The sequence below is a fragment of the Acetobacter sp. UBA5411 genome (genome assembly GCF_002409645.1).
In the GTDB taxonomy this organism is placed as follows: domain Bacteria; phylum Pseudomonadota; class Alphaproteobacteria; order Acetobacterales; family Acetobacteraceae; genus Acetobacter.
On record NZ_DHNR01000026.1, the window covers coordinates 78346 to 130203 of the forward strand.

Here is a 51858-nt window from a genome sequence, read left to right on the forward strand (position 1 = left end):
AATTGTCTCTCCCGTATTGCGGGCAAGAGCGGCGATGATATGGCGGGACGCTGCTTCAGGCGTGACGAGAAAGGGGCGGGGACCGATAATCCGGCGGCTCATGGCCGTATCCACAAAACCGGGTGCGATGAGGACCACGTCCACACCCAGAGGAGCCAGTGCGATGCGGGCAGAACTTGCGAATCGCGTAAGTCCAGCTTTCGATCCACCATATCCGGCAGCAAAAGGGAGATCGTGGTAGGCCGCCACGGAGCCGATCAGCGCGATTTTTCCACCACCCCGCGCCTGCATCCTGTCGGCCGCCGCCATGGTGAGCGCGGAAGGGACGGCATAGTTGACAAGGCCAAGCTCCAGAACGGTTTCAGCACGCTCCGTCTTTTCTGACGCGGTCTTCATATCGGACAGACCGGCGCAGAGAATAACTATGTCAAACTGTGACGTGTCATCGTCCGCGCGAAAAGCCGTGATCGCTGCGTGACCGTCGGACAGGTCAATTTCCCTTGTCAGGACAGAAGCGCCACGCTCCCGGCAAAGCCGTGCAACATCCTGCAGACGATCAGCATTACGCCCCCACAGCACGAGGGTATTGCCCGGTCGGGCGTAATCACAGGCAAGAGCCCGACCAATCCCGCCTGAAGCACCTGTGATGAGAATGCGAATCGGTTTCGTGGGGGGCTGACTTGTCCCGCCGGACGTTCTGATGGATGAAAAGCAGGAAAACGGAAACAATCTGTTGTGTCGTTTCACGTTGGCAGCGGTTTCTTTCAACGGTATGTCCAATGCCCTTCATGCACCGAGAGCAAGGTGCTGGTTATGGTATCGCGCGGAACCGCGTGTTTGCAGGGAGAGTTCATGACCCAGACGGCGCGCCTTGTCATTACCCCGGTCAGGGGTTTTCGGCAGTTGTCGACCTTTATCCGGCTCCCGCGTCGACTCTATGCTGGCAAGGCAGGATATGTGCCGCCCTTGGACATGGAGCAGCGCAGTCTGCTCGATCCCGCGAAGTCTCCCTTCTTTCGTCATGGAAAAGCGCAGTATTTTCTGGCGTGGCGTAATGGCCGCGCCGTAGGGCGTATTTCGGCACAGACAGACGATCTGGTGCGTGACGCCGCGCCGGAAACCGGTCTGACGCCGCAGACAGGATTTTTCGGGGCTCTGGATGCAGAGTCGCCCGATGTCGTTGCGCCTCTTCTGGAAGCCGCCGCTGACTGGCTGCGTTCGAAGGGCATGACCTCCATGCTCGGACCGTGGACGCTCAACAGCAATGGTGAGTACGGCACGATGATCGAGGGCCAAAAGGCGGCCCCCATGGTCATGATGCCCTGGCACCCGCCGTTTCTGAGCGAGGCTATCGAGGCGGCCGGTCTGACAAAAAAGATGGATGTCCTCTCTTATCAGATGGAGATGGGGCCGCAGGCCGAGAATGCGCATATCGTCCCGAAAGGCCTTTCCCTTGGGGAAGGACGGCTCGGCGCTCTGTCCGTGCGTCAGATGGATGCAAAGAACATTGAGCGTGACGGCGAGATCCTGCGCACGATGTATAATGATACATGGCGGGATACATGGGGTTTCGTTCCTTACACGGACGACGACATGGCGGGGATGATCCATGAGATCAAACCCATCCTCAGGTCCGAACATTTCGTGCTCGTCGAGCAAAACGGTGAACCGGCCGGCGTCGCTTTGGTGGTTCCGAATGTTTTTGATGTGGCTGGTGATCTGGGGGGCGCGCCATCGCCTCTCGGCTGGGTGAAGCTGGGTGTGCGGCTGCTGCGTCACGAGTTTCATTCCGCACGGGTCATCCTGCTGGGTGTCAGCAAGGCGCTTTCAGGGACCGCTCTGGGCGCACTTCTGCCTGCATTGCTGATCAGCGAACTGATGAAGCGGGGCCATGTCCTGCCGTATCGCCAGATCGAGCTGGGATGGGTACTGGAAACCAACACGCCGATGCGCCGTCTGATTGAGCGGATTGTGCCGGAACCGACCAAAAAGCACCGGGTTTTTCATCGTTCTCTTTGAAAGGGCGCGGGGCAAATGTGTCCTGCTCTTTCAGACTGCCGTGAACGGCCACTGCATATCCTGCTGCAGTGATTCGGCAACGTAATATGCGTCAGTTCATGCGCGTTCAAATAAACATGATGCGCAATCTGTGAATATCACGTCGAACAGTGACGCATGGACTGCCATGTTTTGTTATTTGTAATCCTGCCCTGCACAGTTGATGAGAAGTAGTTGATTTACGTCAACTGAGTGGTGAGGGTGGAGAGTAGGGTGGACGTGCGCGGTCAGACATCTGCCACGCACTGGTGGTCACTACGACGACTGGTGTGGATGCCTACACCCAGCAAAGACTACTTCCCCGCAGGCTGGTTCATGTTCTGCGTGCGGACATGGTTGGCCGTCTGGCTTGCTCTGGCCGTGTCCTTCTGGTTGCAGATCTCCTCTCCGGGATCCTCAGCGGTAACCGTCATGATTCTGGCCCAGCCCCTGCGCGGCCAGATGCTCTCCAAAGCTCTCTACAGACTTGCAGGCACCTTTGTCGGAGCGTTTGTCGCGCTGGCGCTCACATCCTGCTTCAGTCAGGATCGCTCCCTGCTTCTCGGAGGGGTGGCCCTGTGGCTCACCCTTTGCTGTATCATGGGGACATTGGAGCGGGATTTCCGCGCCTATGCCGCCATGCTGGCAGGTTACACCGTGGCGCTGATTGCCATTGGCTGCATTGATACACCTGAAAACGCCTATGATGTGACCGTCAACCGGGTGTCGGCCATTGTCATAGGCATTGCCGCCACAGCCGCGGTCAACGATGTCTTTGGTTCACCGACTGCCTGGAGCAAGCTGACGCACGCGCTTGATTCGCTGGCCGCAATGGTGGCGCGGATCGCCCGCGATGCTGTCGCAGGTCGATCGGTGCCGGATGCCTCCGCTGCCGCCGGTATTGCAGGCCAGATCATGGCTCTGACCTCACAGGTCTCCTTTGCTCGCACCGAGATTTCCGATGGGCGTCTTCGTATGGTCGGCGCACGGTCCGCGATGGTGGCTCTGCTGGAGATGCTGAATTGCAGTCGTGCGATTGCCATGGCGCTTGAGCGCGGGTTGGTGTCGGACGCTGTTATCAAACGGGTCCGCTCGGCGTTCGGCGCGGGGGATGCGGCTTCATCGCCTCGTATCGCTGTCGAGGATCTGGAGCAGTTGGCGCGGGAGACCCATCTGGATGCTGCGGGCAATGAAACCCGGCTCACTCTGGACGAAGCCTGGTTTGTCGAGCGCGTCATGTCCCTTCTGTCCTACTGGCGCTGGGCCGAAGATGGCGTCGATTGTGTCCACAAGGGTGGACATGCCCGGACACAGGCTCCTGAACTGAAGATCGTGACGCATCAGGATATCATTCTCGCGCTTCTGAACGGTCTGCGCGTGCTGATCGGTTTTTCGCTCGCGGCGGGGCTTTGTATTCTGACCGGCCTGCCGCAGAGCTATTCCGCACTGTCCCAGACAGCAATTATTCTGACGTTGGCGGCAACGACCTATGACGTCCGCGCCTTTGGCATGGGCGCGCTGATCGGCATGCCATTGGCGATCGTCGTCGCGGCTATCCTGAACTTCGGCATCCTGCCGCATGGATCAGAGATGACGTTCTTTGCGATTATGGTGATGCCCGTCATCTTCGGAGGCTGCCTGCTGTTGCTGAATCCGAAGACGTCAGCAATCGGTTTCAATGCCGGCGTATTCTTTTTCGTCATTCTCGGTGTCGCCAATGAGCAGAGCTATGACCTCGCGCAGTTCATCAACCGTGATGAGCAATATCTGTTTGCTGGTGTACTGATCTTCATCACCCTGACGCTTCTGTTGCCGCCCAAGGCGAAAACCCGTCGGTTCCGGGTCGCAATGGCCATAGGGCATGATCTTCATCGCCAGTTTGAAGGTCATGGCGAGCAGGAGGGGTCGGCCCTCATCAGTCGTCATTATGACCGGCTGACCAAGCTGAGGATGTGGAACAGCTATCTCAGACCGTCAAAATCGCGGGATCGCGTCTTTGCCCGTTTCGCCAGCCTTGATGATCTGGGGGCGGCGCTGGCGCGTGCGCGCCGGCATCTTCAGTGTGCGGCGACCATTCCGGCCGTGCGGGCTGAAGCCGAAGCGGCCCTGCGCTCTTCGATTGTTTACAATGTTGATGCCGCCATAACCCGTATGACGATCCACGCGGACCGTCTTCTTCTGCTGTCTGAAAATCTGCCGCATGGTGAAATGGCCACCGTTCTCGGGGCCGTGTCCGGCATGGCCGGTGCGATCCGTATTCTGGAGCAGAACCGTTCCGCCATCAGGCTTTATGACATCAACCCGGTTCCTGCGATGCGCTGGAGGGCCTTATGAACGCACCGCTCCAGTCTGTCATCAATATCGGCGGGCTGCTTGTTTCCTCGTTTCTCGTGCATGTCGGCCTCGGCCTTCTGACCATGGTGATTCTCAAGCCGATCCTGACCAAGACACGTCTGGACCGGTTTATGTGGAATGTGCCGCTGGCCGAGTTCGGCATGCTCATTATCTTTACCGGGATCTACACGATCCTGCTCTGAACTGAATGCTGATCCGGCACTCTGCCGGACGGAAAAAGGAGCCTTGAGGGGCAATGGAACGACTGCAAAGCGCGATGGCGTCAGGACAGAACAGAGCACACAGAGGACCGGACCGTGTTTGAAAAGGCGCGCAAGGCTCTCCAGTTCACGACCACGGGAGTCATTCTTTTCATTGCCGCCATTACGGCTTTTGTCCTGTGGGATTACTATACCTCTGCTCCGTGGACACGAAACGGGCAGGTACGTGTTCAGACGGTGAATATTGCGCCGCGTGTCTCCGGGCCGATTATCGCCCTTTATGTTCATGACAACCAGTTCGTGCATGCAGGAGACGTGCTCTACGATATCGACCCGTTCGATTTCCGCGTCGCGGTCGCCAATGCGACAGCCGTAGCGGATCAGCGCAAAGCGGACCTTGTTCTGAAAACAGCCCAGCATAACCGCCGTGACAAGCTGACCGATGCAGCAGCGTCACCAGAGGAAAAGCAGGTTTACGAAGCGACCGCCGAGGTGGCGCGAGCCGTTTATGCCCAGGCGCTGGCACAACTGGCGCAGGCCAAGATCAATCTGGATCGAACCCACATCCGGAGCACGGTGACCGGGCCCGTCAACAATCTGATCATGCGGGTGGGCGATTTTGCCACCGCAGGCAAACCGAACATCACGGTGATTGACCAGAGTTCCTACTGGGTGGACGGCTACTTTGAGGAAACCAAGATCGGCTCGATCAACATCGGTGATCCTGTTCGTGTGGACCTGATGGGCTTCCATCACCCGCTCGAAGGACATGTGGTGAGCATTACCCGCGGCATTGCAACAGCCAACGCGAATAGTGGTGTGCAGGGGCTGCCGACTGTGGACCCGGTCTATACATGGGTGCGTCTGGCCCAGCGTATCCCGGTCCGTGTGCAGATCGACCGTATCCCGGAAGATGTGACGCTTTCCGCCGGTATGACGGCAACCGTGACGGTGGTCGGCAGCAAGGGACATCGTGCGCATGATACGTTGCAGGATGCGTTTGAGCGGCTGCATGACACAGTCTTTGCTGTGGGTGCTGGCACGCATCGATAGGGCCGCGTCAGCACAATCCTGTATACGGGGAAGTGCTGACGTTTCCTTTCACCATAGCTTGATCTGCCTGATCGCGCCGGATAGGTTTTCTGACAGACCATTTCGGTCTTCGCATGAGGCAGATACGGGTGCGTCGGGTAACTGAGACAAAAGTCGGAAAGTGGGGCGTGCTTCTGCTGTTGCAGATCGCGCTGTTTCTGGCTGCACTGGCTCCCGCTCAAGCTACCATGCTGCATGCACAGGGGGGCACGTCCTCTGCACATATAGATGCCAGCGGTATGGCGACGATGACGGGAATGTCGCAGAGCGACGCTTCCGGTTCGTCTGAATGCGCCAGCCACCATCATCACGCGATGTCCGCTTCAGCGCATCCCCAACATTGCAGTGTTCCTCATCACTCGCATGGGCCTGATTGCTGCCTGGCCGGAGGGTGCGTTCAGTTTTCGCTGACGACGGATCTATGGATTTCTGTCGTTCATGGAAAACGGCTGCTCACTGAAGCTGACTACCACAGTTCCGCATTCGGCCTGCCAGCGGGTGAGACTGCCATGCCAGCCTTGCCGCCTCCCAGAACCCCGTCCTGAAAACCGCCTGAGGCGGTGATCCGTTCCGAAGGACCCGCGTCTCCGGTCATCCTTCCTCTGCGATCTTTTTCAGGATCTTTCAGACATGGTTGAGTCTGTTTTTCCGAAACGCACGTCCATCGGACGTCGTCGTTTCGTCACTGGCGCAGCGGCTTTGGGCTGCGGCGCAGCGATATCACCCGCGCTGGCCCGCAAGGCCGCGACTGAAAGCACGCTTTCGGCGGAATTGCCGGAGGCGGCATCATCCTTTCTCCTCAATGTCGAGAAAATTCCTGTTCGCGTGGGGAACCAGCATGCCAAAGGCGTGGGCATCAATGGCTCCGTGCCGGCTCCCACCTTACGCTGGCGGGAGGGCGATACTGTCGAGATACAGGTCCGAAACCACCTTCATGAAGACACCTCAATCCATTGGCACGGTATTCGCCTTCCGGCCGATATGGATGGCGTGCCGGGACTGAGTTTCGCGGGCATTCCTGCAGGAGAGACGTTTACCTACCGTTTTCCGGTCCAACAGAGCGGCACCTACTGGTATCACAGCCATTCCGGCGGGCAGGAACAGGCTGGCCTTTATGGCGCGCTGGTGATCGATCCGATCGACAAGCCTGCCTACACCGCCGATCGGGACTATGTCGTGCTGCTGTCCGACTGGACCGACGCCGATCCCATGGACATCGTTTCCAATCTGAAATTTGACGGCGACTATTACAATTTCCGCCAGCGCACGGTCGGCACCTTTCTGCACGATATCCGCAAGGACGGCTTGATGGCGAGTGTGCGGGACCGGCTTGCGTGGGGCGGCATGAACATGGCTCCCACGGACATCTCTGACGTGTCCGGTGTCATCTATACCTATCTCATGAATGGTCGGTCGCCGGAGAAAGGATGGACGGGACTGTTTCGTCCCGGCGAACGCATCCGCCTGCGTTTCATCAATGCGGCTTCCATGACTTTGTTCGATGTGCGCATTCCGGGCCTGACGATGCAGGTTGTGTCAGCCGACGGTAATGACGTGGAACCGGTGCCTGTCGATGAGTTCCGTATCGCGCCAGCAGAGACATATGATGTGATCGTGCAGCCGACGGTCGACCAACCGTACACGATCTTCGTGCAGTCAGAAGATCGCACAGGCTACGCGCGTGGAACACTCACCACACGAGAGGATGTTTTGGGGCCGATCCCGCCCATGGACCCGCGACCGCTAAGGACGATGGCGGATATGGGTATGGGCAGCATGAAAGGCATGGCCATGGCCGGGGAGCATAAAGGCGACCCGATGGCCGGGATGGACATGTCGTCTCATGAGAAGGCTACCGAGCAAGATACGGCAGCCCATCATCACGCAGCAATGCACGATATGGATATGAACGACATGCCGGGGATGGACATGAACGACATGCCTGAGGGGCACATGGATATGCCCGGAATGTCCATGCATCACACCATGTCGCACCAGAATAGACAGAAGCCGCAGAACAAAATCTCTGTTATGGCACAGCCTGAGAGCCACCCTGTGTCGCTCAAAACAGGTGTGGAAGTGCAAAGTCTTGCCCCGCAGCCCCAAAATCGTCTTGGAGAAGCTGGTGACGGGCTGGATGGCAATGGACGCCGCTGCCTGCGTTATACGGATCTGCGTGCTCTGAAGCCGGGGACAGATCCACGCGAGCCTTCCCGGGAGATCGAGCTGCATCTGACCGGCAACATGAAGCGCTTCATCTGGGGCTTTAATGGCAAGAAGTTTTCGGAGGCAGAGCCTATCTGGTTGGCTCTTGGTGAGCGTGTCAGGTTTGTCCTGATCAACGACACCATGATGGAGCATCCCATTCATCTGCACGGTTTGTGGAGTGAGCTTGAGAACGGGCAGGGGGCTTTTCAGCCCTATAAGCACACGGTGAACGTCAAGCCGGGAGAGCGATTAAGCTACCTCGTGTCGGCCGATACTCCCGGATTGTGGGCGTATCACTGTCATCTGCTCTATCACATGGATACCGGCATGTTCCGGACAGTGGTGGTGTCATGAAGTGGCGTTTGATTGCGTCCGTCGTGCTGATGGCAGCTGTGTGCGGCTCATCCTTGCATGCAGCACCCATGACCAAAACGATGGCTGTTCCTTATGTTAACGGAAGCATGCCCGTTATGGACCAGCGTGTTTATGTTCATGCTCTTCTGGATCAGTTCGAGGCACGATACAGCGGAGAGGGCGGGCAATTCCGTTATGACGGGCAGGCTTGGGTCGGATCCGATTACAATAAACTCTGGTTGAAATCAGAAGGGACTGTCGGAACGAACGGCCGTTTCGGGGATGGAGATCATGAGATTCTTTATGATCGCGCAATCTCGCGTTATTTCGATGTGCAGTCGGGTGTGCGGCTGGACATTGATCATGGTCCTACACGGGCGTGGGGAGCCATAGGCCTCCAGGGACTGGCTCTTTATTTCTTTGATGTCGAGACGACATTCTATTTCAGCGACAGAGGTGTCGCCGGGCGTCTAAATGGTTCTTACGACATCTTCATTACCAACAGGTTGATTCTTCAACCGCAGGCAGAATTAAATTTTTATTCAAATTCTGACAGCGCACGCGGTGTGGGACGAGGTCTGTCGGATGTCGATACGGGTTTGAGACTGCGTTATGAGTGGCATCGAAAAATCGCTCCTTATATTGGAATTACCTATTCAAACATGCTTGCTGAGAACAGGAATTTTCCAGGAAATATTGGGAAAAACAGTTCGAGCATCAATTTTACATTTGGCATTCGCAGCTGGTTTTGATGGCATGCAATCGGAAAAATTCATTTGAAGAAATTCTCTTCTGATTAGGTGGAAAACGGGGCTTTCCTTTACGTCGTTAACTATTGATTAAATGTTTTGCGGCAAATCTTCAGCAAGCCCGCGAGTGCGAAAGACCATGACCGCTCCATAGGGCGCAACAGGTAACTCACTGTGACGACAGGAACAGGACGCATGGACTACATCATTGTTCAGAAAATTGCCGAGAGCAAAGCCGCTGAACGCATTCGCGCTCTTCTTAGTGACCGCGAAGGTGTGACGGCTATCGAATATGCTCTCATTGCCGGGCTGATTGCTGTTGCATCGTTTGGTGCGATGAAGCTGCTTGGATCTTCGCTGCAGACTCTCTTCAGCACGATCTCTACGACGCTCGGTAGCGCGCCGACATCATCGGGTAGCTAAAACTTCCTGACGGGCAGAGTTCAAAGATGCTGCAATGTATTGCGCTGAATGCAGCATCTTTCCTGCTTGTTTTCTCGGCTGGTACAGATATTCGTTCACGTAAAATATATAATTCAGTTTCTCTCTGTATTTTTTTTCTGGCTATTTTAGTGTCTTACGAACGGGGTGACTTAATAAAAGAGATAATAACCGTTATATTTATTTTTCCTTTTTTCTATATTTTGTGGATTTTACGTATATTCGGTGGAGGAGATGTCAAACTTATTTTGGCTGTTATTCCTCTTGTTCCCCTTTGTCATTTGATTTCTTTGTTTTTGTCAATCTCAATGGCCGGAGTGTTTGTGGCGTTATGCTGCATCGCTGTATCGTTGTCTGATAAGTGTAGCGGTGAAGCCGAGGCGTCTTTGCGTGGAGTTTCTGCCTTACGCATGAGGTCACCCATTTCAGTTCCGTATGGCGTGGCTATCGCAATGGGTGTTCTTGTTGAAACATTCAAAGATCAAGGCATATAATGAAACTTTACCGGTATACACTTTATTTTTGCGTTGTTGTTCTGACGATTGTTTGTTTCATCCTGATTTTCAGGTTGGCGACAAAACAGCAACCAGCTCCCAAAGTTGTGCAGGTTGCGAAGCCTGAACCTATGGCCGCAGTGCTGGTCGCCAACCGGCAGCTTTACGCTGGTGAGGTTCTTCACTCTTCCGATATCACTGGTGCAAGTATCCCTAAGGCTTTTGTTCTTCCGGGAACGGTTATGGACTCATCTGCTGCCCGACAGAATGTGGTTGGCGGTCTGTTGCGTGTATCGGTTCCCAAAAATGCTCCCGTTCGAGGTGAGGATGTTGTGCATGCCGGGGATGGGGGATTCCTGGCGGCACTCCTGAGCCCAGGCAAAAGAGGCGTTGCAATGCCTGTTGATCCCGCCAACGCTGTTGGTGGTCTGATATGGCCCGGCGATTATGTGGACGTTCTGCTTATGCCCACACAGGAACACAGTGAAGGTAATGCGGATTTGCAAATGTCATCCGTTAAGACACTTTTGCAGAATGTTCATGTTGTTGCTGTAGACCAGCATCTTGTTCGGGGACAGGGGCCTACGGCGGCGACCACTCAGAGTGCCCGGACTGTTGTATTGGAATTGAATGCACAAGATGCACAGAAATTAGCTTTGGCAGAGAAAGTTGGCCGTCTTACTTTGACATTAAGATCTATGACCAAATCATCGGAAGATGCTCTTTCTGCGGGTTCCACTTGGAACGATGATATTTTTGAGTCCAAAGTTAAAGAAAAAAAAGTGAAAGAACATGATGCGGCAGAAGTTGGAAGTTCTCTTCATGTTTTTAATGGTTTGACGGAAGTTAAAGACAATGTGCATTAATTATATGAAATTTGCTTTCAGAATATCTTTTTTGAGTTTTTTTTCATTTGTTCTTGTGGGAAAAACAAGTCCTGTAGCCTTGGCGCGGGTATCGTCGAGTGTCAATCTTGAGGTCGGCAGCGGACGGCTTATTGAGTTGGACTCTAATGTTACCAGTGCATTCGCGGCAGATCCTAAAGTTGCTGAAGTAAGGCCTGCGAGTTCAAAAACACTTTTTATATTTGGCACCGGTGTGGGGCGAACTACAATTTCTGCTGTTAATAACGAGGGACGACCTGTTGGGCAGTACGATATTGTTGTTAACCCGTCACAATATGCTGCGCATCAGACGAAAGAAAGCGTCTCTCAATTTTCAGGAGTAAATTATGAGGCGCATAACGGTCAGAATGGACTTAATTTTTCTGGAAATTCTCCAAGTCCAGAAAATGCTGAACGTGCTTGGGAAATAGCAAAAGATCAGGCTGGGAAGTCTGAAGTTTATGACCATGTGCGCTTAAAGGAGTCTACGCAGGTCAATCTACAAGTGCAGATCGTTGAAATGTCCAGGCAACTCGTAAGGGAAATTGGGGTTGAATGGCAGAATATGAATGCTTTAGGCACAAGTGCAGTTATTGGTCTGGCAACCAAAAATCCATTAGCGGCTTTAGCTTCAAGTCAAAGTAGCTTTGCCTTTTTGTCACGGTTTAAAATTGGTGGGCGGCAAACAACTTTAGAAACAATTATCGATGCTCTCGCGCAGGATCAATTGGTGCATATGCTGGCTGAGCCTAATCTGACAACATCCAGTGGTGAGCCTGCAAGTTTTCTTGTCGGTGGTGAATACCCAATACCAATTTCATCTTATAATAATACAATATCTGTTCAATTTAAGCAGTATGGCGTGTCTTTGTCTTTTGTGCCGACAGTTCTATCAGCTGGACGAATAAGTCTTCATGTGAGGCCAGAGGTAAGTCAGCTTTCCAGCAATGGTGCTGTCTCATTTGGTGAAGGTAATTCAACTATCAGTATCCCTGCAATAACAGTAAGTAGAGCTGATACAACTATAGAGTTAGGAAGTGGGCAGAGTTTTGCTATTGCTGGTTTGTTCCAGGATAGCACAACAACGCAGGGCCTTGGTTTGCCCGGTCTTGGAGATATACCAATATTAGGGGCGTTGTTTAAATCGAATAGTTTTCAGCACAATCAAAGTGAGTTAGTTATTATTGTTACTCCTTATATAGTAAAGCCGGTTTCCAATCCGGATTTATTATCAAAGCCAAATGATCATTGGTCTGCTCCAGATGATTATCAGCGAGTGTTTCAAATGAGTCAGACTGGAGGAGAGAGAAAAGGCATTAGAAAGAATGGGAATTACAAAAAGGAAGAGACCATTCCCTCAGATGTAGGTTTTATGGTGGAATAAAATGAAGAATAATCTTAAATTTTCCATTTTTCATATTATTTTTGTTTTGAGTGGTTGTGCTCAAATAGATCCATTATATCAATCATCTGCATGGAATGCACAAAACTCAAATAGAAAAAATTTATTGTTACAGGTTGAAAATACAAATGATCTTTCTATTGGAAGATCTGTTTCAGATTATGATGCCTCCTTAGCTGTAGATGCAATCAAGAGACTGCGCGATGGAAAAATAAAAAATCTTGAAAAAATCAAGATAAACGATATTGCCAATAATCAGTCAGGTTGATAATGAGCCAGTTTAAATCGATTGATCATGGGCATTCATTTGAATCATCTTCAAAGAAAAACTCATCAGAATTTACTATTCAAGGTTTTGTTTCTGATGTTGCTAGTGAAAATGTTCTGCGAGAAGTCTTGGATGAATTTCATCCAGGAAAATTTTCTTTATCATGCTTATCTTGCTCTCTTGCTGCCGTAAAGTTGAGTAGAGGTCTCTCGCCCGATATATTAATTATTGATGTCTCGGGTGAGGAGCAGCCAATTACTGCACTTGTTGAACTTTCAAATGTGCTTGAACCTGATGTTAAAGTTCTTGTTATTGGTGATAGGCAGGATGCAAATTTTTACAGACAATTAACAAGAGGTCTTGGTGTTGCTGAGTATTTATATAAACCTCTCAATCGATCAATGGTTTCAAGGTTTTTTGGACCTTTTCTTAATGAGGATGAGTATACACCGGAGGCCACTCGTGGCGGTAGGGTATTGGGTTTTGTGGGAGCCAGAGGGGGGGGTGGAACAACAACAATTGCTGCAAATTTTGCGTGGTATTTAGGTGAGATCGCGAGGCGTCACAGTCTTGTTATAGATGGTGATTTATATACTGGCGCGTTATCGATACTTATGGGTACCAAGACCGATAGTGGACTTCGAACTGCGTTCGAAACACCTCAGCGTGTAGATGAATTATTCATTGAAAGAAGTGCTCAAAAAATAGGAGAAAGGTGTGATATTTTAAGTAGTCAGGCTGACATGTCGGAAGTTATTTCAATATCACGCGATGGACCCAGGCACCTTATTGATGTTGTAAAGAAAAAATATAATTATATATCTATAGATATTCCAAGAGGTTTCGGAGAAATTTCTAGAAGTATGATAGATTTGTGTGAGCAAAAAATAATAGTAATAGATCCATCTCTTACTTCATTAAGAGATGTTTTACGATATATAGCATATCAAAAAAACAGCCGTTATGGAACAAGACCTTTAGTTGTTTTAAATAAGCTTGGTAAGCCTGGAACTCTTTCTCTTAAAGAGGTGACTGACGGTCTTGGAAGAGCACCTGATGTTGTTATACCATTTTTGCCTAGGGTTATTAATGAATGTGAAATATCGGGATATCCAGCTGCTCGATCAAAAAATTCATTTAGTTCAGCTATATCTATTCTTGTCCAGGAAGCGGCTTCAGTAGCAATGGAAAGAAAACAGAGTAAAGTTGGAAAAATAAGAAACAAAATAGAAAGTCTGTTTGCTAGGTGGCAGTCATGAGTTTAACTCCTCGATTTGGAAAAGTCGTGCCTCAAAATACTTCTTATCTTGGAAAAGATGAGGATATATTTAGTGTACAGCATAGGGAAACGATTGTTCAGTGGGCGGAACTGCATGGATTGTGTCTGGAAAGATTAGATCCTGTTGCTGTTTCTAAGCTGCCACCTGAGCGGCTTATTCCTGAGATTGAACGTGTAGTTGATGAAACTGCTACCGAAAAAAGAATTCAGCTGAATGCTCGTGAACAGAAAATTTTAGCGAATGAACTTGTAAATGATATAAATGGTCTTGGGCCTATTCAGCCACTTTTAGATGATGATAGTATTACTGATATTATGGTGAATGGTCCATTTAAAATATTTGTCGAGAAATCAGGGAAACTTGTTGAGAGTGGAACAAAATTCCGAGATAGACGACATTTAATGGCTGTAAGTCAAAGAATTGCCTCTGCAGTGGGGAGGAGAATTGATGAATCAAGTCCAACTGTAGACGCTCGTTTAGAAGATGGATCGCGCGTCAATATAGTTTTCCCTCCCTTGGCTCTGGATGGTCCTTATTTATCAATACGTAAATTTTCAAGAAAAAAAAATAGATTTTAAGAAGCTAGTTGAAAACGGTAGTTGTTCTATCCAAGTAGCTAAAATATTGGAAATCGCATCTCGCATACGATTAAATGTCATTGTTTCTGGAGGAACAGGCTCTGGTAAAACAACGCTAATGAATGCGATGTCACGATTGATAGATTCAAGTGAACGAATAATTACAGTTGAAGATGCCGCAGAATTACAATTCCAGCAGCCTCATGTTGTTCGACTGGAGACACGTCCTCCTTCTATTGAGGGGACTGGTGAAATTACTCAGAGAGATTTAGTGCGTAATGCATTACGTATGAGGCCAGATAGGATTATTATTGGTGAAGTTCGTGGGCCTGAAGCGTTTGATATGTTGCAGGCTATGAATACAGGGCATGATGGAAGCATGTCTACCATTCACGCTAATACGACAAGAGATGCCATAACCAGAATAGAAAATATGGTTCAAATGGGTAATTTTGGATTGCCCACGTCTTCAATAAAAGCCCAAATAGTTGGAGCTGTTGATCTTATAGTACAGATAGAACGGCAGCGTGATGGTGTAAGGCGAATTGTACAAGTTACTGACGTTTCTGGTATAGAAGGCGAAATAGTTACATTAAATGATATTATATCGTTTCATATTGATGGTGAAAATTTCAACGGAAAAATAAATGGGCACTATTCTGTTTCTAGATCAAGGCCTAGTTTTTATAAAACATTAATATATTATCAGCTTGATCATGTTTGGTCAAGTATATTTGAGGAATGATTTTATGTATAGCTTTAATGAAGTGATATTTTATGTAATTATTGTTTTTTTATGTAATTTTTTATGTGTGTTTTCGTTTTTTAAACAGAAAGAAATGGATTCTTATATAGAAACACGATTTGATGATATTGTTGAAGGTAGTAAATATTCAGAACTTTATGAGTATATTCCTGCGAAAATCATAACAAACAAAGTGGTTAAAAATACATATTTTGATCATATTATGAAAATAATATTTTCATTTGATAGAAATTCAGAAATATGTTCAATAGAAGAGTTTAAAAGATTTTCTTTGTTTTCTTTTGTTTTATTTTTTTCAATTTTTATTTTTTGTATAGCTTATGTCCCTTTTAATTTTGTTCTTGTTTTTATTTTCTGTGCTTTGTGGATTGTAGTTGTTAGATTTCATTTTGTGCGTAAAATAAGTAATTTTAGAAAAAATCTTGTTGAACAACTGCCGGATACTGTTTTTATGATGTCAAGAAGTCTAAAAATAGGTGTTTCTTTGTCTCGCACCTTGGAGCTTATTGCTAGACAATCACCTGAACCTACAAAAAGCTTATTTGAAGATGTTGTAAAAAAAATATCTGTTTGAAAAGAATTTGGTGAAGTTTTAGATGATCTAGCTATTAAAGCTGGTATAAATGAATATAGATTTTTTTCAATTATTACAAAATTACAGAGTAGAACTGGAGGTGGTCTCGCAGATATTTTAGATGGATTTGGAAAAAATATTAGAAAAAGAATTTCAACTAGAAAAAAAGCTATAGCATTAGCGTCTGAAGCTCGAATGAGTTGTTATGTTTTATCTGCGCTACCAATATTCATGGCTGTTGTTCTGAGTATAATGAACCCACAATATGTTTCTGTTTTATATAGAACTGATTCAGGATTAAAATTACTATATGTTGCTCTATTTTTATTTTTTTCTGGGATAGGATCTATGCTTCTTGTTACAAAGCTTACGCTAAGGTGATATGATAATGTTATTATTTTTGATTGTATACATATTGTTTATATTAGCTTTTTTTATTAATGTTAATAATTCTATTTCGTTTAATAAAAGAAAGTCATTGAGACTGGAGGGTGTTTGTAAAAATTTTGATTTTACAGATAAAAACAGTAACAATGATAAATCTATAATATCATTTATTCTTTCAAATTTATCTCGATTTGTATCAAAATCAAAATTATTCAATATTTATGGAGATAGTAATGAGAGAAAATATTTGGATATGTTTGGTTTTGATTTTAGTTATTTTGTATCTTTAAAAATATGTAGTTCGTTTTTCCTTTCTGTAATGGCGTTGTGTTTTTCTATTTTTATAAACTTAAAAATATTTTATATTGTGTTGATTTGTATTTTTTCTGGTTTTGTTGGCTTTAAATTTCCAAATTTTATTTTTAAACAAAAGAGAAAGTTACATTTTTCGCGAGTTGAAGCTGGAATGGCAGACGCTCTGGATCTATTTTTGGTTTGTGCGGAAGCTGGTTTGGCAATGGAATCTGCTATGGAATGTGTTTCAGTCGAGATGATGTCATTAAATAAAGATGTCGCAGAAGAATTTGGAATTACTGTTAATGAAATGAGAATTAGTAGCGATAGAATAAAAGTTATAGAAGACTTAGGAAAAAGGACTGGTTTGGTCGCTATGCAGAGGTTGAGTGGTGCTTTAGTCCAAACATTTGAAACTGGTTCATCTTTAGTTTCTGTGTTGAGAGTTTTGGTTTCTGAAATAAGAGAAGATACATTAATTAAATTTGAAGAGAAAGCTGCAAGACTATCTGTTGTTCTTACTTTTCCTATGATACTATTCCTTCTTCCTTGTATATTTATAATTATAGCTGGACCAGCCATGTTAGGTATTTTTGGTGTTCTTAAGGATTGATTTTTTTTCTAATAAAGATTTTCTTTTAAGGGCCGTGTGGAAAATACGATTGAGCATGTGCGCGCAAAGAAATTGGCGTCTATGATTACGAGTATCATGTTCTTTGTTTCTTCAATGCGACTGCTCGTAATCGTGTAAGAAACTTTGCTGTTTGACCATCTATACGAATATTCGTTTCATAGTCCATTTTAGGGGCATCAGTTCGAAACCATTCACTTTGTCTGAACGGCGCTATAAAGCTTGTACTCTTTTTTGATCATGTGGATGTTTTCTCCATATCTTGGGAGACAACATATGCATCGCAGTATAGCCTTAGCGATGGTCAGTGGGAACAGATCAAGAATCTTCTTTGGCGTAGTGAAGATTATCCGCGGCTGTACCGCCGACGTGGCCTTCACGACTTGGGAGAAGGTCTTTTATCCGAGCCCACTGGCCATCGCTCAGACCATACCGTCGCATCTCTGTATCTCTCCGAAAAACAGAGAAAAAACATCACAGATCAAACGGGAGTACAAGCCTCATGGCACTCTACGCTAACTGACGACGCGACCTAGAGAATTTTTATCTTACAATAAATCACTGAGAAGCGATTTTTCATTCTGTGTTCTTTACAAGAAAATCTTACTAAGAATGAAAAAGCCTTCGAAAAGAAGAGGATTCTTTCCGAAAGCATCACAACTCTTTTGTGGGAACAGCTCAGTAGCCGCGAGGACCGCCGCCCATGGCTCCCGGTCCCATCATTCCATCGGGGCGGCCATTCATCATGCCTTCACCGCGCATACCGGGGCGGTCATAGGTGCCCGCGCCGTTCCACCCGCCATGGTAGTGCCTGTGACGGTGGTCTGCGCAGGCCGATAGTGTTGCTGTCATTGTGAGGGCGACACAAAGAAGAACAAACCGTCGCATGGTTACCTCCTGAGTAATGAGAGCATCGCTCTGATACGTGTTTCGAAAATCGGTCACATGATCTGAGGGATGACGCCCGACCATGGTTTGGTGTGCTGAATACGCCGTACTATCGCCTTTCAATAAGGGCGATAGTACGGCAGGCCCTTCACCCTGAACACGGTGAAGGGCTGAAAGTTCAGATCAGGGTGTTGCCTTGACCTGCTCCAGCGGCACGCCTTTGTATTTGCCGGTCAGCGCTTTCAGGAACGCCGTGATGTCGGACACGTCCTGATCGGAAATCTTTCCGTCCGGTGTCTGGTAGTAAGCCATCTTGCGGACAGCGTCTTCCAAGGTTTTCACGCTTCCGTCGTGGAACCACGGTCCGGTCAGAGCGACGTTACGCAGGGTCGGCACCAGGAAACGCGACTTGTCCAGCGGGTCATGGGTCACATCTTCCCGTCCACTATCGGCAGCCGTGAAAGCACCGCCTCTGTCAGCAAAGTAGTCATGCTCAAGTCCCATGACTTCCATGGCGCCGCCGCCCATGTCCTGTCCGCTGTGACAGCCGGAGCAACCGATGCTCTTGAAGAGCGCGTAACCGTGCTTCTCCTGATCCGTTAAAGCTTTGTCATCACCCTTCAGATACAGATCGAACTTGCTATCAGGGGTAATGAGGGTTTTCTCATACTCCGCGATCGCATCCGTGATGGTGTCCTGGCCAATCGGCTTGTCAGGATAGATAGCAGAGAACTGCGCACCATAATCCGGATCATTCATGATCTTGGCTGCGACATCTTTCCAGTCATGCGATCCCATTTCCACTGGGTTCATGACCGGTCCTGCCGCCTGCTCGGCTAGTGTCGCAGCGCGTCCATTCCAGAACTGCACGATATTGTAGACAGAATTGTAGACGGTCGGGACATTGATCGGACCTTTCTGGCCCCCGATGCCTGTCGCCGTCACGAGATTGTCTACGCCGCCTTTATCCAGACCGTGGCAGCTTGCGCAGTTCAGCGTGTTGTCACCAGACAGACGCTTGTCGAAGAAGAGCTTCTCGCCCAGCGCGACCTTGTCGGTATTGACAGGCCAGCTCTCGGGAATGGGCTGGACAGGTTCAGCAGCAAATTTTGCCGCCACGCCGTTGCCTGCGTAATGTGCCCGACGCTCCGTATCGATCCATGTGAGGACGGCTTTGCGCTGGTCTTCGTTCAGGTGGGCATGCCAGTGAATCAGCAGATACAGCGAGGGCGGCATGCGGTTCTGCGTGATGACTTCCTCAATGCGGGACAGTTGTTCCTCAGTGGGAACGTCGCCCTTCTGGAAAGCGGCAATCACTGGCTCCATGCGGAAGTGACGCAGACCCTGTTCCAGATCATGCTGCATCAGCGTGCTGGCGATTGGCAGCTTGAAGTAGAAGGGCAGATCAGCGCCTTTCGTATGACAGTAATCACACCGGGCTTCACGCAGCACATCGAAAGCGGCTTTTGCTACCGGGTCTTTCAGTGTCGGTGAATCTGCCGAGAGGGTTGGGCCTCCCTGATGATCGAAGTGCTGAATATAGGCGACGGTCCCGCCATAGGCCGCCAGTCCGGCACCGATCAGTCCTGCGACGATACGTTTCACAATTTTCTCCAGAATTAAATGTCTGTAACCCGTATGTACAGGATACGGCTGCGTCCTGTCAAAACGATTATATTTGTCTAAATCATCGTCAAAATCGATCAATGATCGAGATCAATCGGAAGACTGATCTTTCAGTCTCTGACGGGCGATTGCCACATAGGCAGGGTCAATTTCGATCCCGATGCCGTGCGCCTTCAGGCGGGCTGCGGCCAGTAATGTTGTTCCCGTGCCCATGAAGGGATCGAGAACAACAGGCTCAGGCTGACCATGCAGGCGGATGCAGAGCTCGGGCAGCGCGACCGGGAATGTGCCCGGATGATTGAATTTCTGCTGTCTGTCACGGACGGTTTCATAAGGGACGAACCACGTATCACCGCGACAGCGTCGATCCTGTGCGTGTCCCCGACGGGCAATGTTGCTCTTGTCCTTGAATGGTACACCGGCGTCGAGCCGCTTGAGCGGTACGTCGCCCTTTAAGGTCAAGTGAAACAGATGCTCGTGATTCCGGTTAAGATAGCGCCCGCTGTTGACCGGTTTGAAGTGGCCGAACGATGTCTCACCGACGGCAATCGATTTGACCCATGAAATATGATTCTGGAGTACAAAAAGTTCACGCAGGCGCACAGCCAGTTCGAACGGAAGCCACGGCTCCGAAGACGTGCCTGCAATGTTCAGGAAAAACGATCCCTCTGGATTCATTACGCGCCGGACAGCACGCGCTACTTCCATCATCCAGTCGAGGTAATCGTCCTCGCTGCGGCGGTCCTTATAGGACAGGTACCCCAGACCGATATTGTAGGGAGGAGAGGTGATGACGACATCAACAGTCCCGGCCTTCATCCTTTTCAGGACCCGAAGGCAGTCTCCCTGAACGATCTGTTGTTGACCAATGCGATATCGGCGGGTGCGGGGAGGCGGCGCGGCTTTTTCAGCCTCCGCTTTCCTTGCAGGCGCACTATCAGACTTGCGCTTCACGCACTCCGGGCCGCCGCCAGCCGCCAGCTTGAACCGGCCACACCGAGCAGTTTCTCGAATGTCCAAAGGTCGGAGAACTCGGTGACCGCATCGGTGCCGGTAACGGGCTTGCCATCCTTGTCCACAACGAAGCTGATCTGATCGGAAACAATGCGGACGTCGATGGAAGCCGCCGTTCCAGCAGCACTGTCATTGAGACGGACATCCTCGATTGCCAGACTGTCGATCCCGCGAATTTCGCTTTTCTGGGTCTCCCCCGATTGTTCCCGCACAGTAAGGGCAGACTCAAAAGCGGCATAGGCGTCGGGTGTCAGGCGTTCCTTGAGCACGTTCCGGTTGCCCGCTGCATAGGCTTCAACAACCTGACGAAAAGCGCCTTCGACGCCCGTCATGAACTGCTGGGGGACAAAGCCGGGCTCCTTTTGGGCGACCTGAGCGAGAATGGAACCAACCCGGGTGTTGGGGCCCGGAATATCGAGCCGCGTGTCCGGGGCAGGTTCAGCCTTGCCGTCGATAACCGGTCCTGCGGGAGCCTGCTGTGCCGGAGGAGGAGCGGGTGCGATCTGGAAGCCGACTTTCTTGCCAAGAACGCTGCGCAGGCGCAGGGCAAGGAAGGCTGCAATCAGCGCGAAAATTACAATATCGACCGGAAAGTGGCCGAGAGAGCCGTCCATCAGCAGTGTCACCCAACATGGATGCCGGTGCGGTTGTCGCCCGACAAAAGGAAATCAGTCTCCTAGAATAAGGTCCGCTCTCCCGCCATGCAATGACCCCGCTCATATTTGCTCTGTTAAAGGAGCATTCATGTTGGGGTGGCAGACAGTTTTTTCTGCTCTATGCGCCATTGCGAACAGGGCAATGTTGCCCCTATCTGAGCAGTCATGATCGTCCTTCGTCATTGTCAGTCCGAATTCAACCGGCTTTTCACCGCGACCCGCAAGGATCCCGGCATTGCCGATCCGCCGCTTTCCGAGAAAGGAAAGAAACAGGCGGAAGAGCTTGTTGAAGCGCTGGTAGGCGAGGGGATCAGGCATATCATTGTCTCTCCCTACACAAGGGCGCTGCAGACTGCTGAACCGATTGCCCGCGCGCTGAACATCACACCCACCATCAACCCGCTGATCCGCGAACGGGCTGCTTTCTCCTGTGACATCGGCAGCCCTCCTGCGGCGCTGGCATTGCGCTGGCCGGACCTCAATTTCTCGGCCTTGGATGAAATGTGGTGGAGCTCTGCCATCGAGTCTCCTGAGGCTGTGGAGGAGCGGGCCGCACTGTTCCGCGCCGAGATGGCTGCCTCGCCGATGTGGCGGGATACGCTGGTTGTTTCGCACTGGGCGTTTTTGCTGGCGTTTACACAAAGCAGCGTGGAAAACGGTGCATGGTTCAGAGTGGATCCGACTGCGCCGCCAGCTACTCTTTGATGGGGCGATGGTTGGCGAACAGGGTTCGTCATGCTACCGCCGGGCACTACACAAGGGCGAATTCGTCCGAATATGAAGGAAAAGGACTACCATGTCTGACACCACCAATCAGGGCGTTCCGCCGGCTCTCCCTCTCGCCGTCAATCTTCAGTACACGAAGGACCTGTCCTTCGAGGTGCCGCATGGTCCCGAGATCTTCACGGCCCTGACTGCTGCTCCCCAGATTTCCGTCAACATCGACGTACAGGCCAATCGTCTCCAGAACGATCAGCCGCATTTTGAAGTCGCCCTGACGATCAAGGCTGAAGCTGACGAAGCTCCTGCTTCCGAAGGTGGTCCGGCTGGCCGCAAGGTGTTCATCGCCGAGCTGACCTATGCTGCTGTTGTCACGCTGAACAACCCGCCTGCCGAGCTGGTCGAGCCGCTGCTGCTGGTTGAAGTGCCCCGCCTGATTTTCCCGTTCGCTCGCAACATCCTTGGCGATGTCACGCGTGACGGTGGTTTCCCGCCGGTTGTGCTGCAGCCGATCGACTTTGTGGCCCTGTGGCAGGCCCGTCGTGCCGAAGCATCCCAGACAGTAGGCCACGCCTGATTTGTCCTGACGCAGGGAACGAAAATTTCCATCAGCCGTTCCCTGCGGCAGTTGTTTGATATGCCAGACTAAAGGAAGCAGATCGCATGGCCCATCTTTCATCCCGCAACCGGTTTCAGGCTGTTCATGTGGGTCTGATGGCGACGGCGCTGGTGTTCTCTTCCTTCGGCCTTTCCGGATGTGCCAATCATCCTGATGCCACCTCTGCAGCCCATTCCGGACGTATTCCTCCCCAGACATTCCCGCCGGGCACTGTCACGGAAACGCCGCCGCCAGAGGGGCAGGTTCTGGTGAATGATCCTTCTGCTCCGGTTAACACGCCGCTTTGTGGAACATCCGTACGCGAAGCGAATGCCATGGGGCAGGCGATTTATCCGCAGCCGCTGACCAATGGCGGGGCCTGCACGCAGAACGCCTGTTTCGACCCGGCGACCCAGACTTATATCGCATCCGATAACAGCAAACGCGTTTGCCGCTGAGAGACCATCTCTTGCCGAAGCGATTAGTTTTCGGGACGTGGTCCCAAACTCCACAAGGGACATGGTCCCTTTGATCACGGCTTATTAAGTAAGGCGCAGAGCGTTACTTCATTGTCTGTTTGCGGAATGCGTGATCACCGATTGCTCATTAGAAACTGATGACCGCTTCAGGAAATCATTGTCAGAATAACCGGTTTTCTTGCCGCGATATAAAGAGCCCGTGATCTTTCCGCTCCTGTGTGGTTTAAAGCAGAAAAAGCAAAGAACAGGGATGGCAGATCCCTGTTCAATGATCCCAGATATGAGAGCCGTCTTTAATGGCGGATCAGAATGTAATTCACCGTCACATCCAGATCGAAATGATCGCCCGTAATTCCTGGTGGAATAGGCGGAAGATGAGCGTTGCGGAACATGCCGGTCGTGGCTGCGTCAAGCAGGTAGGAGCCTGACTGGTTTGTCAGACGCACAAACCGTACGTTTCCAGACCGGTCCAGCACGACGTGAACGGAAGAAGGGCCTTCCTCACCATTCTGGGCGGCTTCTTCCGGATAATACATGTGGCGTCTGATCCAGCGATCGACTTCTTCGCTGTAATCATCGCTCACGCCGCGCACGGTACTGCGGGTGGCGAATGGCGTGTTCAGCTTACCATTCTGCACCAGTGGCCCAAGAGACAGGTCGATCGGGCCGCCTGACCCGCCCGTACGACCGTGGTGACGTGGGCGTGGAGGTGCTGATGACTGGTCCAGTGACAGATCGGTCATGGAATCAAAGGGCGACGGGGCGCGCTGGTGGGTTGGCGTCTGTCGGGCAGTCTGCTTGCGCGGTGCGGATTGCTTTGTTGTCTGGCGGCTGGCCTTGCCTGCCTTGTTGGAGGCCGGGTTGACCGGAGCGTTTTCATTGGCCGGTTTCGGATAGCTTTCGTCCGATGGAGCCTCCGGTATCGGCGGGGCTGCGGGTGTTTCCGGAGTGGGACGATTTGTACCTTCGGCTGCTTCTGACTGCTCAGGCTGCGTTTCGCTGCTTTGCGATGACTTTGTCGCGGACGTTCCGCCTGCCTGCTGATCCGAATGCTCGCCTTTCATGCCGCTCTCAGCCGGTGGCGTGACAAACATCATGTCCACTGTACCGGTTTCACTCGCCTGCGGGTTGCCGCGAGGGGCGTGATACAGCGACATGTAAATGGCGAAGGCCAGCAGAAGCGCATGAAGAAGCGCGGAAAACAGAAAAATGAACAGTAGGTCGGGATCGGCGAAGACCTGCCGGGGAGAGAGCGGTGTTTTGGCGGATTTGAGGTTACGATACGCTCCCGTTTTCGCAATGAACGCCGGGCGCAGACCGATGCGACCTGCGGCATCGGTTTCCTCTTCCAGAGCTGCGTGTTTTGTTCTGGAGGTATCCCGCTGTTTCCCGGTACCGACGAGCAAGGGCTCTTTCTTCGTTCCGGGCGTAGCTGAAGGCCGTGGCGACGCCGTCATGGAGGTAAACATGTCTCCGGAAGAAGAAAACAGAAGCACTGGTATTCAGGGACCGTTACCGCACATTGCCACCGGGAGGGAAGCATGGCTACCCCTGTGTTGCTTATCAAAATGTCACGGATTTTGACGATGCTGCTTACTTCCTTGGCGAGCCTGTCTCAGTAAGATTTCCTTCTGGTGCCCGGATGAAACCTCCCGAGATGTGCTGCGTTTGGAAAATACACCCCTTTCAAATGATGGGGGTAAAATGAAAAAGGAGCACATCATGGGTGAGTTCAAAGACAAGCTGCAGGGTGTAGCCGACAAGGTAGCCGGTAGCGTCAAGGAAAGCATTGGCAAGGCGACGGATAATCCCGAGCTTGAAGCCGAAGGCAAGGTGCAGCAGCTCAAGGGCAAGGGCGAAGATATCAAGGGAAAAGTCAAAGGGACTATCAACGATATCTGATTGACTGCTTTCTCCCGCCTTCAGTGGATTGCTACATGAAGGCGGGACTGGAAGTCGCTCTTCAGGACAGGCGACTGCGGTGCCTGAAGCTGACCGCTTCAGCAACGTGCTGTTTCCCGATGAGAGGAGCGGCTTCAAAATCCGCTATTGTGCGGGACACGCGCAATAGGCGGGTAAAGCCTCGTGCTGACAGGCGCAATTTTCGCGCTGCATCCGTCAGCAACGATCTGGCGTCATTATCAAGCTCAAATTGATCCGGATTGGCTTCCGCATTGCGGACGTCCTGCCCCCGTTCACGCTGGAAATTTCGCGCAGCCGCTACACGGTCCCTGATCGTTGCTGAGCTCTCTCCGGCAGGCGCTGTCATCATGTCGACCGGTGAGAGCGGCTGCATGCTGACCCACAGATCCATGCGATCGAGTAGTGGACCGGAAAGACGGTTGAGATAATCTTCCCCGCATCGAGGCGCTTTGCGACATTCCCGGCTGGCGTCGCCAAGATAGCCACACCGACAGGGATTCATCGCGGCTACAAGCTGGAAGCGAGCCGGGTAGGTGATGTGAGCTGCTGCGCGGGCAATTGTCGTCTGGCCGGTCTCGAGCGGTTGTCTCAGGGATTCCAGAGCCTGCCGCGAGAATTCCGGAAGTTCGTCCAGAAAGAGAACACCACGGTGAGCCAGACTGATTTCACCCGGCTTCGCCTTGGCTCCGCCACCGATCAGGGCCGGCTGGCTGGCCGAGTGATGCGGGTCACGGAAGGGTGGTCGGAGAACGGGACCTCCGTCTTCGCTTATGATCCCCGCAGCGCTGTAGATACGCGTGACTTCCAGCGCTTCCGATGGTGTGAGGTCTGGCAGCAGGCCGGGCAGACGGGCCGCGAGCATGGATTTTCCTGAACCCGGCGCGCCTGACATTAGGATAGAGTGACCACCGGCAGCGGCAATTTCCAGCGCTCGTTTTGCGACTTCCATTCCCTTTACATCGGCCATGTCAGGAAATGAGTGGACGATTTCATCGGTGGCGGAAAAGACCGGAGGCGATAGAACCTGCTCGCCGCGAAAGTGATTCACCAATCCGACAAGATCCGGCGCAGCGAGAATATCGGGATTGCCGCCGAAGAGCGCTTCGCTGCCCTGCACCGCAGGACAGATCAGGCCGAGATCCATTTCTGCGGCACCAAGTGAGGCGGAGATGACATTCGGGACGCGGTTGATGCGGCCATCGAGAGACAGTTCTCCCAATGCAGCATAACGTCCGAGTTCCTCGATCGGGATGATTTCCATGGCCGCCAGCACGGCGAGAGCGATGGGCAGATCGAAATGCGAGCCTTCCTTGAGAAGATCGGCAGGCACCAGATTGACGAGGATTCGTTTGGGAGGGAGGGCCAGACCCATGGAGGTCATAGCGGCGCGGACACGTTCGCGCGCTTCACCGACAGCCTTGTCAGGTAATCCGACGATTAGAAAAGCGGGAAGGCCGTTCGCGATCTGGACTTCCACCCAGACCGGAACGGCCGTAATGCCCGAGAAAGCAAAAGCACGGACGCGTGTGTTGATCATCAGCTTTCCCGGGACAACACACGCGCCGCAGCAGACGTCAGACGCCCTGATAGAGCAGTCGTGCGCGCACGGTGCCTTTCAGCTCCCGCAGCAGGGACAGCAGATGCATGTCCTTGTCGTCGTTTCCGCCGGTTTCGGCATCAACTACGACATAACCGATCTCACCATCCGTCTGCAGATACTGCGCCGTGACGTTGCAGCCTTCGTTGGAGAAGATGTCGTTGATCTTCGACATCACGCCGGGAAGGTTGTGGTGCACGTGCATGAAGCGTGTGCCGCGCGGGCTCTGCGGAAGCTGCACGCTCGGGAAGTTCACCGCACCAAGTGTGGAGCCGATGTCCGAGTATTCGACCAGCTTACGGGCGACTTCAACACCGATGCGCTCCTGCGCCTCGACGGTCGAACCGCCGATGTGCGGGGAGAGGATCACGTTGTCGAGTCCGCGCAGCGGAGAGACGAACTGCTCGCCAGCCACTTTCGGTTCGACCGGGAACACGTCGATGGCCGCGCCCAGAAGGTGACCGGATTTCAGGGCTTCGGCTGCCGCATCAAGATCGACCACGTTGCCGCGGGCGTTGTTGATGAGGAAGGAGCCCTGCTTCATCTGACGGATCTGCTCGGTGCCGATCATGTTCTTTGTGCTGGGGAGTTGCGGAACATGCAGGCTGACGATGTCACTCTCGGACAGAAGTGTCTCAAGCGTGTCGCAGGCCGTTGCGTTGCCGTGCGGCAGCTTGTCCACAACGTCGAAATAAAGGACGCGCAGACCGAAGGCTTCAGCAAGGACCGAAAGCTGCGAACCGATCGAGCCATAGCCGACGATACCGAGCGTCTTGCCGCGGACTTCCCAGCTGTTGGTCGCGGACTTGTCCCACTTGCCTTCGTGACAGCCGACGGAGCGCGGGAAGATCCGACGCAGCAGCATCACGATTTCGCCCATCACCAGCTCAGCAACCGAGCGCGTGTTGCTGTAAGGGGCGTTGAAAACGGGAATCGCCAGTTCGCGGGCAGCGTTGAGGTCCACCTGGTTTGTTCCAATGCAGAAGCAACCAATGGCGAACAGGCGGTCAGCGCCTTCGAGAACTTCACGGGTCAACTGCGTGCGGGAGCGGATGCCCACCACATGCACACCCTCAAGGGCTTCTTTAAGGGCATTGCCTTCAAGGGCACCCTTGTGCCGGGTGACGCTCTCATAGCCACTGGCTTTCAGGAGCGCGACAGCACTGTCGTGTACGCCCTCGAGAAGCAGGATGCGGATTTTGTCCTTCGGGAGGGACAGATGAGGTGTCATTCAGTTCGCTCGTGCTGTTAAAGCGGCCCCGGCCAGATTTGGCATTGCCCGGAGCAGCTTAATTTCTGCCTGCAGGATCATTGGAAAATCCTCACGGACAAAGCATCCAGACGAGATTGCCGGGGAAGGCAACCTAACGGGTGCGCCCTCATAGCACGTTTCCCGCGAAGCGGAAATTAACCTGCCCGGGCGTCCCGAAGGTGCGCAAAAAGGCTGTGTTGTCAGGAACGAAGGCAGGCGACTGCCGCTTCGTGAAGCGCTTTGTCGCCAGTGGCGAGAACGGTGCCATCCCCATCGTGACGCAATGTCTGGCCATTCCAGTCGGTCATGACGCCACCGGCACCTTCCACGACCGGGACTAGGGCGCTCCAGTCCCACGGCTTCATGTCGCACTCCGCAATGACATCGATATGCCCGCCAGCGAGCAGGCCGTAGGCATAGCAATCGCCCCCCCAGCTGACCCGCTTGGCGACGGTTTTCAGCTTGCTCCATACGGGACGGGGCGCATCCTCCAGCATTTCAGGCGATGTGCAGGAGAGATCCGCTTCCGCCAGACTGCTGCACGGACTGGTCTGTATGGGAGTGAAACCGGACGGCTCCCCGAATCCGGAGCGAAACAACGTGGGACGGCCTTCCACACCGATCCAGCGCTCACCCGTAATGGGCTGGTCAATGATTCCGATGATCGGCTTTCCCTCGAAGGACAGTGAAATCAGTGTGCCAAACGTCGGGCGTCCCGTGATGAAAGCGCGGGTGCCGTCGATGGGATCGAGTGTCCACTGATAGCCGCTGGCGCTTTCGTGCAGACCAAATTCCTCACCCAGAATCGCATGATCGGGATGTAGTTCGGCAAGTTGGGCCCGCATCACGCGTTCTGCCATTCGGTCGGCGATCGTGACCGGGCTTTCATCGCTTTTGTTGGAAGCGGCGAGCCGGGAGCGGAAGAAGGGGCGGATGACAGCCCCGGCCACGTCTGCGAGCGCGTGAGCCGTCCGGACAAACTGGTCGAGATCGTGGGACATGAGCGGTTTCCGTTCTGGTTGAGGGACGTTTTTCTGTCAGTGCAGGGTTTTGAGCCATGCGATTATATCGGCGCGCCCGTTGATGTCTGGGAGACCGCGAAACGACATGCGCGTGCCGGGACTGAAGGCCGCCGGGTTCCGCAGCCAGACGTTCAGGCGGGCCTCATCCCACTGACCACCGAGAGAAGCGAGGCCTCTGGAATAGGTATAGCCCGGCTGTCTGCCGATGGGGCGACCATACACGCCGAACAGGGAGGGCCCGGCGGTGTCCTGAGCAGAAGGCGTGAAGCTGTGGCAGCGGGAGCAGATCGCATTGGCCAGAGTAGCGCCGTTTTCGACATTGCCTGTGGGGAGTGGTGCGGTCGGGTCATCTTCCGGTGTGACAATGACCGGTCGGGTGGGGAGACGGTCCGGGATCACCATGGACCCGGTGAGCCACGAGGCACCCATCATCGCCGCGACGAGAAGGATAACAAAAGCCCCACGATTGGCTGCCGCGAAGTCCATTGGTGAAAAGGCGTCCCTGTCTGCCGCTCCGAACCCGCCGGAAAAGACCGTTCGACAGGCGTTTCGGGGTTACTGTTGCGTCAATCCACTGTCTTTCCTAGAGTGCGCCCCGCTTCATGTGAAGCCGTCGGCTGAATATGCGCCGTTTTCTCCTACTCTCAGGTTTCCATACGCTGCAATGATCAGCCCGATTGTCATCATTCCCGTCCGTATGGCGTCGTCACGTCTGCCGGGCAAACCGATGGCCGACATTGCAGGACGCCCCATGATTCTTCATGTGCTGGAGCGCGCTCAGATAGCGGCGGTCGGGCGCGTGGTCGTGGCAGCCGCCGAACAGGAAATTGTCGATGTGGTGAGGCAGGCGGGCGGTGAGGCGGTTCTGACCGATCCTGATCTGGCGTCGGGTTCGGACCGTGTTCATGCAGCCCTGCGCGAAGTCGATCCGACTGGCGAGCATGATGTGATCGTCAATCTGCAGGGGGATCTGCCGGGACTGGACCCGGCGACGCTTCAGGCGGCTTTGCTCCCGTTGCAGGATCCGGCGACGGACATCGGCACACTGGTCGCGCCCATAACAGACGAGCGGGAAGCGAAGGCTGAATCAGTGGTCAAGGTTGCCTGCGCATTTGCTTCAGAAGGCACGCAGAGCACACGGGCGCTGTATTTTTCCCGGTCCTGCATTCCGTGGGGCGCAGGGCCGTTGTGGCATCATATCGGGGTCTATGCCTGGCGTCGTCAGGCGCTTGAGCGCTTTGTGGCGCTGCCGGAGTCTCCGCTGGAAAAGAGAGAGCGTCTGGAGCAGTTACGAGCCTTGGAAAACGGCATGATTATTGGGTGTGCACGTGTGGAAAAAGCGCCGTTCGGTGTTGATACGCCGGATGATCTGCAGAGAGCGCGTCAGATTTTGGGAGAGCAACTGTGACGGCCGGACACTCGCACGGGCGGATCGCCTTTCAGGGACGCCCCGGCGCCTATTCCGATCTTGCCTGCCGCACGGCTTATCCCGGCTGGACAACAGTCCCCTGCGAGACTTTCGCTGGCGCGATTGCCGCCGTGCATGACGGCAAGGCGGATCTGGCCATGCTGGCCTGCGAAAACAATCTTGCCGGTCGTGTGCCGGATATTCACGCGCTGCTGCCGGAAGCCGGGCTGCATATTGTTGGCGAGCACTTCCAGCGGGTGGAGCATTGCCTGATGGGCGTGCCGGGTGCGACGCTGGAGCAGGCTAAAAAGGTGCATACTCATCCTGTGGCGCTGGCGCAGGTGAGGGGAATGATCAGGGATCTGAATCTGACGCCTGTCGCCGAATTCGACACGGCCGGAGCCGCTGAGCTTGTTGCGAAGTGGGGACGGGCGGAAGATGTGGCTGTGGCGTCGGAACTTGCCGCCACCTTGTATGGTTTGACAATTTTCCAGCGCAATGTCGAAGACGCCAAGCACAATACGACCCGCTTCTACATTGCCGCGCGTGAGCCGTTGCCGCTGCCGGAAGATAAGCCGATCATGACCACGGTCCTGTTCAATGTCCGCAATGAGCCGGGTGCTCTCTATAAGGTGTTGGGCGGATTTGCGACCAATGGCGTCAACATGACGCGTCTTGAGAGCTACATGCTTGACGGATCGTTCGCGGCGACCCAATTCCTACTTGATGTGGAAGGACGGCCTGACAGACCGAACCTGAAGCAGGCGCTTGCGGAACTGGAGTTCTTTTCCGCACGTTTCCGTATTCTCGGGGTCTATCCCCAGTCGCCTTTCCGGCAGTTGAAGAAAACCGGGGTGGCCTGACAGTTTCCATCATTCGTGGCATACCGACCGCCACACCTGAGTTTTGCAGCGTCGGACGACAAGAAGAAAAGCCAATGACCGAAGCCATGTTCACGGGGGCGATTACGGCCCTCATTACTCCGATGAATCGCGATGGCTCGCTCGACCTTCCGGCCTTTGACCGGCTTGTCGAATGGCAGATTGCAGAGGGAATTTCCGGTCTGGTGCCTGTGGGCACCACTGGTGAGAGCCCCACCCTGTCACACGAAGAGCATCACAAGATTGTCGAGCGGACAGTGCATGTGTCGGCAGGACGTGTGCCTGTCATCGCGGGCGCTGGCTCCAACAGCACGGCGGAAGCGGTCGATCTGGCGAAGCATGCGGAATCCGCTGGTGCGTCTGCGGTTCTGGTGGTCTCGCCCTATTACAACAAGCCGACACAGGAAGGGCTTTACCGGCATTTCATGGCTGTGGCTGACGCCATCAAGATTCCTGTCATGCTCTACAATATTCCCGGCCGCTCGGTGGTTGATATCTCAGTTGAGACCACGGCGCGTCTGGCTGCGCATGGCAACATCGTTGGTGTGAAGGATGCGACCGCCAACCTGCTGCGTCCGCTTCAGGTGCGTCGGGCCGTGACGAACAAGCATTTCAACCAGTTGTCAGGTGAAGATGGTACGGCTGTGTCCTTCCTTGCAGCGGGTGGTGATGGCTGCATCAGTGTGTCGTCGAACATCGCTCCGGCTCTCTGCTCCAGAGTTCAGAGCCTTTGGCGGGAAGGGCAGGTGAAGGAAGCCATGGCGCTTCAGGATCGCCTGCTGCCGATTCACGACGCCATGTTCTGTGAAACCAGCCCCGGCCCTGTGAAATATGCTGCTTCACTGCTTGGTCTGGCGGGTGAGACCTGCCGTCTGCCGATTGTTCCTGTTTCAAATGACACACGGGCGACCGTCCGGGCGGCTTTGACGGAAGCTGGGCTGCTGGGCTGATCATGGCAAAGGCAGCGAAGAAGTCAGGCCTGATTTCGCACGGTATTGCCGCGCAGAACAAAAAGGGCCGTTTCAATTATACGATTATCGACACGGTTGAAGCCGGGATCGTTCTGAAGGGGCCGGAGGTGAAGAGCCTGCGGTTCGGTCGGGCGACGATCACGGAAGCCTATGCGGGCGAGCGTAATGGAGAGATCTGGCTCTTCAACAGCTATATACCGGAATATCAGGGTGGGGTGCTGTCACGTTTCGACTCGCGTGCCCCCCGCAAGCTGCTTCTGCACGCCAAGCAGGTTGATCGTCTGCTGGGAGAAGTGGCCCGGGATGGCATCAGTCTTGTGCCGCTGGATATTCATTTCAACGACCGTGGACTGGCCAAGATCACGTTGGGAATTGGACAGGGACGGAAGAAAGAAGACAAGCGTCACGCCATTGCGGAACGTGACTGGCAGCGCGACAAGGCGCGGCTCATGAGGAACAAGGGACGCGAGTACTGAGTTCCGCGTCTTTCTGAGAGATTTTCTGCGTTAGATATAAAAATACCGCCGACCTCATTGAGGCGGCGGTATTTTTATGGAGAGACGTCTGTTTTCACAGACGCCTGTTCCGTTCGGGATCAGTCAAAAGAAACTTCAGCAGCCTCTGGACCCTTCTGGCCCTGAACAACCTTCACGTTGGTGCTCTGACCTTCGTTCAGGGTCTGGACGCCTGAGCGCTCCAGAGCGGAAGCGTGAACGAAGATGTCTTTGCCGCCGCTTTCCGGTGTGATGAAGCCGAAGCCCTTTGTGGCGTTGTACCACTTCACGATGCCGCGGATGTCTTCAGCGTTGGACAGATCGGGAGCCGGACGCGGAGAGCGACCACCGAAGCCACCTGGCTGGCGCGGAGCACCAAAACCACCCGCCTGACGCGGACGCTCCGGCTGAGCCGTGCTTTCGTCAACGGAGATCACTTCAGCGACCTGACGACCCTTCGGGCCCTGTCCGATACGAACCTGAAGCGTGGCGCCGGGGCTGACACTGTCGTGACCAGCCTGCGAAAGTGCGTTGGCATGGAGGAATACGTCACCTGAACCATCGGCGAGTTCGACAAAGCCGAAGCCTTTCTCGCCGTTGAACCACTTAACGGTGGCTTCAATTTCCGGTCCTGATGCGATCACCTGGGGTCCTGCTGCCCGACGGGGCGCTCCATAACCACCACCGTTGCCACCGCGGTCACCACCATAAGGTGATGAGTTTCCACGATCATATGGCGACGGCGCGCTCATGAAATCATCGTCAAATCCGCCGCGGCGGGGGGAGCGGGAGCTGCGGTCGGTCCTGTTACTTCTCAACGGTCTTGATCCCGAGGTCTGACTGGCGATTTTTTTTGAATCGCCCTGTGAATAAAACCGGGTCGGGAGAAACAGCGCCCCAGATACGGTGCTCTGTTTTGATGTACGATGTCTCATCCTGGGTCCGGCGCCCACACCGCCGGGAGGCGGTCTGGACAGAAAGAAGAAAAGCATAAGGACAGAGGCGAATGCTACTGCCTTTTTGCGAATTTACCCTTCCTTCGGATGAATTTCTTGCAACGATGGCCTTTTCGGGGGGAAGAAACCGAAAAAATGTCTTTGTTGGTGTCTCATTTAAACACGAAAACGTGAGTTTTGGGAGGCAAAACAGCCGAGAGGGCTTTTGTATTGACATTTTTCACGGCACACACGGAGAAGAAAAGTCAAACCATACCGTTTGAGATGAGCGGTCATGCGGAGAATCGGAAATATGCTCTCTCGTCCAGCTCGTCGTCTTTCTTTTCAGAAACCTCTGGCGCTTTTTATAGGCACAGCTCTAGGGGCATCAGGTTTCTCGCGCGCTCACGCAACGCCCCTTCAGGACAAGCAGGGCACCTGGACGATACAGGGCGAAAATGATGCTGTTACGACGCTGAAAGGAACATCCGATCAGTATTATACCAGTGGTCTGAGAATTAACTGGACGTCGGGCACTGACAACCTGCCGGGACCGTTCGCGATGATCAACAGAACGCTCCTCGGTGAGGGGATGCAGCGTATGAGTCTGGGTGTGCAGCAGCTGATTTTCACGCCGAGCAACACGCAGACCCCGAATCCCTCTCCACGCGACCGGCCCTATGCCGGGCTGCTGCTTGGCACCATCAACATGATCAATGACACGGACCTGTCGCGGAGCGTGTTTGGTATCCAGTTAGGTGTCATGGGGCCGGATGCTCTGGGCAGACAGCTCCAGAACGGGTTCCACGGTGCAATTGGCGATACCTCAAATCTGGGGTGGCACCATCAGCTCGCCAACCAGCCCATCTTTCAGGTTCAGGCAGGACGGACCTGGAGGCTGCCTCTGGGAACGATTGGTGGTTCCAACGGGCTGTCCTTTGACATGCTGCCAGCGGCGGCGGCCCGTATCGGTGATTATCGAATTGCAGGCACTATCGGCGATACGTTCCGTTTCGGTCAGGGACTCGACAGTGATTTCGGTGTTCCGACCATTGGTGCGGGAACGGACGGCACGGATGCCTACAAGCAGACACGTCCTGTCGCGTGGTATTTCTTTGGTGGCGTGACGGGCAATGCTGTTGCCTATGATGCGACGCTGGAAGGCAACACGCTCCGGAAGAACTCGCCACATGTGAACAAGAAATGGGATGTGGGCGAAATTCATGCCGGTGTCGCCGTCATGTTTTACGGTCTGAGAGTGTCCTACAGCCAAGTGTGGCAGACGCAGGAATTTACGACGGCCCGCTCTGGCCTGTTCAACTACGGCTCACTGAATGTTTCTGCCAAGTTCTGATTGAAGTAGGGACAGCGTATACCTCTTGTTGATATCCCCGTTGTATGCTGCGGGGCAGCAGAAACGTATCGGGGTTATTGTGATGTTCCGACCAGAAAGGTCAGGCCGCACGCAATGAAATAAGGCTCCGATCAGGTTATTGCGTTTGACGGGTTTTTGTCGCATAAGCCCGTCACCGTATGGCGTTTCTTCCTTGGATGGGTGGCCGAGCGGTTGAAGGCACCGGTCTTGAAAACCGGCGAACGTGCAAGCGTTCCGTGGGTTCGAATCCCACCCCATCCGCCATTTGCGGTTCCCCAAATTTTTAGATGTTCAGTCCTCAGGGCAGGCGCTAGCCAACTGCTGTCAGAGCCACCGAAAATAGTGACACTGGACCAGTGACGCACGATCTCAGCCACAGTGCCCCGCGCTGCGTCTAACCGTCTGATTTTATTGGAAAATTGAGTGTCTGGCGGAGAAGGTGGGATTCGAACCCACGGTACCCATAAGGCACAACGGTTTTCGAGACCGCCCCAATCGACCACTCTGGCACCTCTCCGTAACGCCTTTCAGCGTTCGCAGCGAGCTTTTAGGCAAAGTTTTCGTCAGGCACAAGAGGGGAATTGCGTCTCTGTCTGTTTTCGGTTGACGAAAAACCCGTCTCCCGCGTAAAAGCCCCTCTCCACCGCCATAAGGTGGGGCAGACTGCGCAATAGTGGTCAACGAAAAAAAGCGACTGGACTGATCGCCTGCGTGAAAAGCGCCGCGAGATGTCGATTGATCGGAAAGAGACGAGTTTCATTATGTTCGCAGTTATCCGCACCGGCGGTAAGCAGTATCGCGTTACGCCAAACAGCGTGCTCAAGATCGAAAAGCTTGAAGCTGAAGCTGGTTCGACCATCACATTCTCCGATGTTCTCGCTGTCGGCGGTGAAGCAGGCACGACCATCGGCGCTCCGCTGGTTGCTGGCGCTTCCGTGACAGCCACAGTCATCGCACAGGACCGCCTTGCGAAGATCATCATCTTCAAGAAGCGTCGTCGTCAGAACAGCCGCCGCAAGAATGGTCACCGCCAGCCGGTCACCGTTGTTCGTATTGGCGAGATCAAGGCTGCCTGATCTCTCTTCGTGAGGTTGATCACAGGCAAGCATTAAGTAGGAGTAAGGTTCATGGCACAAAAGAAAGCAGGCGGTTCGTCCCGTAACGGACGCGACAGTGCAGGCCGTCGTCTTGGTGTGAAGAAGTTCGGTGGCGAAAGCGTCGTTGCTGGCAATATCATCGTCCGTCAGCGCGGCACGAAGATGCTGGCTGGTGCGAATGTTGGTGTTGGTCGCGACCACACGCTTTTCGCGCTGTCCGATGGCAACGTGCGTTTCCACCGTCGTGGCGATGATCGCGTTCATGTTTCGGTCGAGGCTCTGCCGCTCGCGGCTGAGTAAGAGGCCCTGCGCGGGATCCCCCGCGTCTAGACGCAAGACAGGGGCCGATCCGGTTTGGATCGGCCCTTTTTGTATCCCTGTCAGGGCTTTTGTCGCCTGCAGGATGTCAGGTGACAGTGATGAAGTTTCTCGATCAGGCCAAAATCTATGTACGCTCGGGTGACGGCGGTGACGGTGTCACCGCTTTCCGGCGTGAAAAATATATCGAGTTTGGCGGTCCTGACGGCGGCAAGGGTGGCCGGGGTGGAGACATCATCTTTGAGGCTGTCGATAACCTCAATACGCTGATCGACTTTCGCTACACCCAGCATTTCCGGGCGCGAAAGGGCGGCAACGGCGCTGGGTCCGATCGCACGGGGGCCGCTGCGCAGGACGTTGTGATTCAGGTGCCTGTGGGCACCCAGATCATGGATGATGACAGGGAGACGCTGCTTGCTGATCTTGATAAGGCTGGCAAGCGCATCGTGCTGTGTAAAGGCGGTGATGGCGGTTTCGGTAATGCCCATTACAAGACCAGCACCAATCGTGCGCCGCGTCGCTCTGACAAGGGATGGCCGGGTGAGGAGCGGTGGGTATGGCTGCGTCTGAAACTGATTGCGGACGCCGGTCTGGTTGGCCTCCCCAATGCCGGGAAATCGACGTTTCTTTCTGTCGTGTCGGCAGCCCGTCCGAAGATTGCGGACTATCCGTTCACAACGCTTCATCCGCAGCTTGGCGTCGTCCGTCTGTCTATGACGGAAGAATTCGTGCTGGCCGATATTCCTGGACTGATTGAGGGCGCTCATGAAGGTCATGGTCTCGGCGACCGTTTCCTTGGACATGTCGAACGCTGCGCTGTTCTGCTCCATCTGATTGATGGTGCTGCGGGGGATGTCGTCGAGGCATGGCGCACGATCCGCACCGAGCTGGACGAGTACGGTGGTGGTCTGGCTGAAAAGCCGGAAATCATTGTCCTCAACAAGGCTGACGCCATGACGCCGCAGCAGATTTCCGGTCGCAAGCGTGCGCTGGAAAAGGCTTCAGGCTCAAAGGTCATGGTCATGTCCGGTGTCGCGCGACAGGGCGTCGATGACGTGTTGCGGGCGCTGTATGATGTGGTTGCAGCTGCGCGTGCCGAGCGTGTTGAAAATGCTGAAACGGACGACGCTGAAGCATGACGGATTTAGTCACACCTTCGCTGGCGCAGGCGCGACGCGTGGTCGTCAAGATCGGCAGCGCCCTTCTTGTCGATCCGGAACTTGCGGCCCCTCGTGAAACGTGGCTGGCCAGCGTTGCCGATGATATTGCGGCGCTGCGTGCTTCCGGCACCGAGGTTGTGCTTGTGTCTTCAGGGGCCATTGCTCTGGCGCGTCATGCGCTGGGAATGCCGCATCGGGCGCTGCGTCTGGAAGAAAAGCAGGCGGCGGCGGCTGTTGGTCAGATCAGACTGGCGCAGGCATGGAGCAGCGTGCTGTCCGAGCGTGGGCTGACCGCGGCCCAGTTGCTGCTGACACCGGATGATACGGAAGATCGTCGTCGTTATCTGAATGCGCGAGCAACGCTCGACACGCTTCTCAGTCTTGGCTGTGTACCGGTCATCAATGAAAATGATACGATTGCGACGGCGGAAATCCGGTTTGGCGATAATGATCGTCTGGCGGCTCGTGTCGCGCAGATGATCGATGCCGACCAGTTGATTTTGCTGTCCGACATTGACGGACTCTACACCGCAGACCCAAGAAATGATCCGGACGCGCAGCATATTCCGGTGGTCGGCGCGATGACCGCCGAGATTGACGCGATGGGTGGCGCGCCTCCGCCGGGTTATTCTTCCGGCGGGATGCGGACAAAGCTCGTCGCGGCTCATATTGCTACGGATTCTGGTTGTGCGATGGCCATTGCGCTCGGCAAGCGGTCGCATCCGCTGGCCGCTCTGCGCGATGGAGCGCGTTGCACATGGTTCCTGCCGGGAACGGACAGTCGCTCCGCCCGCAAACGCTGGATTGCTGGCGGTCTGACGCCCATGGGTGACATCACCATCGATGACGGCGCGATACGAGCGCTGGTGCAGGGAGGCTCTCTGCTGCCGGCTGGCGTGACGATGGTTGAAGGCGAGTTCAGTCGGGGCGATCTGGTGCGTGTGGTCAGTAAAACCGGTGACGAACTGGGACGTGGTCTGTGTGCTTATAAAGCAGAAGATGCGCGTCGGATTGCCGGCCATCGTTCAGAAGAGTTTGAGAGTGTGCTTGGCTGGCAGGGGCATGACGAACTGATTCACCGCGATAATCTGGTTCTGCTTTGAGGTCTTTCGGATTTCAGAGAAGCGTGGCGACAAGACTATTCTGGATGTTTCTCGGTTGAATTGACCGCGTTTCCTCATCCGGTGGATGAGTGCGTGATCCTGAAAATGCGTTGTGTGCGGGATGGTTGTCAGTCCCGGAATGCGGTGAAGGTGGCAGTCTTATAAAGAGTGGTTCAACTTCTGCCATTTTGCTGGTGAATAGCCGAACTGTTTCTGAAAAGCCGCGCCGAAATGGCTCACGTTGCTGTAGCCAAGCTCCATGGCTGTTTCGGTCACATTTTTTTCTTTGAGTAAAAGCCGTGCGTGTTCCATGCGATGTCTCTGATACAACGCATACGGAGCACACCCGAACTGTTCCCGGAACAGTTGCTTGAAGCGTGTTGAACTGAGATCACAAAGAGTGGCGAGCTGTGTGATCGTCGGAGCCCGATCAAAGCGCTCCAGAAGAGTCTTTCTTGCCAGTTCGAGAACTTTTACGTTTCGCTCTGATGAATGGGGGCAGTCTGCTGTGTCCTGTGTAAAGGCATAACCCAGCATGGTCATCGCCAGTCCATATCCGACAAGGGCTTGCGGGCTGGTCGTCTGGAACTGGTGAGGTGCGGGGGCGCGGAGATAACCAAGAAGTTGTCGGGCTGTTTTGAAAGCCGGATCCTGAAGTCCCATCTTTCTGGTTTGAATACCCGAAGGAGGCATGATCTTCATCTGTTCGAGCAGCCGTAGCGGGACATGAATTTCGAGCGCCGAGAATCCTTCGCTGTTTTCGAACGTGAACGTCTCGGACGCTGTTCGGGCCAGAACGAGATCACGGGTCTGGAAATGATGTGTCATGCCTCCAGCGCTCATACTGCATGAACCGGACAGGATGATGGTGCAGCGGGTCGTAAGGCCCGGCTCATCGAAATGTCCTCTGATTTCTCCTGCTAGGCTGGCTACAAATCCACTCGTATGCAGTCCGCCGGGGAAATCACGGGCATGTGGATAAAGGAGTGATGTGCCGGCCATGTGATCCGGATGAGACCGATGAACCTGTGTTGAACGTGTTTCCATCATCAGGGCGCGGTCTTTTCTGTCCGATCGGGGTAGGTGGGCTGATCCGGGTAGCGCAGATAATAAGAATTATTATCATCACGCCTCATGAAAGAAAACCTCTCTCCTGCAAGGCTGAGGAACGGTTCCCGTCTGTGGGGGCTGGGTTCTCCCGTACTTGTCTGCATGGTTCTGACTGCGTTGCCTGTAACCGGGTGGGCTGGAGCAGATGCGACTGTGAAATGCATTCACCGCTCATCTGACAGGGCAGCGAGGCCGACCGTTAGATGCCGATCCGACAAGGAGAAGGTGACGGTCTGGGGGAAGCGGACGGCTTTTACCGCATCCACCAGTGCTTCTCACATTTCCGCTCAGGATATGCAGGCATACAGGATGCAGACTCTCGGTGATATTGCTGAGCGTATCCCCAATCTTTCTTTCACAAGCACGACACCGAACAATCCGGTTCTGATGGTGCGGGGGCTCGGTGGGACGGAGGATGAAGGTCCCGTTCTCTACACGCCGGTCCTGATTGATGGTGTCCCAGTTCCCGGCTTTGCCATGGGACAGATGTTCGACTTCAGGAACGTCGATGTCATGCGGGGGCCGCAGCTTGTGGAAGGGGTCAACGCATTTGGCGGGATGGTGTCCGCCCATTCGCGTGATCCGGGAGATAAGCTGGCTGGTGCGCTTGATTTTGAATATGGCACAGGAAACCGTAAACGGGCGACAGTTTCAGGTGATATCCCGATTGATGCCTCGACCAGCCTTCGCGTGGCGGCAGGTGGGGAAACGGCTGACGGCTATATTCATAACCGGGCGCTGGACCGGCATGATACGGGTGGCTGGCACGGCTGGTTCGGGCGTCTCAAACTGCTGCACAAGGACAGTGATGGCGGTGAATGGCGGTTCAGTCTGCACCGTATGCTGAATCATGGTGGGAATGATTACTTTGAAACGCCGCAGAACGCCCGTCGGCATGTTTCCTACAATACGTCGGAAGGCGTGAACGATACCGCATATCTGCTGGGTTCGGCTCAGTATCATCGTCGCTTCAACCAGCACATGATTCTGGATGTGACGTTTGGTGGTGTTTCGACAGACTGGCGCTACAGCAATCCGTATTCGGTCTTCTCCGCCAATTCCGGATTTACGTTGCCGACACGTCAGATTGGCGGCTCCGTCATGCTGTCCGGAAGCTCCGGAACTCTGGACTGGAAGGGAGGCATTTACGGTCAGCAGGTCAAGCGCTGGGCACCGTACGACTTTGACATGTCGCCCTATTACGCCAGCCGGACGACGGCGACACTTGCGACGGCCAATGTTGCTTTTATGGGTGAGGTGGGCTGGCATTTTTCGCAGGACTGGCGACTGGTTCCGTCCCTGCGGATTGAGCATGTGGACAGTTCTCTCAGCAACTGGACCAGTTCCATGAGTGGTGACACGCCCTATGCCTACAGCATGCAGGAAAGCCTGCCACGTCAGACATTGTCAAAGACGGCACCTCTTCCCGGGTTGAAGCTGGAGTATAATCCGCAGGCGTCCGCCAGTCTGAGCCAGTTTGGGTGGCTCAGCTACACGCGATCCTTCCTTCCGCCCAACTACAGTCCCTACGGGTCTTATGCGAGCACGGTTTCGGTGCCGTATGCTTCCAGCTACGGCAATAATATCGAACTGGGCTATCGACTGGGCAATCCGACAGGACGCTGGTCTGTGGAAGCCATCGGTTTTGCCAACTTCCTCTCCAATCTTCAGGTTTCCGCCACCAACGGGGCAGGGGAGTCCCTGATCGGCACGGCTGGCACAGCGCATTCCCGGGGTATGGAAGCGACGGCACACTGGAAGCCGATCGAGACGCTTCAGCTTAATGCGTTTGTTGGTCTGACCTATGCTGCTTACGACCACTTCGTCTTTGGCGGGACAGATTACAGCGGCAAGCAGATGGCTGGTACGCCACGGAGTAATTTCGGCTTTTCGGCTGACTGGCACCCTGCTGCAGGATGGACCGTGAATGCGAGTGTTGTGCGACGTGGCCGCACGACGCTTTATCCCAGCAGTGCTGTGCAGAACGCGCCTTATGTTCTGGTCGATGCCCAGATCGAGAAACGCTGGAAACACTGGAGCGTGGCGCTTTACGGACATAACCTGACAGATTCGAGTTATTTCACACGCGGCCTGTCGGGGGGATATGTGGTGGCGGCCAATCCCCGCCAGCTTGGTTTCCGTGTCGGCGTGAATTTCTAGGTCATGCTCGATATGAAGATAAACACTTGTCCTGAACCGGCTGGTGAACGTAACAGCCGGTTCAGGCGGTTTCTGGCCATCAGCCTGATGTATGGCGCACAGGGGATCCCCGCAGGTCTGGCATTCAATGCGCTGGCGACCATTCTGCGGCATAGCGGCACGCCGCTGAAGGAAATCGGGCTGACTGGTCTGTTGTTTCTGCCTTGGGCGCTTAAATGTTTCTGGGTGAGTGCCGCTGATAACGCCGGAAAGCGCTGGGGATATGGCCGTCTTGCGCTGTTTACTCACATGGCTGCGATCGCTCTATGCCTGCTTCTGGGGTTTGCGTCTCCTGCACAGCACTTCATGGCTGCTTTCTGCGGTGTTCTGCTTCTGAACACCATCTTCGCTACACAGGATATTTTCACGAATGCCTGTGCCGTGTCGCATATGAAGGGGCGTTATGCGGGACTGGCCAATGCATTGCAGGTGATCGCGTTTCTGTTGGGTATGGTTGTGGGAGGGGCCGGATCGCTTTTCATCTATGAACGTGTGGGCTGGGCTGGTGCCATGTGGAGCATGGCTGGCGAACTTCTGGTTCTCTGGGCTGCGCTTCTGCCTCTGCGCGCGTGTATAGAACCTTTCCGGAGTGGTGCGCTTCAGGCGCCTTCGCGGTTCAGGGCTCTATTCCGGCAACCGGGGTTTTTATGGGCTTTGCTGGTGGCTGTTACTTTCAAGTTTTCAGGCTCAGCGCTGGCTATGCTGCTCCAGCCCTGGATGATGGATCGACTGTTCAGCCTCGATTTTGCCGGGACGCTTCAGATGTCAAACATCCTGTGTAGCGCCGTTGGGGGAGCGGTGATCGGTTTTCCTGCTGTCAGGAAACTGGGCGGTCGTCGGGCAGCCGCTCTGCTTGTGTGGCCATCGGTTCTGCTGCTTGGGACATTGTGGCTGTTGCAGGCTGGGAACATGGCCAGTCAGTCTCTTTTATACATGGGACTGGGGCTCGAAAACTTCGTTGATGGTGGCTTTTACGTCGCTGTCTGGTCCATGCTGATGAACTGGTCTTCTGAGGAACGTCCTGGAATGGACTACAGTTTTCTCCAATGCGGCGAGAGTCTGGCGAATGTGCTTGCCGGGCTGTCCATCGCACCGCTGGCATCCGTGATCGGTTACGACAAAACTTTTCTGATTACGTGGATGACAGGAGCGTTTGTTCTTCTGTGTCTGCTGCTGGCGGTCCGTAATCTTTCTGATGTCTGCCCTGATGGGACCGAGAATCAAAAATTGGGAACAAATTCATGAATATTTTTAATCTGGTCAAAGAAACAGCCGATCTGTCTGTCATTGATATCGGGAAGAAGACTGAACAAGTTTCCGGAAATGGTCTGAAAATTCTTTTTCCATTTGGTGAGCATGATGTTGGTGTTTTGCGTTTCAAAGGCTCAACGCCGTGGGAAGAGCATCCGAATGATGAATTTCTTCTTGTTATTGAAGGAGAAACAACGCTGACGCTTCGGACTGATGAGGGTGAAACGCAGGATGTTGCAAGAAAAGGAGATGTTCTGATCGTTCCCGGTAAAGTCTGGCATCGTCAGGATGCGCCGGATTCAGTGACCTTGATGTTCATCACCAATCATGAGGGTAACCGGAACAAGGCTGCGTCTGTATAAGATGTAGGTCAGCATTACGGGCGTCGCTCGGGAGAATTTTAGAGTATGCTTGGCTGATAGCATCATGAACAATGGATGCATCGGGATAATCTGGTTCTGCTTTGAGTGACTAAAGATGGCGGTATGACTGTCGTTCTGTTTATGTCTTCATTTCCGTGAAATCCGGCGACTTCAGTGGTGAGAGGAAACGTTCATGAATGCACAGGACATCATCACCCAGCTTGGACTTGCTCCCCATCCTGAAGGCGGCTGGTATCGCGAAACATGGCGCGATCGTCACTTCGGTCATGATGAGCGAGGGTGCGCATCGCTGATCTATTATCTGCTGGAACGCGGCCAACGCTCGCATTGGCATAAAATCGACGCATCGGAGATCTGGCTGCATCAGGGTGGTGGAACATTGCGTCTGCATACTTGGTCCGGCGAAGAGATAACGACGCGTTGCCTTGGGCAGGACCTTGCTGATGGTGAGGTGCTTCAGGCCTGTGTCGAGCCGGGTGAGTGGCAGGCGGCGGACACGGACGCGGACTGGGTGCTTGTCAGTTGCATGGTGGCGCCGGGCTTTACGTTTTCAGAATTCGAGATGGCTCCTCCCGGATGGGCTCCCGGTCATCCGGAGTAGGGTACAAGCGGTCCTGATGACTGCTTCTCCTTCTGGATCAGCTTGTACGCATCGCTGTCCCGCGTTTGTGGCCCTGTTATCTTTGCGATCGAGATCCCACATTCAGGTCTGAAAATTTCATGACCAGAACAGGGTGAAATCGACATGGCTGACAAGCTTCCTCATGAAACAAGCAGTTTGCATGCTCTTGCCGAGCGGGCAGTCAAGGAGCCCAAGCTTCTGACAAAAGCTGAAGTCACGGAGCTGGCGAATTTTGTGCTCAAGGGCGGGGAACATGCCTCGGAGCTGGAGCGCGAGATTGCAAAAAAGGCACAACATAACCCTGAAGGTGTAGAGAAGTCCGACATCGTCACTCTCGCCCGCAAGGTGCTGGACCGGAAATAGGAATAAGATCATGACAACACATCACGAACCATCCGCCGAGAATCTCGCTCACCGCCTGAAAGAGGTAGAGCGTGAGTTGGCCCGTGCGGAAAAGGACAATCCGGAGCACTTGCATGCCCTGACGGAAGAGAAGAAAAAGCTTGAAGGCCAGCTCTCTCAACGCTGAGAGACACTCAAAAGTCCGCAAGAAGAATAAGACGCTTTCAATCCTTATAGACTGAAAGCGTCTTTTCTTTACGCATGTTCGGACAGACTTACTCTCCGGTCACCTGCAAATAAGACGCCATAACCCGCTTGGCTCCGGCTTTTTCAAACGCCACTTCCGCCGAGCCACGATCCGCGCCGATCACCACGCCATAGCCGAACTTCTGGTGAAAGACCCGTGCGCCGACTTCAATTTTTGGCGCACTTTCCGCCAGTTCGTCATGCACCGAACGACGCTTCTTTGCGACCAGCGGCGACATTGAACCTGTCACCTCATCAGTGAACACGCTGGGGCGGAAAAAGCCGGAATAGTCCTGACGGGCCTTCCGGGTAGCAGTCTCGCCCTCGCGGTCCACGTATTCGTCGGGGAGTTCGTCGAGAAAGCGGCTGGGCATGGATTCCTGCCAGTTGGCGTAAATCCGGCGATTGGCCGCATGCAGGATCGTGGCGCGGTAGCGGGCGCGGGTGATGCCGACATAAGCCAGACGCCGCTCTTCCTCGAGCCCCTTGTCTCCGCCTTCATCCACCGTGCGCTGGGAAGGGAAAACGCCTTCCTCCCAGCCGGGAAGATAGACGGTATCGAACTCCAGCCCTTTTGCGCCATGCAGGGTCATGACGGAGACGCGCTCGTTCTCGTTCGTGCCTTCAGCATCCATCACAAGCGCGATGTGCTCGAGAAACTCTCCGAGCGTGCCAAAGTCGGCGAGGGCGCGGATCAGTTCTTTCAGGTTGTCCAGCCGTCCCGGAGCGTCGGGGGATTTGTCCTCGCGCCACATTTCCAGATAGCCGCTATCTTCGAGCAATGCGCCGACAGCGACAACATGGCCTTCCTTTTCAAGGAGCGCACGCTGCTGGACAAAACAGTCCTGAAAAGCAGCCAGTTTCTCTGCTGATTTTCCCTTGAAGCCCTTTGATTCAAGGAGTGCTCCAAGCGCCACGTAGAGAGAGCTTCTCTGACCGCGGGCCTGCGCATGCAGTTTCTGGAGAGCGGCAGGGCCAACGCCACGTTTGGGAAGGTTGACGATACGCTCGAAGGCCAGATCGTCGGCAGGGTTGATCAGCAGCCGCATGTAGGCGATCGCATCGCGGATTTCGGCGCGTTCATAGAAACGAAGACCGCCGACGATACGATAGGGGATGCCGGTCTGCACCAGCCGTTCTTCAAAGGAGCGTGTCTGAAATCCGGCCCGCACAAGAATGGCGAATTCGCCGAGTGGGTGCCCGCTGCGCCACAGATTTTCGATGCGGCTGCACACTTCCCGGGCCTCGGCGTCGGAATCCCACACACCGACGACATGCACCAGTTCGCCCTGTGCGTCGTCCCGGCCGGGGCGGAGAGTCTTGCCCAGACGGCCTTCATTGTGAGCAATCAGACCGGCGGCGGCTCCCAGAATCTGTGCAGTCGAGCGGTAGTTGCGTTCCAGACGGACAATCTTCGCGCCGGGGAAATCCTTCTCGAAGCGGAGGATGTTTTCCACTTCCGCGCCGCGCCATGAGTATATCGACTGGTCGTCATCACCGACACAGCAGATGTTGGAAGGTTCGCCCTCACGGCGTGCGAGCAGGCGCAGCCAGAGATACTGGATGGTGTTGGTGTCCTGATATTCGTCGACCAGAATATAGCGGAACAGACGTTGATACTGCTCCAGCACATCGGGGCGGGTGCGCAGGATTTCCACCACATGCAACATCAGGTCGCCGAAGTCGCAGGCGTTCAGTTCGCGCAGGCGGCTCTGATAGGCGGCATAGATGCCGCGGGCATGGCCATCGGCGTAATCGGTGCTTTCGGCCGGAGAGATGCCGTCCGGGGTTAGACCACGATCCTTCCAGCGCTGGATGATCCCGAGCAGCCCGTTCAGTGGCCAGCGTTTGACGTCGATCCGCCACGGCTCGACGACTTGCTTGAGCAGACGCATCTGGTCATCGGTGTCGAGGATCAGGAAGCCGCTGGTCAGGCCGACATATTCGGCGTGACGACGCAGCATGCGGGCGCAGAGGGCATGGAACGTGCCAAGCCAGAGCCCTTCCGCTGGCTCGCCGAGGATGCGCCCGATCCGCTCCCGCATCTCCCGCGCGGCCTTGTTGGTGAAGGTGACGGTCAGAACCTGCCACGGCTTCGCCCGGTGGGAGAGCAAGATGTGGGCGAAGCGGGTGGTGAGAACCCTTGTCTTGCCGGTGCCTGCGCCTGCCAAGACCAGCAGGGGACCCTCGGTCGTCTCGATGGCGGCGAGCTGTTCGGGGTTGAGGCGATCAAGGTGGGAAGATGTGGTCACGTAATAAGGTCTTTATCGTCTCTGTTTCATCACACTGTAACAGGCGATGAGAGAGGGATTGTTCCCTATCCGTGCCTGCGGCAAAGCTTGGGGAAAGGGTTACACCTCTTCCTCCGTTTTGTCTTGCTAGCGAAAGCTTGTCCGTGATCTGCTGACAGAACGCTTGACGTGCGCGCCATGTCGTCTCACTTCTGAGGCTCGACGAGACCGGGACAGGAACCAATGAGCGTTCGCGTTTTGATTGATCATCGCAAGACGGCGCAGGACAAGACAGTTCAGGCGGCGCGCCACCCGGAAAAGGCGCATCGTCCGGATAATCCTATTGCACGGAAACCAGACTGGATCCGTGTAAAAGCGCCAAATCATCCCGTGTACCATGAGACGCGCAAGCTCATGCGTGACAACAAGCTGGTCACGGTGTGTGAGGAAGCGGCCTGTCCCAATATCGGCGAGTGCTGGTCGCAGCGCCACGCCACCATGATGATCATGGGTGAGATCTGCACGCGCGCCTGCTCGTTCTGTAACGTGACGACAGGCCTGCCGCACGCGCTTGACGCCGATGAGCCGACTCGTGTGGCGGATGCTGTGGCCAAGCTTGGTCTGAGGCATGTGGTGATCACGTCCGTAGACCGTGACGATCTGGCCGATGGCGGCGCACAGCACTTTGCCGAGGTCATCGGCGCCATCCGCAAGGCGTCTCCCGAGACGACCATTGAGGTGCTGACGCCCGACTTCCTGCGCAAGCCTGGTGCCCTGGAAGTGGTGGTTGCAGCCCGTCCGGATGTGTTCAATCACAATATCGAAACGGTGCCGCGTCTCTACACCACCATTCGTCCCGGTGCTCGCTACTACCAGTCCGTACGACTGCTGGACCGGGTGAAGCAGCTTGATCCGTCGATTTTCACCAAGTCCGGTCTGATGCTGGGTCTGGGAGAGGATAAGGCGGAACTGGCGCAGGTCATGGATGATTTCCGTATTGCGGACATCGATTTCATCACGATGGGTCAGTATCTCCAGCCAACCGTGAAGCACGCAGCCGTTGCGCGGTTTGTGACGCCGGAAGAATTCGCTGAATACGCCGCCATGGCGCGTGTGAAAGGCTTTCTGCAGGTCAGTGCAACGCCGTTAACGCGTTCATCCTATCATGCGGACGCCGATTTTGCGGCCTTGCGTGAGGCGCGTGAGGCTCAGCTTCGCAATCGCGGATCAGCGCCGCATGAACAGAGTGACAAGGTGAAGACTTCCTGATGCCTACCCATTCAGAACGCCGCGTACTGAACTATACACCCGAGCAGATTTTTGACCTTGTTGCGGATGTAGGTAGCTATCCGAAGTTTCTTCCGTGGTGCGCGAATGTTCGTGTTGTGTCATCAACGTCCACCGAACTGCTTGCCGACCTGACTGTTGGTTTTGGCCCTTTTCGGGAAACCTTCCGCTCCCGCGTGACGCTGGATCGACCGAAGACCATCCGTGTTACCTATGAAAAAGGTCCGTTCAAGTATCTGAACAATGTCTGGACGTTCACGCCTGATGCCAACGGCTGTCTGGTCGATTTCTTTGTCGATTTCGAGTTCCGCTCGCGCCTCCTTCAGGCGGCGATCGGAGTGGTGTTCAACGAGGCCGTCCGCCTGATGGTCTCCGCCTTCATCCGGCGTGCTCGGGAGATTTACGGGCCGCCGGTTCTGGGGGCTGCGGCTGGCGCATCGGTGGCTGGGCGGACGGTCTCAGGGTCAGGCGCGTAATTCATCGGTCTCTATGGGCTGAAATGATCCGCTTGACTGACACGTTGTTCATTTTTGAACTGTGACGCCCGTAACCTCCTGAAAGTTTTCACGTTAAACTGGTTCTGATGATGCCGTTCATTTCATGGCATCACATCCGATTGGCAGGAGACCGGTTTGCGGAGCTTGGATTTCAGTTCGTGGCATAGCGCCTTGATTACGATGATCGGCCTGACGCTGTTGACTCTTCTGGGTGTTGGCGTGCGGCTTATCATGATGCTGACGCTTCAGCAGCGCAGGGAACGGCTGAACCGTCAGATCAATGAGCGGATCAGGACGCTTATTGCAGCTTACAAGACGCTGGGAGGCTCTTTTACGGGAGATCTGAGTGTCAGTCCGCTTCACCTGCGGGACATGAAGCAGCGTGATGGCGGCTCGTCGGATGTGTCCTCTCTTGAGCTTTCAGGGAGCACTGATCGTGCCCGGCGTATCCGGGATGCTGTTGAGTCAGCACTCTCCGATATCATTCTTCTCGGCACGGAAGAGCATGTTCGTCTGGCTGTGAAAGCGGCTTCTGAGCTGGTGCAGGGCCGCAATGTCCATACGCACGATCTGGTCGTTGCCCTGCGTGACTTTATCCGCAAGGCGCTGGATATCGAGCGTATTCCGTCCACCCTCGAAATTCCCCGTCAGGGCCCAAGCCGCCCCGCCAGTTCAGGCGGAGGACGTGAGAAGGGAGAGGGCGGCGGAAAAGGCGGTGGTGGCGGAGATATGGGCGGCGGAGGCGGCGGTATGGGAGGCGTTTCGACTGATAGCGATTCAGAAGCTTCCAGCGGTCATCACATGTGATGCTTCATTCGCAGGAGTTATCAACTCTGAAGCGCAGTTCGTAATGAGACTGATTTTCTGAACGTTCCTGCTGTGTAATGCAGATATCCGGACTCTGTGGAAGCAGACTGTTGACAAGCCAGACCGTGTCCAGACCGGCACCCTTGTTATGATAGGTGAGCGTGTAATCTCCCTTTTTGAAATCCGTTTTTGCTGTGAACTGGATGTCGATTGTGCCAGCACCGTTTTTTATGGCGGAAAGGGAAGGAAAGGTTGCGGTCTTCGTCGACAAGAGCTGAAACTGCCCGTTGATCGAAAGGGTCAACGTCTGTGCGATGTGGGACACGTAAGCCTGCTGTTCCGCAACGGATAGATTGCCATCTCCGTTCCGATCTATCTGGCGGATAACACCGTCAGCAACATCCACTCCGGGTGTAAGGCGCAGATGCAGCGCGATGCTGTGGTCGGAAAGGCCGATTGTTGTCGCCTGAAGATATTCATCCAGCCGATGCGCCGAAGCTGCGACGGGAAAGCTCAGCGCGGCAATAGCCAGCAGCAGTGTAGTCTTTTTTACGGTCATTGCGCTGTAAACTACCGGCTGCCGTAGCTGTTGCTGGGATCGCGGTAGACCGTGTGAACATGCAGGGTAGGGTCGCCACCCACGCCCTGTGGAGAGAACTCGATCCACAGATGCGGTCCCTGAATACGATAATAGGACGAGCCGTTGCGGTCGGGTTCATGTGTGGTTGGGCCACTCCATGCAAACCACGTCTCGTTCAGGGTGTCGCGGATTTCCTGCATATGGGGAGCGGCGTAGGCAGTGTTGATAATGCCTGCCCATTCCGCGATGACCTCCATCAGAAGAGCTTTCTGCTGTGTGGTCAGGGCAGAGCCTTTGATCCCTTCCGGGATGATGGTTTCTCCGTCATGTCCCGGCCCCTGAACCAGATCCGCAACCTGATAGGGAAGAATGGCCTGCGCCCGCTGGGTGGCGTTCAGGCTATTCAAAAATGCAAAAGCCTTGTCATTTTCACCAGAAAGGACGCGGACGGTTTCATTGCCGCGTTTGAACAGGGCCGGCTGGGCTCCTGTCAGGGTTGGAGTCATGGTGCCATGCGGACCGTCGATTACAATGTTCAGGCCCAGATGGTGGCCCCCGAACTGCACCATCCAGGGAGTGGTCTCAGAGGGTTCGCCCAATATAGCAATCGTATAGACGGCCTGACCTGAAGCAAAATGCGTTTCGGTTTCTGAAAGAGCCTGATCTGCTCCCATGATGTCCTGCACTTTCTGATAACCTTTGACGCTCAGGAGTGTTTGCAAAAGATGGAACGCTGCGGCTTTCTGATCCGGTGTCAGTTGTCCCACTTGCAGTCCCGGACGCAGTACATCACTTACGGGGTAATTGGACCACACGCCTACGCCATACTGTTCGCCGATGAAGCCTTCAGGTGGACCCATGCCCGGTCCACGCTTGACCGGAGCTTTGGCCTGTTCGTCAGTCACGGGAGCGACCGGCTGATCCGGAGCCGTTCTGCGAAAACGGATGAGTGTGCCGTACTTTTTTGCAACAAAGGCGAACTGGACCTTTGGACGGCTGGCTGCGTCAAATGTTGCCAGAAACGCACGACCAGCGGCTACTGCTGCCGCTGTTGTGCTTTCTGGTGTTGAGGCTGACGAAAGAGTTGATGATGGTTTTTCTGCAAGGGCAGGGGAGGCAGCCAGAACAAGGCTGCCAATTAATAAAAATCTTTTATGCATCAGTGCATGTTCCGTATCTTAAATATATTGGCCAGAAGAGTGCAGATCCTGAAGGCCTATGCCTTGGTCTGGCTGAGCAGCCAGTCTCTTGCGGCCCTAATATGAAAAAACTTGCGTGCTGATCCCATGTGATCAACGCCTTGGAAGGTAAGGAACGTAATGTTTCCGTTCTGCGCAAGATAACCGTTGATCTGTGCTGTCAGTTTTTCCTGCTGATCTATTGGAAAAATAAGAGTCGGATCGAGTGTTTCCTTGGGACGGACGACCTTGCCGCCAGCCTGCTCCCAGACGGGAATGCATTTCTCGTTCCAGGGCGTGGCCTTGTCATCTTCGGTGCCGGTGATGATCAGGACTTTTTGATGCGCAAGAGGCGCCATGTCGGCGGGGCGCTGCTGTCCAGCAATGATGAGACCGGCAGTGAAAGTTTGTGGATGTTTGGCCATCAGCCAGAGCGAAGTCATCGCTCCCATGGACCAGCCCGTGCAGTATACCCGTTTCGGGTCGATTTTCAGGACCTTGTCGGCACGGTCCGCACGGTTGGGGTTTCCATAATTCCATGTGTTGCTGAGAAGAGATTCAACAAGCCGTCCGGTATTTTCGACATCGAACGTATGTTCCCAGTAATCGTTCAT

At 54.1% G+C, this 51858-nt stretch carries 54 protein-coding genes, 2 tRNA genes and 1 pseudogene; 40 read left to right on the forward strand and 17 right to left on the reverse strand.

Annotated elements, in window-relative coordinates; translation table 11 throughout:
* The coding region (locus B3759_RS08135; protein ID WP_291365536.1) for an SDR family NAD(P)-dependent oxidoreductase at positions 1–702 on the reverse strand (702 nt) is incomplete at its 3' end.
* Between the two features lie 150 nt (positions 703–852).
* Here B3759_RS08135 and B3759_RS08140 point away from each other — a divergent pair.
* From B3759_RS08140 to B3759_RS08215, 17 genes and pseudogenes are all read left to right on the forward strand, one after another.
* Positions 853–2019, forward strand: a complete 1167-nt coding sequence (locus tag B3759_RS08140) for a hypothetical protein (RefSeq protein WP_291365409.1) — start codon at positions 853–855, stop codon at positions 2017–2019.
* Positions 2020–2373: 354 nt separating this feature from the next.
* Positions 2374–4371 carry an FUSC family protein gene (locus B3759_RS08145; protein ID WP_408736464.1) on the forward strand — a complete coding sequence of 666 codons (1998 nt, stop codon included), beginning with the start codon at positions 2374–2376 and terminating at the stop codon, positions 4369–4371.
* Positions 4368–4574, forward strand: a complete 207-nt coding sequence (locus B3759_RS08150) for a DUF1656 domain-containing protein (protein WP_099349177.1) — start codon at positions 4368–4370, stop codon at positions 4572–4574. The genes B3759_RS08145 and B3759_RS08150 overlap by 4 nt, the downstream gene beginning before the upstream one ends.
* A 114-nt stretch (positions 4575–4688) precedes the next feature.
* Entirely contained in the window at positions 4689–5645 is a 957-nt protein-coding gene (locus tag B3759_RS08155) for an HlyD family secretion protein (RefSeq protein ID WP_291365414.1), read from the forward strand.
* Positions 5646–5758: 113 nt separating this feature from the next.
* Positions 5759–6229: a hypothetical protein gene (locus B3759_RS08160; RefSeq protein WP_291365416.1), complete on the forward strand. Its 471-nt coding sequence runs from the start codon at positions 5759–5761 to the stop codon at positions 6227–6229.
* A gap of 85 nt (positions 6230–6314) precedes the next feature.
* On the forward strand, positions 6315–8246 hold the full coding sequence (locus tag B3759_RS08165; RefSeq protein ID WP_291365418.1) for a copper resistance system multicopper oxidase: 1932 nt from the start codon (positions 6315–6317) through the stop codon (positions 8244–8246).
* A 29-nt stretch (positions 8247–8275) separates the two neighbouring features.
* A complete protein-coding gene (locus tag B3759_RS08170; RefSeq protein WP_408736465.1) occupies positions 8276–8998 on the forward strand; it encodes a copper resistance protein B in 723 nt (240 codons plus the stop codon).
* 192 nt (positions 8999–9190) lie between these two features.
* A complete protein-coding gene (locus tag B3759_RS08175) occupies positions 9191–9418 on the forward strand; it encodes a Flp family type IVb pilin (protein ID WP_291365422.1) in 228 nt (75 codons plus the stop codon).
* 26 nt (positions 9419–9444) lie between these two features.
* Positions 9445–9930, forward strand: a complete 486-nt coding sequence (locus tag B3759_RS08180; protein ID WP_291365425.1) for an A24 family peptidase — start codon at positions 9445–9447, stop codon at positions 9928–9930.
* Positions 9930–10796, forward strand: a complete 867-nt coding sequence (gene cpaB, locus B3759_RS08185) for a Flp pilus assembly protein CpaB (protein WP_291365426.1) — start codon at positions 9930–9932, stop codon at positions 10794–10796. The genes B3759_RS08180 and cpaB overlap by 1 nt, the downstream gene beginning before the upstream one ends.
* Positions 10797–10800: 4 nt before the next feature.
* On the forward strand, positions 10801–12198 hold the full coding sequence (locus B3759_RS08190) for a type II and III secretion system protein family protein (RefSeq protein ID WP_291365428.1): 1398 nt from the start codon (positions 10801–10803) through the stop codon (positions 12196–12198).
* A gap of 1 nt (position 12199) precedes the next feature.
* Complete coding sequence (locus B3759_RS08195) at positions 12200–12484, forward strand: hypothetical protein (RefSeq protein ID WP_291365429.1); 285 nt, start codon at positions 12200–12202, stop codon at positions 12482–12484.
* Positions 12485–12486: 2 nt separating this feature from the next.
* On the forward strand, positions 12487–13743 hold the full coding sequence (locus B3759_RS08200) for an AAA family ATPase (RefSeq protein WP_291365432.1): 1257 nt from the start codon (positions 12487–12489) through the stop codon (positions 13741–13743).
* A 335-nt stretch (positions 13744–14078) separates the two neighbouring features.
* Positions 14079–15087, forward strand: a pseudogene (locus tag B3759_RS08205) (CpaF family protein).
* A gap of 4 nt (positions 15088–15091) precedes the next feature.
* Positions 15092–15682, forward strand: coding sequence for a type II secretion system F family protein (locus B3759_RS08210; RefSeq protein WP_291365434.1), 591 nt, complete (start codon positions 15092–15094; stop codon positions 15680–15682).
* A gap of 45 nt (positions 15683–15727) precedes the next feature.
* On the forward strand, positions 15728–16063 hold the full coding sequence (locus tag B3759_RS16900; RefSeq protein ID WP_408736466.1) for a type II secretion system F family protein: 336 nt from the start codon (positions 15728–15730) through the stop codon (positions 16061–16063).
* A 97-nt stretch (positions 16064–16160) separates the two neighbouring features.
* Complete coding sequence (locus B3759_RS08215) at positions 16161–16976, forward strand: type II secretion system F family protein (protein WP_291365436.1); 816 nt, start codon at positions 16161–16163, stop codon at positions 16974–16976.
* 696 nt (positions 16977–17672) lie between these two features.
* On the opposite strand, the gene B3759_RS08225 is transcribed toward B3759_RS08215, so the two are convergent.
* The 4 genes from B3759_RS08225 to B3759_RS08240 all read right to left on the reverse strand — a co-directional run bounded on the left by B3759_RS08225 (position 17673) and on the right by B3759_RS08240 (position 21136).
* Positions 17673–17882: a hypothetical protein gene (locus B3759_RS08225; protein WP_291365438.1), complete on the reverse strand. Its 210-nt coding sequence runs from the start codon at positions 17880–17882 to the stop codon at positions 17673–17675.
* Positions 17883–18065: 183 nt separating this feature from the next.
* Positions 18066–19487, reverse strand: a complete 1422-nt coding sequence (locus tag B3759_RS08230) for a cytochrome-c peroxidase (protein WP_291365439.1) — start codon at positions 19485–19487, stop codon at positions 18066–18068.
* Between the two features lie 111 nt (positions 19488–19598).
* On the reverse strand, positions 19599–20327 hold the full coding sequence (locus B3759_RS08235; RefSeq protein WP_349679295.1) for a DNA-methyltransferase: 729 nt from the start codon (positions 20325–20327) through the stop codon (positions 19599–19601).
* 131 nt (positions 20328–20458) lie between these two features.
* Positions 20459–21136, reverse strand: coding sequence for a Tim44/TimA family putative adaptor protein (locus tag B3759_RS08240; RefSeq protein ID WP_291365441.1), 678 nt, complete (start codon positions 21134–21136; stop codon positions 20459–20461).
* Positions 21137–21343: 207 nt separating this feature from the next.
* Here B3759_RS08240 and B3759_RS08245 point away from each other — a divergent pair, with 207 nt between their 5' ends.
* From B3759_RS08245 to B3759_RS08255, 3 genes are all read left to right on the forward strand, one after another.
* A complete protein-coding gene (locus tag B3759_RS08245; protein ID WP_291365443.1) occupies positions 21344–21883 on the forward strand; it encodes a histidine phosphatase family protein in 540 nt (179 codons plus the stop codon).
* Positions 21884–21974: 91 nt separating this feature from the next.
* Positions 21975–22475 carry a protein-export chaperone SecB gene (secB, locus tag B3759_RS08250; protein ID WP_291365445.1) on the forward strand — a complete coding sequence of 167 codons (501 nt, stop codon included), beginning with the start codon at positions 21975–21977 and terminating at the stop codon, positions 22473–22475.
* Positions 22476–22612: 137 nt separating this feature from the next.
* A complete protein-coding gene (locus B3759_RS08255; protein ID WP_408736467.1) occupies positions 22613–22954 on the forward strand; it encodes a hypothetical protein in 342 nt (113 codons plus the stop codon).
* A 314-nt stretch (positions 22955–23268) separates the two neighbouring features.
* Here B3759_RS08255 and B3759_RS08260 read toward each other — a convergent pair whose 3' ends face one another.
* Complete coding sequence (locus B3759_RS08260) at positions 23269–24432, reverse strand: energy transducer TonB (protein WP_291365449.1); 1164 nt, start codon at positions 24430–24432, stop codon at positions 23269–23271.
* 265 nt (positions 24433–24697) lie between these two features.
* Here B3759_RS08260 and B3759_RS08265 point away from each other — a divergent pair, with 265 nt between their 5' ends.
* Positions 24698–24877 (forward strand): CsbD family protein, encoded by a 180-nt coding sequence (locus B3759_RS08265; protein ID WP_291365451.1) that lies wholly within the window; start codon positions 24698–24700, stop codon positions 24875–24877.
* A 61-nt stretch (positions 24878–24938) separates the two neighbouring features.
* Here the strand turns inward: B3759_RS08265 and B3759_RS08270 are convergent, their stop codons facing one another.
* The 4 genes from B3759_RS08270 to B3759_RS08285 form a co-directional block, all read right to left on the reverse strand.
* Positions 24939–26435, reverse strand: a complete 1497-nt coding sequence (locus B3759_RS08270; RefSeq protein ID WP_291365453.1) for a YifB family Mg chelatase-like AAA ATPase — start codon at positions 26433–26435, stop codon at positions 24939–24941.
* 37 nt (positions 26436–26472) lie between these two features.
* Positions 26473–27726, reverse strand: a complete 1254-nt coding sequence (gene serA / locus B3759_RS08275) for a phosphoglycerate dehydrogenase (protein ID WP_291365455.1) — start codon at positions 27724–27726, stop codon at positions 26473–26475.
* 221 nt (positions 27727–27947) lie between these two features.
* Positions 27948–28748, reverse strand: a complete 801-nt coding sequence (gene hisN, locus B3759_RS08280; protein ID WP_291365457.1) for a histidinol-phosphatase — start codon at positions 28746–28748, stop codon at positions 27948–27950.
* A gap of 36 nt (positions 28749–28784) precedes the next feature.
* Positions 28785–29255, reverse strand: coding sequence for a c-type cytochrome (locus tag B3759_RS08285; protein WP_291365459.1), 471 nt, complete (start codon positions 29253–29255; stop codon positions 28785–28787).
* Positions 29256–29433: 178 nt separating this feature from the next.
* On the opposite strand from B3759_RS08285, the gene B3759_RS08290 reads away from it, so the two are divergent.
* From B3759_RS08290 to smpB, 4 genes are all read left to right on the forward strand, one after another.
* Positions 29434–30177, forward strand: coding sequence for a 3-deoxy-manno-octulosonate cytidylyltransferase (locus tag B3759_RS08290; protein ID WP_291365461.1), 744 nt, complete (start codon positions 29434–29436; stop codon positions 30175–30177).
* Entirely contained in the window at positions 30174–31040 is an 867-nt protein-coding gene (locus tag B3759_RS08295; protein WP_291365463.1) for a prephenate dehydratase, read from the forward strand. The genes B3759_RS08290 and B3759_RS08295 overlap by 4 nt, the downstream gene beginning before the upstream one ends.
* A 74-nt stretch (positions 31041–31114) precedes the next feature.
* Positions 31115–32008 carry a 4-hydroxy-tetrahydrodipicolinate synthase gene (gene dapA, locus B3759_RS08300; RefSeq protein ID WP_291365465.1) on the forward strand — a complete coding sequence of 298 codons (894 nt, stop codon included), beginning with the start codon at positions 31115–31117 and terminating at the stop codon, positions 32006–32008.
* 2 nt (positions 32009–32010) lie between these two features.
* A complete protein-coding gene (gene smpB, locus B3759_RS08305; protein ID WP_291365467.1) occupies positions 32011–32505 on the forward strand; it encodes an SsrA-binding protein SmpB in 495 nt (164 codons plus the stop codon).
* Positions 32506–32624: 119 nt separating this feature from the next.
* Here the strand turns inward: smpB and B3759_RS08310 are convergent, their stop codons facing one another.
* Entirely contained in the window at positions 32625–33341 is a 717-nt protein-coding gene (locus tag B3759_RS08310) for a cold-shock protein (protein ID WP_291365469.1), read from the reverse strand.
* A 430-nt stretch (positions 33342–33771) separates the two neighbouring features.
* Here B3759_RS08310 and B3759_RS08315 point away from each other — a divergent pair, with 430 nt between their 5' ends.
* Entirely contained in the window at positions 33772–34812 is a 1041-nt protein-coding gene (locus B3759_RS08315) for a lipid A deacylase LpxR family protein (RefSeq protein WP_291365471.1), read from the forward strand.
* A gap of 195 nt (positions 34813–35007) precedes the next feature.
* Positions 35008–35097: transfer RNA gene (locus tag B3759_RS08320), tRNA-Ser, on the forward strand.
* Positions 35098–35261: 164 nt separating this feature from the next.
* Here B3759_RS08320 and B3759_RS08325 read toward each other — a convergent pair.
* Positions 35262–35350 (reverse strand) — tRNA-Ser (locus B3759_RS08325).
* A gap of 244 nt (positions 35351–35594) precedes the next feature.
* On the opposite strand from B3759_RS08325, the gene rplU reads away from it, so the two are divergent.
* The 4 genes from rplU (at position 35595) to proB (ending at position 38511) form a co-directional block, all read left to right on the forward strand.
* A complete protein-coding gene (gene rplU, locus B3759_RS08330; protein WP_010667132.1) occupies positions 35595–35909 on the forward strand; it encodes a 50S ribosomal protein L21 in 315 nt (104 codons plus the stop codon).
* A gap of 51 nt (positions 35910–35960) precedes the next feature.
* Positions 35961–36230, forward strand: coding sequence for a 50S ribosomal protein L27 (rpmA, locus tag B3759_RS08335; RefSeq protein ID WP_291365473.1), 270 nt, complete (start codon positions 35961–35963; stop codon positions 36228–36230).
* A gap of 119 nt (positions 36231–36349) precedes the next feature.
* On the forward strand, positions 36350–37387 hold the full coding sequence (gene obgE, locus B3759_RS08340) for a GTPase ObgE (protein WP_291365475.1): 1038 nt from the start codon (positions 36350–36352) through the stop codon (positions 37385–37387).
* Positions 37384–38511 (forward strand): glutamate 5-kinase, encoded by a 1128-nt coding sequence (gene proB / locus B3759_RS08345; protein ID WP_291365477.1) that lies wholly within the window; start codon positions 37384–37386, stop codon positions 38509–38511. The genes obgE and proB overlap by 4 nt, the downstream gene beginning before the upstream one ends.
* 159 nt (positions 38512–38670) lie before the next feature.
* On the opposite strand, the gene B3759_RS08350 is transcribed toward proB, so the two are convergent.
* Positions 38671–39513: an AraC family transcriptional regulator gene (locus B3759_RS08350; RefSeq protein ID WP_291365479.1), complete on the reverse strand. Its 843-nt coding sequence runs from the start codon at positions 39511–39513 to the stop codon at positions 38671–38673.
* A 210-nt stretch (positions 39514–39723) separates the two neighbouring features.
* Here B3759_RS08350 and B3759_RS08355 point away from each other — a divergent pair, with 210 nt between their 5' ends.
* From B3759_RS08355 to B3759_RS08380, 6 genes are all read left to right on the forward strand, one after another.
* A complete protein-coding gene (locus B3759_RS08355) occupies positions 39724–41781 on the forward strand; it encodes a TonB-dependent receptor (protein WP_291365538.1) in 2058 nt (685 codons plus the stop codon).
* Positions 41782–41793: 12 nt separating this feature from the next.
* Positions 41794–43065 carry a permease gene (locus B3759_RS08360; RefSeq protein ID WP_291365481.1) on the forward strand — a complete coding sequence of 424 codons (1272 nt, stop codon included), beginning with the start codon at positions 41794–41796 and terminating at the stop codon, positions 43063–43065.
* Positions 43062–43433 (forward strand): cupin domain-containing protein, encoded by a 372-nt coding sequence (locus B3759_RS08365; RefSeq protein WP_291365483.1) that lies wholly within the window; start codon positions 43062–43064, stop codon positions 43431–43433. Before B3759_RS08360 ends, B3759_RS08365 begins: the two co-directional genes overlap by 4 nt.
* A gap of 193 nt (positions 43434–43626) precedes the next feature.
* The gene (locus B3759_RS08370) at positions 43627–44055 is read left to right on the forward strand and encodes a cupin domain-containing protein (protein ID WP_291365485.1); all 429 of its coding nucleotides are present in this window, start codon (positions 43627–43629) and stop codon (positions 44053–44055) included.
* A gap of 144 nt (positions 44056–44199) precedes the next feature.
* Positions 44200–44439, forward strand: a complete 240-nt coding sequence (locus B3759_RS08375; protein ID WP_099349122.1) for a hypothetical protein — start codon at positions 44200–44202, stop codon at positions 44437–44439.
* 10 nt (positions 44440–44449) lie between these two features.
* A complete protein-coding gene (locus tag B3759_RS08380) occupies positions 44450–44605 on the forward strand; it encodes a hypothetical protein (RefSeq protein WP_291365488.1) in 156 nt (51 codons plus the stop codon).
* A gap of 88 nt (positions 44606–44693) precedes the next feature.
* On the opposite strand, the gene B3759_RS08385 is transcribed toward B3759_RS08380, so the two are convergent.
* Positions 44694–46916: an ATP-dependent helicase gene (locus B3759_RS08385; RefSeq protein ID WP_291365490.1), complete on the reverse strand. Its 2223-nt coding sequence runs from the start codon at positions 46914–46916 to the stop codon at positions 44694–44696.
* Positions 46917–47138: 222 nt separating this feature from the next.
* On the opposite strand from B3759_RS08385, the gene lipA reads away from it, so the two are divergent.
* The 3 genes from lipA to B3759_RS08400 all read left to right on the forward strand — a co-directional run bounded on the left by lipA (position 47139) and on the right by B3759_RS08400 (position 49486).
* Positions 47139–48164, forward strand: coding sequence for a lipoyl synthase (gene lipA, locus B3759_RS08390; RefSeq protein WP_291365492.1), 1026 nt, complete (start codon positions 47139–47141; stop codon positions 48162–48164).
* Entirely contained in the window at positions 48164–48658 is a 495-nt protein-coding gene (locus B3759_RS08395; RefSeq protein WP_291365494.1) for a type II toxin-antitoxin system RatA family toxin, read from the forward strand. The genes lipA and B3759_RS08395 overlap by 1 nt, the downstream gene beginning before the upstream one ends.
* Positions 48659–48814: 156 nt before the next feature.
* Positions 48815–49486, forward strand: coding sequence for a hypothetical protein (locus tag B3759_RS08400; protein ID WP_291365496.1), 672 nt, complete (start codon positions 48815–48817; stop codon positions 49484–49486).
* A 4-nt stretch (positions 49487–49490) separates the two neighbouring features.
* Here the strand turns inward: B3759_RS08400 and B3759_RS08405 are convergent, their stop codons facing one another.
* The 3 genes from B3759_RS08405 to B3759_RS08415 all read right to left on the reverse strand — a co-directional run.
* Positions 49491–50045: a hypothetical protein gene (locus tag B3759_RS08405; RefSeq protein ID WP_291365498.1), complete on the reverse strand. Its 555-nt coding sequence runs from the start codon at positions 50043–50045 to the stop codon at positions 49491–49493.
* A gap of 11 nt (positions 50046–50056) precedes the next feature.
* Positions 50057–51226, reverse strand: a complete 1170-nt coding sequence (locus tag B3759_RS08410) for a DUF3500 domain-containing protein (protein WP_291365500.1) — start codon at positions 51224–51226, stop codon at positions 50057–50059.
* A gap of 56 nt (positions 51227–51282) precedes the next feature.
* Positions 51283–51858, reverse strand: a 576-nt coding sequence (locus B3759_RS08415; RefSeq protein WP_291365502.1) for a prolyl oligopeptidase family serine peptidase, incomplete at its 5' end; no start/stop codon positions are given.

Coding starts and splice junctions, on each gene's coding strand:
- B3759_RS08140 (WP_291365409.1), top strand. CDS start 853: ATGACCCAGACGGCGCGCCTTGTCATTACCCCGGTCAGGGGTTTTCGG.
- B3759_RS08190 (WP_291365428.1), top strand. CDS start 10,801: ATGAAATTTGCTTTCAGAATATCTTTTTTGAGTTTTTTTTCATTTGTT.
- B3759_RS08255 (WP_408736467.1), top strand. CDS start 22,613: ATGGCGACGGCGCTGGTGTTCTCTTCCTTCGGCCTTTCCGGATGTGCC.
- B3759_RS08350 (WP_291365479.1), bottom strand. CDS start 39,513: ATGGCCGGCACATCACTCCTTTATCCACATGCCCGTGATTTCCCCGGC.
- B3759_RS08265 (WP_291365451.1), top strand. CDS start 24,698: ATGGGTGAGTTCAAAGACAAGCTGCAGGGTGTAGCCGACAAGGTAGCC.
- smpB (WP_291365467.1), top strand. CDS start 32,011: ATGGCAAAGGCAGCGAAGAAGTCAGGCCTGATTTCGCACGGTATTGCC.
- rpmA (WP_291365473.1), top strand. CDS start 35,961: ATGGCACAAAAGAAAGCAGGCGGTTCGTCCCGTAACGGACGCGACAGT.
- B3759_RS08355 (WP_291365538.1), top strand. CDS start 39,724: ATGGTTCTGACTGCGTTGCCTGTAACCGGGTGGGCTGGAGCAGATGCG.
- B3759_RS08235 (WP_349679295.1), bottom strand. CDS start 20,327: ATGAAGGCCGGGACTGTTGATGTCGTCATCACCTCTCCTCCCTACAAT.
- dapA (WP_291365465.1), top strand. CDS start 31,115: ATGACCGAAGCCATGTTCACGGGGGCGATTACGGCCCTCATTACTCCG.
- B3759_RS08145 (WP_408736464.1), top strand. CDS start 2,374: ATGTTCTGCGTGCGGACATGGTTGGCCGTCTGGCTTGCTCTGGCCGTG.
- B3759_RS08240 (WP_291365441.1), bottom strand. CDS start 21,136: ATGGACGGCTCTCTCGGCCACTTTCCGGTCGATATTGTAATTTTCGCG.
- B3759_RS08245 (WP_291365443.1), top strand. CDS start 21,344: ATGATCGTCCTTCGTCATTGTCAGTCCGAATTCAACCGGCTTTTCACC.
- B3759_RS08290 (WP_291365461.1), top strand. CDS start 29,434: ATGATCAGCCCGATTGTCATCATTCCCGTCCGTATGGCGTCGTCACGT.
- B3759_RS08195 (WP_291365429.1), top strand. CDS start 12,200: ATGAAGAATAATCTTAAATTTTCCATTTTTCATATTATTTTTGTTTTG.
- B3759_RS08210 (WP_291365434.1), top strand. CDS start 15,092: ATGTATAGCTTTAATGAAGTGATATTTTATGTAATTATTGTTTTTTTA.
- lipA (WP_291365492.1), top strand. CDS start 47,139: ATGAGCGTTCGCGTTTTGATTGATCATCGCAAGACGGCGCAGGACAAG.
- hisN (WP_291365457.1), bottom strand. CDS start 28,748: ATGTCCCACGATCTCGACCAGTTTGTCCGGACGGCTCACGCGCTCGCA.
- B3759_RS08380 (WP_291365488.1), top strand. CDS start 44,450: ATGACAACACATCACGAACCATCCGCCGAGAATCTCGCTCACCGCCTG.
- B3759_RS08175 (WP_291365422.1), top strand. CDS start 9,191: ATGGACTACATCATTGTTCAGAAAATTGCCGAGAGCAAAGCCGCTGAA.
- B3759_RS08260 (WP_291365449.1), bottom strand. CDS start 24,432: ATGACGGCGTCGCCACGGCCTTCAGCTACGCCCGGAACGAAGAAAGAG.
- cpaB (WP_291365426.1), top strand. CDS start 9,930: ATGAAACTTTACCGGTATACACTTTATTTTTGCGTTGTTGTTCTGACG.
- B3759_RS08370 (WP_291365485.1), top strand. CDS start 43,627: ATGAATGCACAGGACATCATCACCCAGCTTGGACTTGCTCCCCATCCT.
- B3759_RS08315 (WP_291365471.1), top strand. CDS start 33,772: ATGCTCTCTCGTCCAGCTCGTCGTCTTTCTTTTCAGAAACCTCTGGCG.
- B3759_RS08410 (WP_291365500.1), bottom strand. CDS start 51,226: ATGCATAAAAGATTTTTATTAATTGGCAGCCTTGTTCTGGCTGCCTCC.
- B3759_RS08180 (WP_291365425.1), top strand. CDS start 9,445: ATGCTGCAATGTATTGCGCTGAATGCAGCATCTTTCCTGCTTGTTTTC.
- B3759_RS08200 (WP_291365432.1), top strand. CDS start 12,487: ATGAGCCAGTTTAAATCGATTGATCATGGGCATTCATTTGAATCATCT.
- serA (WP_291365455.1), bottom strand. CDS start 27,726: ATGACACCTCATCTGTCCCTCCCGAAGGACAAAATCCGCATCCTGCTT.
- rplU (WP_010667132.1), top strand. CDS start 35,595: ATGTTCGCAGTTATCCGCACCGGCGGTAAGCAGTATCGCGTTACGCCA.
- B3759_RS08225 (WP_291365438.1), bottom strand. CDS start 17,882: ATGCGACGGTTTGTTCTTCTTTGTGTCGCCCTCACAATGACAGCAACA.
- B3759_RS08375 (WP_099349122.1), top strand. CDS start 44,200: ATGGCTGACAAGCTTCCTCATGAAACAAGCAGTTTGCATGCTCTTGCC.
- proB (WP_291365477.1), top strand. CDS start 37,384: ATGACGGATTTAGTCACACCTTCGCTGGCGCAGGCGCGACGCGTGGTC.
- B3759_RS08170 (WP_408736465.1), top strand. CDS start 8,276: ATGGCAGCTGTGTGCGGCTCATCCTTGCATGCAGCACCCATGACCAAA.
- B3759_RS08405 (WP_291365498.1), bottom strand. CDS start 50,045: ATGACCGTAAAAAAGACTACACTGCTGCTGGCTATTGCCGCGCTGAGC.
- B3759_RS08360 (WP_291365481.1), top strand. CDS start 41,794: ATGAAGATAAACACTTGTCCTGAACCGGCTGGTGAACGTAACAGCCGG.
- B3759_RS08365 (WP_291365483.1), top strand. CDS start 43,062: ATGAATATTTTTAATCTGGTCAAAGAAACAGCCGATCTGTCTGTCATT.
- obgE (WP_291365475.1), top strand. CDS start 36,350: ATGAAGTTTCTCGATCAGGCCAAAATCTATGTACGCTCGGGTGACGGC.
- B3759_RS08160 (WP_291365416.1), top strand. CDS start 5,759: ATGAGGCAGATACGGGTGCGTCGGGTAACTGAGACAAAAGTCGGAAAG.
- B3759_RS08270 (WP_291365453.1), bottom strand. CDS start 26,435: ATGATCAACACACGCGTCCGTGCTTTTGCTTTCTCGGGCATTACGGCC.
- B3759_RS08285 (WP_291365459.1), bottom strand. CDS start 29,255: ATGGACTTCGCGGCAGCCAATCGTGGGGCTTTTGTTATCCTTCTCGTC.
- B3759_RS08165 (WP_291365418.1), top strand. CDS start 6,315: ATGGTTGAGTCTGTTTTTCCGAAACGCACGTCCATCGGACGTCGTCGT.
- B3759_RS08395 (WP_291365494.1), top strand. CDS start 48,164: ATGCCTACCCATTCAGAACGCCGCGTACTGAACTATACACCCGAGCAG.
- secB (WP_291365445.1), top strand. CDS start 21,975: ATGTCTGACACCACCAATCAGGGCGTTCCGCCGGCTCTCCCTCTCGCC.
- B3759_RS08150 (WP_099349177.1), top strand. CDS start 4,368: ATGAACGCACCGCTCCAGTCTGTCATCAATATCGGCGGGCTGCTTGTT.